Below are 56,778 nucleotides of genomic sequence, written 5' to 3' on the forward strand. Positions count from 1 at the left end.
ATGTTCCGGAACCACAAGGGGAAGCCATTGGTTTTTCTCCAGAAGGAAAAAGCTTCTTTACTCTTTCTGAAGTTCGGTTTGGCATTCAACCCGTGCTCTACAGGTATCCCAAAAATTAATTTCTATGCAAACATCACCAAATATCTTGATGGTTCGTCCGGCCAATTTTGGATTTAATGAGGAGACTGCCAATACCAATTTTTATCAGCAGAAGGACCAGCGTGGAAAAGGTGAAATCAGGGAGTTGGCTAAACAAGAATTTGATGGATTTGTAGCGTTGCTACGAGATCAAGGGGTGAATGTCGAGGTGGTGGAAGATACTGAGAAACCTATTAAAACAGATGCAGTATTTCCAAACAATTGGTTTAGTACGCATCCTGATGGCAAATTGATTCTATACCCTATGTATTCCCCAAATAGGCGTTTGGAAAGAAGAAAGGACTTGGTGGAAATGCTCATTCAAAAGGGGTATCAAATTTCAGAGATTTTGGATTTAAGTTTTTTTGAAGAGGATAATCAATTTTTGGAAGGGACGGGAAGCATGGTTCTGGACCATGATAGCAAAACTATTTTTGCCTGCTACTCTGAACGGACCCATCCGGTTCCACTTAATTATGTTGCGGATATTTTGGGGTATGAATTAGTAGGGTTTAACTCAGTCCAAGAAATTGATGGGGTCAAAAGTTCTATCTATCATACGAATGTGATGATGCATGTGGGAAGGGATTTAGCGGTGGTATGTTTGGATAGTATTCCGAAAGCATCTGAAAAGCAGGCAGTACAAAAAGCCTTGACCAAAGCAGGGAAAAAAGTGATCCCCATCACTGCTAAGCAGAAGTTTAATTTTGCCGGAAATATGCTAGAAGTGACCAATGACGGAGGAGAGAAATTTACTGTGATGTCACAGACTGCTTTTGATTCCTTGAATGTGGGGCAAATCCAATTGATTGAAAAGTACACTACCATCATCAGTCCTTCTATTCCTACCATTGAAAAATTAGGAGGAGGAAGTGCTCGCTGTATGATGGCAGAGATTTTTTGCCCAAGGCTTAAAAGCGCTATGGCTACCCAAACCTGGGCTGGAGAAGCAAATTAAAATTGTTTCAGGGACTCAAATTTCGGTAGTTCCTAAATCATAGATTTCCCGGATACCTTTCACTATTGTGGGGACATCAATATTTAGATCAATCAATTTGCCCGTTTGGATGTCGAAAACCCATCCATGAACATGTGGCAGCCCTTCTGTGATGAATCTTTTTTGCCAGGAAGCCATTTTTACCACATTGATACATTGTTCCTGTACGTTAAGTTCTACCAGTCTTTTGTATCGAGCATCCTCATCGGTAATATCATTTAACTCCTCTCTGTGAGTTCTATATACATCTCGAATATTTCTAAGCCAGGGGTTCAAGATCCCCAAATCTTGGGCCTGCATGGCTGCTTTCACCCCTCCGCAAAAATAATGTCCACAAACAGCGATATGCCTAACCTTTAAATGGGAAATAGCATACTCTATCACTGAAGCAGAGTTTCCATCATTATTAGGAACCAAATTCGCCACGTTTCTATGTACAAACATTTGCCCTGGTTCAATGCCAGTCATTTCTTCTGCTGTGACCCTACTATCACTACAACCTATATATAATATTTCTGGACTTTGTCCTTTAGATAAGTTTTGAAAATAATTTTCATCTACTGCAAGTTTAGATTCAACCCATTTCTGGTTATTCTCAAAAATTTGTTTGTAAAGATTCATGAGTAATGGTTTTTAATAAAAGTATCACTACGTTTTAAGATAGTTCTATAAATTTAATTTTCTTGATCTGAAATGCGTATTTATTCAGCAAGTTTGTTGATGTCCTTGTTTTCTAAGAGGGATTTGGAAAATTCTTTGGTTAGGGCATGGACCATGGCCTTTCCAATTTTTCTGGTAGTGGTTACGTTTTTGGAATTCTTTATCCAAGAATAAAAGGGAGTCAATAACACATAGATCGTATTGTACAGTTTGGTTTTTGACTTGATACCATCTTCTGGTAAAACAAAGCCAGGTCTAAACATATAGGCTTTTTTAAACCCGAGAGATAAAATATAATTCTCAGTTTTCCCTTTGACCCTTGCCCACATAATGCGCCCATTTTCAGAAGAGTCTGTTCCTGTGCCAGAAACATAACAAAAAACAAGATCAGGATTTAACTCAAAAAGGGTGTCAGCTAAGGATTTGGAAACCCCAAAAGTCAATTGGTGGTATTTATCTTCTGACATGCCTAGCGCGGATACACCCATGCAGTGGAAGCAGGCATCATAGCCTTTTAATTGCTCTGAATATTCGTGGACTTGAGTAAAGTCCTGCAGTAGTAATTCTTTGATTTTTGGAGACTCCATCCCAACTGAACTCCTGTTAATCAATAGCACCTCCTGAATCTCCTCACTGTTCAAACAGGCCAGAAGGGCTCCTTTTCCGATCATTCCCGTGGATCCTGTGATGATGACGTTGTACATGGCTTTGCTTTTACTAAAAAAAAATCGCTTGAATTTCTACTTATCTAAATTAGGCAAAAAGAAATGAAGTCTATTTGGTTTTTATTTTTCCAGACTTATATAAAGCTAGGGCATCTGTCAATAACAGACGAATTGTTTCCAAGGGTAAATCTTCTTTGGGATCTACCGTGAAGGTCTTCATTCTTGATCGAGTGCCTTTCTCTAATTTTGGATGGTGGAGAAAATTTCCTTCCACAAAGAGCAAATAGGGAAGACTCTTCTTTTTATCTGTCCATAAATAGCAAAACATCTTTTTTGATAGCAGAAACAAGGCATTCCATATTTTAAGGTTTCTGTCACATCCTTATCCAAATTTAGAATGATGCTGCGCAAGGCCATAAAACAACTTTTGTTGGGTTCTGATTGATTCAAATAAAATTGTTCTAGTACTTCATGCATGGCATTCCTATTGATTAAAATGGGGGCTTTAATTCCAATTCTCCTTATAGCATTTTTTGAAAACAAACACTGTTTTCAACCCCTTGATATTGACCATAATTCGGAATGAGTTGGTATCCGGAAGATTGATAAAGAGCAATTGCATCCGGTTGACGCTTTCCTGTTTCCAATACGCAGGATTTATATCCCATTTCCTTTGCCCATTTTTCTAATTCTGAAAGGATTCTTTTTGCATATCCTTTTCCTCTTGCTGAAACATCAGTGTACATTCGCTTTACCTCCATGGATTCAGCGTCCAATTCTTTGATGGCCCCACATGCTACGGGAATTTCACCTTCCAAAATCACGACCGCATGTTTAAGCAAGTCTATTTTATTGTACTGCGCATAAAATGCATTTTCCTCTCCATCGATTCGGGCTAAGTAGGTGTCTAATTTTCGGACTAATTCTTGGAAGTTAGAGTTGGAGGAGTCAGTCCGGTGAATATGGATCATATGAGGCAGGAGTTGAAAGATTTAATTTAAGGAATTGAAATTTAAACCATAAAAAAACCGAGACATTTCTGGCTCGGCTTTTAGGATTAGCTATATCAAGTTTTGTTTAAATTCCAGTATAATTAAATGGAGTGATCTGATTCAATTCAGCCTTTAATTCATCTGAAATTGGAAGATTCGAAATGAACTCCCGAATGGAGCTTTCGGTGATTTTGGTATTCGTTCTTGTCAAGTCTTTCAAAGCCTCATAAGGTTTTGGGAAAGCCTCTCTTCTTAATACAGTTTGGATGGCTTCAGCCACTACAGCCCAGTTATCTTCCAAGTCTGCATGAATTGCTGCTTCATTCAATTCCAGTTTATCCAGTCCCTTGGCAAGAGATTCCAAAGCAATGACCATATGTGCCAATGGCACACCGATGACTCTCAGAACAGTACTGTCCGTCAAATCCCGTTGAAGTCTAGAGATAGGAAGTTTGGCAGCCAGGTGTTCCAGAAGTGCATTTGCAATTCCTAAGTTCCCTTCTGCATTTTCAAAATCAATCGGGTTTACTTTATGTGGCATCGCAGATGAGCCGATTTCCCCTGCTTTGATTTTTTGCTTAAAGTAGTTCATCGCTACGTACTGCCAGATATCTTTTGCCAAGTCAAGCAAAATAGTGTTGATTCGCTTTAAGCCATCAAAATGGGCTGCCAAGTTATCGTAATGCTCGATTTGTGTAGTAGGGAAACTACGGACTAATCCAAGGTGGTTTTTGACAAAATGAACGGCAAAATCATTCCAAGCCACTTCCGGGTAGGCTACCTGGTGTGCATTCATATTACCGGTGGCACCACCAAACTTAGCCGTGTAAGGAATTTGGTTCAGCAACTCTAATTGCTTTTCTATTCTCACCACAAATACATTGATTTCTTTTCCCAATCGAGTAGGAGAGGCTGGTTGTCCATGGGTTTTTGCCAGCATAGGAATGGACTTCCATTTCTCTGCTTTTTCTTCCAATTTGAGCAATACCGCTTCCAATTGAGGGTAGATGACTTCTGTCATCCCAGTTTTAAGCATCAATGGGGTAGAGGTATTATTGATATCCTGGGAAGTCAATCCAAAGTGGATGAATTCCTTTTGAGCCTCCAGACCCAATTCATCAAATTTCTCTTTAAGGAAATATTCCACTGCTTTTACATCATGGTTGGTGATTCGTTCAGTGGCTTTGATTTTTTCAGCATCTTCTATGGAGAAATGATCTACAATCAGTCTCAAGTCTGAAAACAACGCATGGTCAAAGTCTTTGAGTTGTGGTAAAGGCAATTCGCAAAGCGCTATGAAATACTCAACCTCTACATGAACTCGGTTTTTGATAAGTGCAAATTCTGAAAAATAAGCTCTTAAAGGGGCGGTTTTGCCGGCATAACGGCCATCTACAGATGTTACCGCTGTCAACGCATTTAATTCCATTGGACTATTCCGTTTGTTTTTGGAGGCTGCAATTTAGCTTTTTGCCTCCAAATCATTGACCTTCACCTCTTGATTTCAGAAGTTTTGTTGGATTTTTCCGAACCTCAGGTCAAGAAATCAGGTTAACCATTGGAATTTATCCTTATCCAAAGCAATTATTTGGGAGGAGAAGTTAATTTTGCAGTCAATTAAAAAATACCTATAAAGTTTAATTCAAGGATGTTCAATTTATTTAAGAAAAAGAAAGAGGTAGCAAAGAAACAAACTTTCCTGCCTTTGAAAGTGAGGGAGGTAGTAAAAGAAACAGCTGATACTGTTAGTATTTATTTTGAACAACCTGAACCCTATTTGGAGTACAAACCAGGTCAGTTTCTGACTTTGGTGATGGAGTTTGAGGGTAAGGAACAACGAAGATCTTATAGTCTGTGTACTTCCCCTTATTTGGATCCTTTTCCTGGGATTTCTGTAAAAGGGTCCCTGGTGGTTTGTTCTCTAACTTTTTGAATGAGAAAATCCATCCAGGAAAAACGATCAATGTCCTCAAGCCACTAGGTAATTTTACCACGGACTTTCATTCCAAAAATCAAAAGCATTTCTTTTTGGTAGCGGGGGCAGTGGTATTACCCCCATCATGGGAATTATGAAATCTGTTTTGGTCAATGAGCCCAATTCCAAGGTGACCTTATTGTATTGCAGTCGACATGAAGATCATATTATTTTTAAAAAGGAATTGGATGAATTGGAGCATAAATATGCAGATCACCTGAAAGTCATCCATAATCTAAGCCAACCTACTGAAGCTTGGGCTGGGCTGAAAGGTAGATTGTCCAGTGAAACCTTAAAAGGACTGGTAAATACAGCTGAGTCTGAATCTGAATTTCAAACAGAATACTTTATTTGTGGACCAGAAGGGATTTTGGAGACTACCTTGGAGGTTCTTTCTTCTCAACAGGTCCCTAGTGAAAAAATCCACAAAGAAAGCTTTTTCTCAGCGGCCGCTGAAGCAGCACATGAGGCGGCAGCCACTGCTGGTGGCCTGACTAGGGATGTGACGGTGTTATTGGAAGGAGAGGAGCATTTGGTAACAGTTACTCCGGATAAAACCATTTTGGAAGCAGGGTTGGATCAAAATTTAAATATGCCTTTCAGTTGCCAAAGTGGTCTTTGCACCGCTTGTCGGGGCAAGTTGATCAGTGGCGAAGTGAAGATGGATGAGGATTCGGGACTAAGCCCAAATGAGATTGAAGCTGGTTACGTTCTTTGCTGCGTAGGAAGACCTATGACAGACGACGTAAAAGTTCGTATAGAGTAATTCCAATCTACTTATGGAAATCGAAGAAATCCGGAAAATCTACAAAAGTCTGGAGCAGTTGGTGTTGATCCTCATGTTGATTGCTTTGCCGATTTTTGGTATGATTTACCTGTACTATAATTCCGGAAACCTGGATTGGGGACTCCCTGAACTTCCAGACTTTCTAAACGGGATTTTGTCTGGAGCTGGTACAGCCTTGTTGCTGGTCCAGTACTTATTGTTTCATAGGAAACTGAAAGAATCCTTTAAGAAGGAAGAGCTGCTTGATAAGGTGAAGGTTTATGCCAAGGCAACAAAAGAGCGATTTTATATTTTATTCATCAGCTCATTGGTGGCAACCTTAGGCTTATTATTTTACGGGAATCCTTACTTTATAATTCTTTTTGCAGGAACCTTGGTGTTCTTTTCCTTAGCAAAGCCTACTCCCGATCGATTAGGGAGATTGATGAAACTGAAAAAAGCGGACCGGGATATAATTCATCAAGCCTCGAGACCTGAGTAATAAAAAAACGCCAATCTAAACAAGATTGGCGTTTTAGTTGATAGCAGTTGGTTTAGTTTTCTATAATGATATTTCCGGAAGAAATAGATCCTTTGACCCAATCAGAAGAACCATTGTCTATTTCTAGATTTCTACCGGTATTGATTCCTCCAACTTTTAGATTTCCAGAGGAAGCTCTTAATGAGAAGTTGAGAGATTTTAAATCAGATGGAGTCTGAATTCTAAATGAACCTGATGTTCCATTAAAACGGGTGTTCCCATTCAGACCAGCGTTAGTAGCTCTGATATTTCCAGATGTAAACTTCAACTCTCCTAAATATCCAATGTTACTTAGCTTGGCATTTCCCGAAGTCAAGGAAGCACTTAATTCTCCCCCAATCGTATCCGCCTCCAAAGAACCGCTAGTAGACCCATAATCTACATTGCCTGTAACATGGGTAATATCTGCATTTCCTGAGGTCACACTTGCTTCCACATCTCCATCAATTTCGTCGATATACAAAGAGCCTGAACTGGCCTTCACTCTCAGATCACCATTGATGTTAGAGGCAGAAACTTTTCCAGAACTAACTCTAAGGATGGTTTCATCATTAGTCACCCCATCCACCGAGATGGTGCCTGAACTGTTTTTAATATCCAGTGCCATGGCCATAGGACCATTGATTTTGATAAATCCTTTGTTTCTATTATTCCCCCATGAGCTGTTATTACTACGCTCATAAGAGATCTTCAATACATCACCTACGGTCACAAAGATGATGTCTTGGTCTTCATCATTTGACTCCAGATAGGCTTCCACTTTTACATCAGCGCCAGAGCCTCCATCATAGGAGACATCAAGCCAACCCCCACTTACTTCAATTTTGCTGATATTGGAGTAGGACTTATTGGCATCAACAAGGACTTTTTGGGCAAATCCTACTGTAGCAAACAGAAGAAAGGCTATCAGTAAGGGACTTATTTTGAAGAAATTTTTCATAGTTTAATTGATTATCTTATTGTTATTCCAAAGCTCATTGCATTTACTTCAGGGCCTAGATTTTCCTGAAATAGATTGTTTAAATCATAGTTGAAAAAGAGGGTAATATCTCCAACCCCTACTTCCCCTCTGGCTCCATAGCGGAAGTTTTCTATGTACATATTGGATTTTTCAAACTGCTTTTGTTTGTTGCCATTTTCATCGTCGTATACAAACTTACCTCTTCCACCTATTCGAAAACCTGCATATCCACCTAATCCCAATCTTAACTTATGGTTATTGGTTAAGAGAGTTGGGACCAACGTGAAGTTTGCATAGGATGCAGAGATTTTTGATTTGGTTCCGATGCCTCCTTCGAATTCCTCCCAAGCAATGCCATCTGGGTTTTTCACAGCGATCAGACTTCTGTCCTCCAGCTTGAAATTGTACCAGCTGACTCCAATGCTTGAAAGAAGGTGAAAGTTTCTGGAAGGCTTATAAGTTCCTTCAAAATTGATGGCATAATACCAGGAGCCCCAAGGTTTCACATCGGGCATCTCTCCGGTGGGATTCACCAAATTGATCCCTAATTCAGTATTAAAATCAGCTCTAAAGTTTCGGTTTCTGGATTTATATCGTTCTTTGATTTTAACCTCATCATCCTCTTCTACTTCCAATATCCATTTGTTGTCATCATTTTTATAATATCTCCAGGAGTTCCCAAAGACGTTAATGACTTTGTCTTTGGTATAAATCACTGTGTCAGGTTTGTTTTGTGCAAAAGAAGTACTGATCGAAAAGACGAAGAGTAGTAATAATAGTAGTTGGTTTTTCATTTTCAAAAGTGGTTAGAAAATAGGGCCGAAGCCCTATTGATTAGAATACTATACCAAAAGTGATAGGGTTCAGCTCAGGTCCTTTTTCATCTTGGAAAAGCGTGTTTAAGTCATAATTGGTGAAGAATTTAACTCGACCAATACCTAGTTCTCCCCTGATTCCATACCGGAAATTATTCAAGTAAAGTCCTGTGTTTTGTTTGTCCTTTTTACGGCCAGAACCTCCCAATTCTCTGTATACATATTTGGATTGTCCTCCTAAACGATAGCCCGCATAAGGCCCAGCAGCGATTCTCAATCCTTTCCTTCCATTATTGTTCATTTTTCCAAAGTCCAGCTCAAGCATGGTCATTGCCATGATGTAGGAAGCAGAGATTTTGCTTTTAAAGCCATCCACATCGGTACGTTGTACAAAGTCAATCATATCATCGCCTCTGACAGCTTGGAAATCCCGATTTTCAAATTTGAAATTGTAGAAGTTGAAACCAAGTCCGAAATCCCAGTAAAAACCTTTAGAAATTCTCTGGGCAGCCATCCAGTTGATTCCAACATTCCAGCTCCCCCAACCTTTTACTGCATATGGATTGTCAGAAGTTGGGAATTTGCCTTCACCATTCAGGTAGTTGTTGACCCCCAGGTCTACATTAAAGTAGGTACGGAATGGTGGGTCATTATTTTTCTTCATTCCTGATTCAACCCGTACTTTGGTATTGGCCCCGGACTCATCTACTAGGATCCGCATTCCACCAATATAGACTTCGGTTTCTTCCCAGTCTTCTCTCACTTTTACTACTTCTTTGGTAGAACCGTCTTTCTTTTTGATTTCAACGATGGTCAATTCTCCTGAATCTTCATTTTCCTCCAGATCCAATTCTCGAATGATCTGGTTGATATTCATCAGCTTTAGCTTTTCAAAGTCCTCTTTGCTGTCTACGATGATGACTACTTTACCGGACTTTCCGAACTCTACAACTACACTGTCGCTCATCACAGTCTTGTAGGTGTCGTTTGATGGCATGGTACCGGCTATGCCAATTTGAACCAGGGCCATCAGGCAGAATAATAAAAGATATTTTTTCATGATTTGATTTCGATTTCTTGTGGCGATTTTTTATTTGTCAGCTCGTTCTTTTTTGAAGTAAGATTGGTAAAGAGGTTGTTTTTGGCATCTTGCAAGTCTGCCAATCCCTGGTCTACTTTACCCAACAATCCGCCGACTTCATTCACTGTTTTGCCAATTTCGGCAATCAAGTTTTTGTCTTTGGGTTCTTCCTTCAGTCCTGAGGAGAAAATTTTAACACTGTATGCAGGGGCTTCTTCGGTCTCTGTCTTTTCCTCTGCTACTGCTTTCGTGATATCCAAAGTAGGAAGCTCCATTTCTGGGTCAACCATTGGTTTCAACACTGGCTTCTCTTCAGGTATAATTACTTCAGGTACTGCTGTTTCCTCTTCTCGCGTTTCAGTCATCGCAATCAGATTTTGAGTAGGTGCTTCAGTAATTACCGGCTTTTTATTAGATGGTTTGTTACTTGTGATTTCTGCTTTAAGTTCTTCCTTGATTTCTACAGGAGCAGGTGACTGCTTTTCTTCAATTTCTGTAGGTAATTCATCAGGAATCGTAGTTTCTGAATTGCGGTTGTCTGAATTATCAGGAGAGATGATTTCTTGGTTAGTAGCCAGGAAGTCATTGGAATTGTCTTTAGTTTCAGAAGGATAAAAGAAATATCCGGCAGATAGTAAGATCACCACGGAAGCCGCCGCCGCCCACCAGAATCCTTGATTGGATTTAGGTTCTTTAGGAAGCTCTTTTTCTAATCTCTCCCAGGCTAATGCGCTGGGTTTGACTTCGTGTTGGTCCAGTTTTTCCTTGAAAATCTTGTCCAACTTTTGTGATGAATTAGCCATTGTTTCTCCTTTCGTTTGGTATTAGACAGGCAATTTTTTCTTTTAAGACATTTCGTGCTCTGTTGAGCTGCGATTTGGAGGTGCTTTCGCTGATTCCAAGTAATTCAGCTATTTCCTTGTGGGAATAACCTTCTATAGCATACAGGTTAAATACAGTTCTATATCCTACTGGTAAACTTTGGACCATTTCCATGAGCTCTTCAGTCTCCAAATGATTGAGTTCATAATTTTGATCCTGAAATTCTGCTTCATTTTCCATATTCACTTCCATCATAAGGTGTCTGTTACTCCTCAATGTCATGAGAGCCTGAGTGACGATGATTCGTTTCATCCAACCTTCGAAACTTCCCTTGTTCTGAAACTGGGGTAGCTTATCAAAAATTTTCATGAATCCCTCGATCATCACATCTTCTGCATGTTCCCGGTCTTTTAAATACCGGATGCAGATGGCCAGAAATTTCCCCGAATACGAATCATACAGGTGCCGCTGGGCGGACCGATCACCTTTTAGGCATCCTTGTATTACTCTTGTCTCGGTAGAAAAATCGGTTCTGCTGAACATTACTAGTGGCTTTCAATTAGGTAGATGCAAAGCTGAAAAGAATGGTTGCTTCAGTGTGTGAAAAAAAATAATATTTTTTTGATTTCTCTATAAAAATACTCGTAAAATATTGATTGATAATTAATTATGGTTTTAAATCTTTCTTAGTTAATTAGGAATTAAAAACCATATTTTAATAATATGCCTTATAATTGATGAGGATGTCCAATAAGGTCCATTCATTTTCCTTCACTGTAACTGGTTGGATATTTCCCTCCCCATCGAAGATACTTGCAAATAATCCATCTTCTTCTACAGTCAGTACCGTGTTCCTACCTGGACTTAGGGCTACTGCATATTTTCCTGAACCATCGGTTTTTACTTCTTTGATCTTGGTGGTAGCTATGGAAGTGATTAAGCCTTCTTCTACTTTTACATCCGAAATATTAGTCAATGGAAAAATATAGAGGGTTCGCTCTACCTTTTTTGCTCCTTTTTCGGGGTCCTCTCCATCTTGGATCATAGGCATCTGATTCCCTTCTATCCAGGTGATGGTTCCTATGATGCCCTGACCTTCAGGTTGGTAAGGTTTACACTGGAAAAATAGCAGTAATAGTAGAAAAAAGGAGAGTGTTTTTACTAGCTTTTTCATTTTAATAAGGGGAATCCCTATTTAGGTTTTAAATATTTTCAAATAGCATAAACGATTCCAAATACTGAGGAAGGATGGTTCTCCATCCCATTTCCTCTTGGAGTTTCTGTCCTAATATACTGGCACTTTTTTCCTCCCCATGAATAATGAATACGATTTTGGGTTTTTCGATAAATCCTTCTGCCCAGTCCATCAATTCATTTTGGTCTGCATGTGCTGAGAGCCCATCGATTTGATAGATTTTGGCCTTAACAGGAACTTCTCGACCATAAATCCGAATTTCAGGTTCTCCATCCAATAATCTCCTTCCTCGGGTGCCTTCCGCTTGGTACCCCACAAATATCACCCCGTTCTTTTCATCAGGTAAATGGTGAAATAAGTGGTGAAGAACCCTGCCTCCAGTTGCCATCCCACTCGCAGAAATAATAATGGCATTCCCTCGATATTCATTGAGTGAACGGGACTGCTCTTGTTTTTGGAAATAATGAAGTTGGGGGTGATCAAATGGGTGATTACCATCCTCTTCTAAAACGGCAGATAGTTGGTGATCACTTTTGAAGTCCAGATATAGTTTAGTCGCATTGATGGCCATGGGAGAATCCAAGAAAATCGGGGCTTTAGGGATTTTCCCTTTTTCCATCAACTGGAATAAATAATACATGACCAATTGGGTTCTTCCCACCGCAAAAGCCGGAATAATCACCAATCCACCTCGATCAAAGGTGTCTCTGATGGCCCTTCCCAATTCTTCCTCAGGTTTGACTGGAGGACTTACCCGATCACCATACGTGGATTCAATCCACAAAATGTCAGCTTTTGGTATTCGGGAAGGAGGGTATAAAATAGGGTCATGGTATCTGCCTAAGTCCCCTGAGAACACTAATTTCTTTTCCTGTTCTTTCCCTTTTACTACTATTTTCACAATAGATGCTCCTAAAATATGCCCAGCATGGTAATAGGTGACCGTTACATCTGGGTGGATCGAAAAAGGCCTTTCAAATTCCTGAGGTACCAATTTGGGGAACACGGCTTCTGCATCCTCTTGTGTATAGAGGGGTTGTGGATTGTCATGTTTTGAATACCCCTTTTTCTTGCGTATTCCGCTTCTTCTTCTTGTAGCTTACCTGAATCCAATAATAAGATTTTGGCTAATTCAGCGGTTGCTTCTGTGCAATAGATAGGTCCTGAAAAACCCTGCTTGACTAATTTGGGTAAATAGCCAATATGGTCCAGATGTGCATGAGTAAGTACAATGGCTTCCATCTCCATGGGAGGCATAGGGAATTTATCCCAGTTTCGGTCTCGAAGTGCTCGATTTCCTTGGTATAGTCCACAATCCACCAAAAATTCAAATTCTCCTAAGTCAATTAGGTATTTGGATCCGGTGACTGCCCCAGCTCCTCCCAAAAATTTTACTGTAACATCCATTGTTATTGGGTTTTGAAAATAGAAGTTACAAAAAAAAGAGGCATCCATTTGGATACCTCTCCTAATTTTAAAACTGAGTTTTTGGAACCCGTTGCACTTATTGAGAAACGCTATCTGCTTTTTGTAAGTACTTCGCTTTACTGATACTGTCCAATTGAGCTCTGGAAAGCGAATCCAGATACATTTCTTCCGCGTCATCCTCATCCTCGTCCTCGTTTTCTTCACTACAAGTAACGCAGACCAGTCCAGCCTCATTAAATACCCAGACATTTCTTTGATTTACCTGAGAGGATCTATAACCATTTCTATAGATGGTGTTTCTGATGATCTCCAACAATGATCTTTCCATAATGAAAGGCTTTTCATAAGGGATATTAAGTACCAAGTTTACTTTTTGATCTCTAAACGTCCCAAGAGAATTGACATCAAATCCTTCATCAAAGGTTACCACAGAATCCCTTACAGCATAGTTGTAAACGATTTGCTCGGCATTTTCCATGGCCTCTGCTTTAGACCTTCCTCTGGAGAAAGCATCTTTTGTCAAAGTTACCAGAGAGTCTGAAGTTCCTTCCAATCTCAAGCTTACTCGATTGAATGTAGCTTCTTCACTGATAGGGTTTAGGTTTAAAATCATCGTACCTGCAGTAACTGGCAATACTTCTTCACTCTTAAACCAGTTCTCAGATTTGAACAGTGCTACAATCCTAGGAATCTGGAATCCGCAAATTCCAATACACAATAACCAAAGACCTAAGGCTACCAACCCGAATCTTCCGCCAATGATGCTTTTCTTAGCAAGGACACTTAAACCTAATAGTAGTAAGATAATACCAGGAATAACCAATAAGAAAGAAGCTGCTACTACCAACCAAACAGGAACTAGATTAGAGAACAATTCTATTGGGAAATTATCCATTACCATTACATAGTCGTCATTGGTGAAGATTCCAAAATAAACACCCAAGGCGATCAATGGAGCGATTGTTATGACAATACCCAAGAAGAAAACGAAGAGTCCAAATATTACCCGAATTACCGTTAAAACTGCTCTACCTACTGGTCCAAGCGCTTTTCCGATTGCTTCGATTACTTGTCCGATAATTCTAAATGGAGTTAGTAAAATCTTTCTGGTATTTGATTCAGGAATAGGAGGGATGGGGTTTTGGCTCTCCTTCACAGTCGTATCTATATTGTCCAGAGTGATTTCACCACCTTTCATTTGGATTCGTTCGGTAATCGAACTGGCCACAGGGGTGATAATCCATAGTACCAAGTAGATTAAGAATCCGGATCCACCGGCCAAAATCAGCAATACAAAGGCAAGTCTGGTCCAAATTACTTCTATTCCAAAGTATGCAGCTAGCCCTGAAGCGACTCCTCCTAAAACTTTGTCATCAGGGTTTCGGTAAAGTTTTTTGATGTTTTTATCCTCTTTTACATCATATGACACAGGTAAGATGACCCAAAGTACGATATAAGCCACCACTGCAATGAAGCCAAAACTGAAGTTGAACCTAAAGTTGTCAAATGGCATGATATCGAATAGACCTGGGTTTAATCGGATGTTGCCACTGAACAATACCAAGATCGCAATCAACCTAGTCCATAAGGGATCTATTGCAAAGTACTGTGCGATACCAGCACAGACACCTCCAATAATCTTTTTGTTTTCAAGTCGTACTAATTTTTTATATCCTCCTTTTTCACCTTGTTGGGGAGTGACATATTTATAGTAGTCTTCATCTTTTGGGTTGGCTTGCTGCTCATATTCCTCTTCCAATTTTTCTTCCTCCACGGTAGCGAAGTCAGCTATGGTCCCCATTTTTTCAATGAGTTTGTCCACATTTTCTGCGGTGATGACCTGTTTGTTGTTTTTGAGGTTAGACAAGAAAATCTCAGCGATCCGATTTTCGATATCGGAGATGATCTCATGATTGTCTTTATAGGAAGAAAAATGCTTATTGATCGCATCGAGGTATTTCCGAAGCGTATCGTATCCGTCTTCTTCAATGTGGAAGAGAATTCCACTGATGTTAATGCTTATTGTCTTTTTCATGTGTTGTTCAATTTAGAGGGTTGCCACATGTCCGCCTGTAAGGAACTTCAACAGATTCTGGAATGTGCTTCTCAATTTCATAGGTTCAATTCTTAGAGGTGATTTCTTGCGTGGAATTGACTAACGAAGTCCAGGTTTCTGAAAGCGTACCTAGAAATTCTTTACCTTCCTCGGTAATGGAATAATATTTTCGAGGAGGTCCCGATTCAGATTCAACCCAGCGGTATTGAACTAGTGAAGCAGACTTGAGTCTGTTGAGTAGGGGATATAGTGTGCCTTCTACTACGATCATCTGAACTTGGGTAAGTTCATCGATCAAGTCTGAAGTATATACCTCACCCCGAGAGATAATGTGCAAAACGCAAAACTCTAAGAGCCCTTTGCGCATTTGAATCTGTGTGTTGGCGACATTCATAGTAAGGTGATTTTTTTCCTTGCTTTTGGAAAATTTGATTTCCGTTTCCTCAATTGATAGAAAAATGATACCAATCTTTTCTAAGCTACCTTGTATAACCTAATTCCTTGCTATAGAAAGCTGGTTTGGTATACCAAATCCGGAATAATCCTACCATAGAGCGTTTATTTGCACTTTTTGAATTTTTAAAATCTTTGAAAAAAATATGAGAAAAAGTGTAACATTTTATTTCTGCCGAAAAAACTGCAACATAGTGAACAGAAATATGTACGATGGCGTACAGTGTATCGATTCTTTAAAAGAAAAAAGCCAAGTACTATTAACGGCTTAGATATTTACTTTATTTTGGTTTTGTGAAAATCACTAGACTTTTAATAGGTGTTCTAATTTTCTTGCCTTCACTGATGCTTGTAAGTATCAGGGCTGGTTTTTCGCAATCTATTGCACCTAAATATTCCAATGAATTTCTAAGTATTGGTGTTGGAGCTAGGGCCTTGGGAATGGGAGGCGCCCAGGTGGCAGCCTCGCGAGATGTTACTTCTGCCTATTGGAATCCCGCAGCCCTGATGGGGATTCAACATAAATATGAATTTACTTTAATGCACTCCGAATATTTTGCCGGTGTGGCCCAATACGATTACCTGGGTTTCTCTACCCCGATCAAAAATGAAAGCCAAGTAGCTATTTCATTAATTAGGTTTGGAGTGGACGATATTCCAGATACAAGATTTTTATACGATGCAAATGGCGCCTTAAATTATAACAACATCCAATTTTTTAATGTTGCAGATTATGCCTTGTTGTTAAGTTATGCTCGGGATCTCTCTGATAAATTTAAAGTGGGAGCAAATGCCAAAGTCATTCACCGAAATGTAGGGAAGTTTGCCCAGGCATGGGGCTTTGGTTTAGATATAGGAGGTATTTACATTCATAAAAAATTGACCTTAGGGTTAATGGTGAGAGATATTACCACCACCTTTAATGCTTGGTCTCATGATGCAGAGTTGGTACGTGATATCTATTCCCAGACAGATAATGAAATCCCTATAAACTCCGTGGAGCTTACCCTTCCAAGGGCCATTGGAAGTATTGCCTATGATTGGAACTTGGGTTCAAACTTCAGCTTATTGACCGTGGCGGATTTGGATATGACGTTTGATGGCAACAGGAATACCCTAATCCATAATTCGGTATTTAGTATTGATCCTAGGCTAGGGATTGAGGCTGGTTTTCAGCGAATTGCTTATTTAAGGGCAGGTATCGGGAACTTTCAATACATCAAAGATTTTGAAGGAAATGAATCCTTGAATATGCAACCAAGTATGGGGGTAGGAGTTGTTTTAAATGAGAAGTTCCAAATTGACTATGCCCTATCGGATATTGGGAATGTGTCTGAAACTCCTTATTCTCATGTTTTTAGCGTGAAAGTAAGTTTGGAAAAGTTGGACTCGGAATTCAGGAAATTTAAAGGATGGGATCGATGAATAAATTGAAAACATGCTTCTTATTCCTTGGCTTATTATTCTTAAGCAACCTTATTCAAGCCCAGCAATCTAATTGGTATACCTATAACCAGACCTATTATAAAATCCTGACAGCAAAAGATGGTATTTATAGAATCACTCCTGAAGTCCTAGCTGCGAATGGCGTAAATGTGAATGCAATTGATCCAAGAACGATACGGCTTTACCATCGTGGGAAAGAAGTGGCTGTTTCTTTGGTTGGACAAGAGGATGGAAGTTTTGATTCAGAAGATTACTTGGACTTTTATGGTTTAAGAAATGATGGAACATTAGATTCTTTGCTGTATACCAAGTTTGATCGTCTCCCAAACCCTTATTTCAATACTCACTCGGATAGTACTGCCTTTTTCCTGACCATCACTCCAGGAGAGTTTGGTCTTCGAATGTCAGAACGCCCGGCACCTGAAAATAACCTGGCTCAATTGACCAGTTTCGGGACGGAAAAAGTAATGGCCTATGGAGAGCAATATTCCTTAGGAGTAGGATATGCTTTTGATTTTAGGCTGTCCATTTATGATCAGGGGCAAGGATGGATGAGTTCCATTATTACCAAAGGGAATACCCGAAGTTTCACATTGACCGATTTAGGGAATCCCAGCAATTCTGGACCTGCTAGGCTCGAAATTGGATTAGTGGGACGTTCGTTGCATAATCATAGCACAAGGATTTCAGTGGGGCCGACCGCTGCTTCCCAACGCTTGGTACAAACCGAAAATTTCTACGGATATGAATACCCTCAATTGACTTTACCTCTGACGATGGGGGATTTTAACGGCGATGGAAGTATTGTGATCAGTGTGCAATCCTCTGGAACGGAGGCAGCAGACAATGTTTCTGTTGCATATACCAAAGTAGTATTTCAGGAAAGAGTGGTGCAAGGAGATTTTCCTTCCAAACTATTCTTGTTACCTCCTGGAAATCAACAGATCTCCATTTCTCAATTGAATAGCAATTACGAGGCTTTTGAAATTTCCGATTATCGGAGGCCTCAGAAAGTAATGCTTTCTAATTCAGAATCAACTCAGGTTCCGAGCTTCAGTATCATCCGACAGCAGCAAAATTTGGCTTCAAAATGAGGAGACGATTCTTCCGGTTTCGAAACTAGCAGCTGTACAGTTTAAGAATTACCTTACTCAGGAAGCAGATTATATTCTGGTGGGACATCATATTTTGGAAGAGGCCGCCAATCAGTATGAAAATCCACTACAAGCTTATGCAGCACATAGGGCTTCCCCTTTGGGTGGAGGTTTTAAAACCATGACGGTCTTTATAGAGGATTTGTACAATCAATTTGCATATGGAGAAGAATCTCCAACTGCTCTTTTTGAATTTTTAAAAACCTATTACCCTGTACACAAACCAAGTCACCTATTGTTGGCAGGAAGATCTTTGACCATGTATTCTACAGCAAGACAGGGAGGCGTCAACTATTTTTATAGAAATAACCCTAGTGCTTTTACATTTCAAAATTTGATTCCTCCAGGAGGATATCCCATCTCTGACAATAATTATGTGGTGGGTTTGGACCCTTCCAATTTGGATGCACCCGCCATGGCTGTGGGAAGAATCCCTGCCAAAAACTCCCAGCATTTAGCGGATTATTTGGATAAAGCCATTGAAAAAGATGCTTTGGGTGTAACAGCACCTTGGCAAAAAGAATTGATTCACCTGAGTGGAGGGGTTTCCGAGTTTGAGTTGAACAGGTATTTCAATTACCTCAATGGATATAAAACCATTGCCGAAGGCTTGTATTTAGGAGGGAATGTGACCACTTATAGAAAGCGTTCTAATTCTACTATTGAATTGATTGACATTACAGGCGATCTCAATGAAGGTCGATCTTTGGTGACATTTTTTGGACATGGGGCTCCGACGGTCATTGATATTGAAATTGGATTTGCCTCAGATCCTACTTTGAATTATCAGAATAAAGGGAAGTATCCTGTGATGCTTTTCAATGGTTGTGATTATGGAAGTGCTTTTGGTACCACTTATACACAAGGGGAAGATTGGATCATTACTCCTGAAAAAGGAGCTTCTAATATTATGGCCAATACCTCTGTGGGAGTGGATGTCATCCTCAATCGATATTCAAATGCCTTTTATTCCAGGGCTTTTGCGGATAGTTCCAGTATTTACAAGACAGTAGGAGAGGTCAAGCAACTGGCAGAAGTGGATTTTGTGGAGAATTTTGGACTGGTTCCTCTAAGCTATTCCCATATGGAGCAAATGGTTTTGCTTGGAGACCCTGGCACCCGTATGTTTCCTGCTGATAAAGCGGATTATTCTTTAGATGCAACAGAAGTATTCTTTGAAAGCTTTGATGAATCCCCCTAAATGCTTTATCCGATAGTATCAAATTGACTTTTGTGATTCGGAATATTGGCCTAGTGAATACTGATTCTGTTGCTTTTAGAATAAAGCGTAAGCTTCCGGACGGAACGGAAATAGCCTATGACCCGAAAGAAATACCCTATATCTCCAGAAAAGATACCTTGGAATTTTCGATTCCGAATATTGGTCTGAATGCTGCAGGAGATAACACCTTTACTTTGGAGGTAAATCCGGCGAAATCTATCCCTGAAATGACTTTTGCTAATAATTCCATTTCTATAACGGAGTTTATTCCTTTGAGCGGCACGTTGAATCTGTTCCCATTGGACTATGGAATTGTTTCTGAAACCAATGTGAATTTAATAGCTCAAATTCCTGGAAATCCTAAAAAGGATCGAACCATTATTCTTCAATTGGATTCGACTGCGAATTTCAATTCATCTTATAGAAAAGAAATCAGGATTACTACTTCTGGACTAGCAGATTGGCCATTAACTTTGTTGTCGAATCAAGATTCTGTTACCTATTATTGGCGAACGAAATTCCAGGAACCTCAATTGGGTGAAACTGATTCCTGGACCACTTCCAGCTTTTCTTTGATTCCAAATGGAGCAAAAGGTTGGACCCAACGCACCAATGACCAATTGGAAGAAAATCAGTTGACAAACCTCGAGTTGAATAGCCAAAGAACAGAATGGAAGTATTTGGATAAAAAGCTCGGTTTTGAAGTGTTTACGGTGGGATCAGGTGTGGATACTTTAAGCTATAAAAACACCCAGTTCTACCTAAATCAGGTTCCTCAAATCATAGACAATGTCAATAATGCCAATAGTCGACTCTGTCCCAATGGATCTTTGGGAATGGTTGCCTTCGATCAAAAATCATTGACTCCTTATTTATCTATTCCAGTTCCGGGTTTTGATATTTTGGATCCTAGGGCCTGCGGTCGAGTACCTCAGGTGATCCAGAGTGTTCAAAATTCTTGGATCACGACTCCAGGGCAGACCTTTTTGGAGCAATATGTGAATGGGGTAAAAGATGGAGATTATGTAGTTATTTTCTCGGTAGGAAATGTGACGTTCGATGCCTGGCCAGATGAAGCCTATGCTTTATTAAAAGAATTTGGAGCTAACGAAGCGACTCTCAGAAACCTGAATACAGGAGATCCTTATATCCTTTATGGACAAAAAGGGATGGCCCCAGGTGAGGCAATAGAAATTATTGGAGATACCAATCAGGAGTTCCCCCCAACCAACAAACTCTTTCTTTTGATACGGAACTGGAAGGGTATATTACTTCAGGGGTAATTCTGACCCCTAGAGTGGGGCCAGCCAGCAATTGGGAGCGGTTTTTCCAACATGTCAATGCCAGAAATTGGATCAATGAAGAGGATAATACCTATTTCGACATCATTGGGGTCAAGGCAGATGGACAGGAAGAAGTGATCTTAGCCCAAGTGTTGGATCAGGAAATGGATCTTAACTTTATCAACTCCACTACCTATCCCTATTTGAGATTACGGTATGCGATGGATGATCCTGAATCTACTGCTCCAGCTCAATTGGACAGATGGCAAGTGAATTATTCGGGAGTTCCTGAAGGGGCTTTGATTGTGAAAAACTCCAGAGATCAACTGTCTTTGAAAGAAGGTGAACAAGCGACGGTGGATTTGATTTTCAAAAATGTATCAAAATACAACTTCCTGGATTCGATTCAGGTGGATTGGAAATGGACTAACCTGAATTCTAAAAAGGTGGAGAGTTTCACTAAAGTGTCCCACATTAAAAGCTGGAGAATCCATGGAGTTTAGTATTGAGTTTAATTCCATTGGAAAGGCAGGTGAAAATGAATTAGTGGTTTTTGCAAACCCCAGAATTCAACAGGAACAGACATTTAGAAACAACCAAATAGATTTTGAAAGCTATATTTTGGTGGAGGCAGATGAAACCAGCTCCTTATTGGATGTGAACTTCGATGGGATTTATATCATGGATGGAGACATTGTTTCTCCTACTGTGATGGTGACAGCACAGCTGGTGAATGACCAGACCTTATTGTATAAGAAAGATACAGTGGGGATGGATATTTTCTTGAAGCAGAACTGTGAAGGTTGTGAATTTTCGAGGGTCAACTTTTCAAACCCCAACCTCACTTGGACTCCAGCGTCTGAGGATTCCCGATTTAAAGTTTCCTTCCTACCAGGTCCTTTGGAAGATGGGCTATATACCTTGAAAATTCAAAATGAGGATTCTCCTCAGCCCTATGAAATTACGTTTGAAGTGATCAATGAGTCTCAGATTACGAATTTTTATCCATACCCAAATCCCTTCAGTACCAGTGTCAGGTTTGTATTTACAGTGACTGGATCTGAGGTGCCTGATGAGATCAAAATTCAGATTATGACTGTGACAGGAAAAGTGGTAAGGGAAATATTACAAAATGAATTGGGGCCAATTCGTATCGGGAATAACCTGACTGAATATGCCTGGGATGGAAAAGATGAATTTGGAGACCAATTGGCCAATGGGGTGTACATCTATCGAGTATTGGTTCGTAAAAATGGCCAGTTCATGGAGCATCGACCCACTGCAGGGGACAAAGCCTTTAAGAAGGGGTATGGGAAGATGTATTTGTTGCGTTGATTTTCCTGCTCCCGTATGTCAGATTTTTGATTATTCCGAAAGCGATTAGCCATATATAAACAAATCGTCCTCGGCCTCCTGCTTTACTTGATTATTCAAAAATCCCCCTAACCCCCTTTAATCTCCAATTTCAGTACCATTCGCTATCATTCTCCAAGGGGAGTCGATCCTGATTCGGTCAACGTTTCTGTTTTGAGATTTCTGACTTTAGCCTTCAGATTTACTTGACAGGTATAAAGTGATCACTGAAAACTGCAACTGCTCATTGGATAATATTCCCTTTTTTGGACTTCTAAACTAATTTTAACTGCTTACTGGGACTGTAATCTGAATACTGAACACTGCCCACTGATTACTTCTTCCTCTTTCTCACATATCCATAAATACCGATTCCTCCAATAATCAACAATGCTAAGCCAATTCCCCATTGTAGAGGAGAATTCATGGATTGTTTAGCAGCCAGATAGGAGCTAGCCAATACTCCGGCAGTAAAAGCGATCACCGTTCGGGTAAGCATACCAGGAATTCCGAAAATCAGCACTTTTGCCAGACTCACATTCATTGAAGCGAAGAGGAAATTGGAAATAGAAAAGGGGACCACAGGGCTGATACGAACAAAAAACACTAGGGAACCTTCTTTGGCTTTTCGGGCTTCTACTTCCGCATGAAACTTAGGGTTTTTCTTAAAGACTTGCTCGGTGAGTTCCATATTGATGAATTTCCCAATACCATAACCTATTACAGAAGCGAGGGAGTATCCTAAAATTAAAAAAGGCAATGAAACCCAGCCAAAATAAAATCCTGAAGCCAGTGCGATCAATGTGGTGGGTAGTAAAGCTAGGCCCATGATCATTGCTCCGATCAAGGTGTAAATCATGTAATCAACTCCAGAACTGAGACTATATTGCTCAAGGAAATCATAATTCACAGCAAAAACAGTACTGCCAATAAAGGGCATTGTAGTCACCCAAAGCCAGGAAAGGATTCCTGTGGGATGGTCTCCCAAGTAGGAGGAAATAGTTTTGAAAATACTGCCCTTTTTTGTCATCTTTGATTGGCCTTCAGGAAAATGTTTCCTCCAAGAGCCTACAAGTTTAATGAGCAAAAGCCAAAAACACCCTACCAATTAAAAAGATTTCCCTAAAAGCTAATTGATAAGAATTAAACCCATAAGCATATGAAATTTGGAACCAAAGCAATCCACGCAGGAGTAGCGCCAGATCCAAGTACAGGAGCGATCATGACTCCAATTTATCAGACATCCACCTATGTGCAGCGATCTCCAGGAGATCATCAGGGCTATGAATATTCACGGACCCATAATCCTACCCGAACTGCCCTACAGGACAATCTAGCTGCTTTAGAGAATGGAAAACATGGGATCTGTTTCTCCTCTGGATTGGGAGCGATCGATGCGGTCGTGAAATTATTCAATCCCGGAGATGAGATCATTTCTACCAATGATCTGTATGGAGGGACCTATCGCTTATTTACTAAAGTATTTGAGCGGTATGGGATCAAATTCCATTTTGTGCCAATGGGCGATCCAAAATCCATCGCTACTTATATCAATGAAAACACGAAGATGATCTGGGTAGAAACTCCGACCAATCCCATGATGAATATTATTGATGTGGCAGGGGTAGCCAAAGTTGCCAAGGAACATGGAGTTTTACTAGCAGTTGACAATACCTTTGCTTCTCCCTACTTACAAAATCCCTTGGATCAGGGAGCAGATATTGTGATGCATTCCGTGACCAAATACCTGGGAGGACATTCTGACGTAGTTATGGGCGCTTTGGTGTTGAATGACGATGAACTTGCATCCAAGTTGGTGTTTATCCAAAATGCCTGTGGGGCGACTCCAGGTCCTCAGGATTGTTTCTTAGTGCTTAGAGGAATTAAAACCTTACATCTAAGGATGGAGAGACATAGTCAAAACGGAAAGACCATTGCTGCCTATTTAAAAAACCATCCTAAAGTGGAAAAAGTCTACTGGCCTGGATTCGAAGATCATCCAAATCATGAAATTGCCAAAAAGCAAATGCGTGACTTTGGTGGCATGATTTCCTTTACTTTGAAGGGAAATAAGCAAGAAGATGCGATAACCGTCATGGAGAACTTCCATCTGTTCGCTTTGGCAGAATCTTTAGGTGGAGTGGAGTCTCTATGTGGCCATCCGGCTTCCATGACCCATGCAAGTATCCCTAAGGAAGAGCGCGAAAAAGTTGGATTGGTGGACTCCTTAATCCGATTGAGTGTGGGCGTGGAGGATGCAGAGGATCTCAAGCAGGATTTAGCTAATGCTTTGTCGAAGATTTGATCAAGTGCTATGATATAAATTGAAACCAGCCGTGAAGGCTGGTTTTTTTGAAATGTATTAAGAAATATTATTTATTTTAATTGATAAACATTTCTTGGTAGTTAGGTTAATACGGATGTTAAAAACGCAATTTCCTCCATCTAAATAATAGATTATCTGTGTCTTCCAGTTTGGTTCAGCATGATTGCAAAATCCGTTAATCCAAACTTCTTTTTGCCCTTCATCATTTAAATAAGGAACATATTGAACCATGTAATTTTTTAATTCTCTAATCTGATACAATTCTATGAATTGCTCAGATCTGCCATAATTTTTCGAACTTTCACTAAGTTTGTCATTATAGTTATCAATTGATTGTTTCAGCAATTTTTCCAATAAATTGATTTCTTTTTTTGTCAGATTCACCGTCTTTGCGGACTTTTCTACTATTTTTTTTGAGGAGATTAATTCATCTATTCTTTTTTGATCTGATAAAATCACATAATCTGACTGCCCAAAACAGAAGGCAAAATTAAAAAATCCTATAATTAGGAATATGCTTTTTCTCATTATTAACTATTTGATCTTTCTTCTGATTCCATATTATTGATTCATATAATTGTCTATTACTGTTCAGATTAATTAAGTATTTTGAATTAAAAAGCAGGCAACCTTACTTTCTGGTTCAAAAAAAACAAAAAGATCACCATCTGCTGCAAAATTCAATTTTTCTAAATAATGTTGAAGGCCATCATTTGAAGGGACTACATTACTACGCTCAGTTTGAATACCAGTAGTGCTTCTCAGTTGCATAACAAACTTCATGGTTTTTTTGGTTTTGGGACAAGATGGGATGTCAGGAAATTGAATCCAGCTTGGAACTCCAGTATGCCCCATTACGGATTCCTCCATATCATCTCCAATGTAATTGGATTTTCGGCCTCTGAAATATTTTTTCTGAAATACAATTTCAGAATCGGATTTTAAATTCCCGAATGGACTTTCTGTCTTCTCAAGTTCCTCTAAATCCAGGACCCTTGGGTTCATTGGATCTGTGTAATCCAGAAAAATTTTATCCAGCTCCAAAAATAATGGAGCTGTTAAATGGAGATCAAAAGGAAGCCATTGGAAAGGTTCATCTGACTTGGAAACTTTTCCTATATATTGAAAAGGAGCTATAAAATCGAATTTTGGGATATTAAATTCTTTTGGTGTTTCCCCTCCTAAATAACTTTTGCCATCGCTTGATTCTTCGAGATTAAATATGGAATGTACCGGTGCATCAAAAAAAGGCTGGCCAAGTTCTTTCTCTGTGAGTTCTCTTGATTGTTTATCACCTTCATCCATATCAAATGCCCGAACTAATTTTCCATCCTCAAATTCCAATTCAATGGCTGAAAAAATGGAATAAGCAGTTTTTTTATCAATTCCTTGTGTTTCTATGAACTTTTGACTCCGTTCATCATTGTTAAACTCTACTTCCCATCCAGCGAAATAAACATGTTTAATATTTTTTTTAACGAAAGTATTAAATATCCCCATTTGAATTAAAAGTGTGAAATTGTTAATGATCCTTTATTAGGATTGAGAAATATAGAAAATTGTATTAACAAAATAGTTGACGAAGTGTGATAATTCTTATTGATACCGGATCGGTAGCATGTTTAACTTGAGTAGGATTAGAAGGGTGATCATTAAAAATGTTCCTATACTAGCAATCCAATTAACGATTTGCTGAGTTTTTCCAGTATCCTTTAAAATCTGAAGAATTATTTGATATAAAAGGTATCCAATCCATCCTCCCATGGTATTGGTGATTAGATCGGTAACGTCAAAAGTTCCGATTTTTAAAATGATCTGCAGGCTTTCAAAAATTAAGCTAAGAAGGAAAAAGGAAAACAGCTGCTTTGAAAAACTCCATGATTTCATCAATGTAGCTGTATAAGTGCCAAGGGGAATAAATATTATCACATTTAACAGGACTTCCATTTTGCTCAAATAGAGTGTTATAAAAGGAATGAGGTTCACACTCCTCTTTTCCATATAAGAAAACTGCACTCCAAGTTTCAATAATATAATCCAGACCAAAACTAGCAGATAGATTGCCAATAATACTTTGGTCCATTGGTTTGCTTTCCGAATTTTTTGATCAGTTAAAATAGTGTGGAAGTTCATAACTGGCGTATCCTAGTGAAAAAATGATTTCAGATCCATTTCGAACATATACCCTTTTTGTTCAAAAAAAGGCTTTGATGAAAACGATAGGCTCAATAGTAAATTTTATCCCTTGTTTAATCAAGGTAATAATGAAGGAATTAAGTTATTCCGGTAAGTTATTTTTCGTGTTTTCGTTAGAATCCAATTGTATTGCTTCTGTATTCAATAAATCTTGGATAAAACCATATATGTCAATAAGGTCCCAATGGCTTAATAAAAGTTTTTGAATCGTATCAAAAGTCAACCATTGTCCTGAATTTAGTTTTTCAACCAAGACGGATAGTCCAGGGTTTTTTTGATAGGGATGCAATGACCCCGGGCAAACAATAAAATTCGTTCAGATTCGGATTCTTCTAATAGGATTGGGAAAACCCATTTCCCTTGGATGCTGAAGTTTCCTGACATGGGTAATTTCTTTTGGTAAAGATTCGATTTTCTTCGAATCCCCCCGTTACTTTTTAGAGCAGTGATTTTATGTTCAAAGGCTATCTCCAGCTTTTTCTGATGGATTCAACGTCAATTCTATCCCACAAAGAAGATTTGGAATCTTCTAGCTGGACTGGTGTGCCGTAAGTTTCATGCAGCTTTAAGTTTTCTTTTGCTGCGAGTTGTAAGAGTTCGTTTTCAAATTGATCTACAGGTGGATTGATATAGTCCAAAACGAAACTCATTGAAAAATCGGGTGTGTCAGCCACATGGTATACATAGTGGGGGATAAACATGGCATCACCGGGCTTCAATTGATATTCTTCAGCTGAATCCATCATCTCCTGAATAGTGTGGAATACTTCCGAGTTATGAGCAATTCCATTGTATTTTGGATTGTCCCAAGTGTAGAAGTTTTTAAGGCCTGGACCCAGATGAAAGAGTATTCCATCTTCTCCTGTTGATTCTTTATGAATCCCAAAGGGAGTGAAACCATAATTCCCCATAAAAAATAGAAAGGAAAGTCCATTTAAAGGCATTCCAGCTTGTTGCAAAAGCGGCCTTACAATTTCCGCTGCTTTTTCAGCAAAAGCATTGCTGTATTCTTCCAAACCGATCAAGATCATTCCAAATTTTTGATCGCCAAAAATCTCTTTTGACCATTGTTCTATAGTTTGATTTTTACTAGGAGGATGAGTAATCATTTTCTCGAGGTATTCATGTCTTAGTTCCTTATTGATGTAAACTTTAAGGCCTATGTGAATATCTTGTTTCGCTAAGAATCCTCTTATCACTTCCTTCATCAACTCCTGTATAGAACCAATTTCTGCTTCTGAAATCAGTTGTTTGGCTTGAGCTGGTTTGTCTAAATTGGAAGTGTCTTGTAAAAAACGTTCCCAGTGTATTGAATTCATATTTAAAAAAGAAGACAGAAGCCATAAGGGATAATCAGTGGCCTAGTGTTTCGATATAAAATGGGTTGAACAAGAGAAAAGATTCAGGTTACTTGCTTCCTGAAAATGATGGTATACTTACAACTTTCAAGCAAAATAAGCATTAGACCAATTTATCAAAAAGTAGGTGTGCTTGTTTTTCCGCTTGAGAGGAAAGCAATTTCTTTTGAACCTTTAATTCATTGGTCCAATCCAGGTATTTTTTGGAGACATTTTCTTTTTCAGCTAAAAAATGTGTGAGCGACTGCAAGCTCAATTGGTTAGAGTACCAAGGTTTTAGACTATTCTTGAGCAAATTGATTTCTTCATGAATACTAGGAACAAAAATAGGGTTGAAGCCTAAATGGATCAGTAAATTTTCCAGCATGATGATGGTCTTCAATGCATCAAATATTTCTTTGAGGGCTTTACTGTCCAAACTGGCTTTTAGATCCAACTTGATGAAATCGAGTTCCTCTTGGATGATTTGGTTAATCGCAGAGCTGATGGCTAAGGGTTTCAGACCTTTGCTCGCCTGTTGCGCGTTTTGGTAAAGTTCATCCCAACTCTTTAAGGTACTCCCTACCACTAAATCGAAAGATTCATTGTAGAGTTTCTTTTTTTGCTTGTCTAAATAAAGATGATAGCTGTTAAAGGTTTGCTTGGTCTTTTTTCTCGATCCAGAATATTCCTTTCTACCAATTTGAAATGATGAATCTTCCGGAGATTTTTTGAAACTTCTTGAAAGGAGAAAAAATATCAAATTTCAAGCTTTCTTTTTCAAAGTGGATTTTCCCTAGCAGGTTACAATAAAGCTCCATGAATTCCATTTTAGCAAGTAATTCAATGGCTTTCTTGGATTTAATCTGCTTCCCCAATGCCAAAAAGAGACCTTTTGCATCGGAATGCTGGCGTTCAAAAACTTGAAAAATCGGGGAGACCTTCGTCTGCATGATTTAGGAAATTTTCACCAAGGTGGCACCGTAACCCCATTGGTCTTTCTGCGTGTCTTGAAAGTACTTAATATTTCCTAATTGACTCAAATGACGATGAATTTCTTTTCTCAAAACTCCATTTCCTAACCCATGGATAAAAGTGATTTCATCCATTCCACTGGCTATTGCCTGATCCAAATTCTTTTCAAACACCTCTAATTGAAGCTTCAGCATGGCAGAATTGCTCATTCCTTGAGGATTTGGGGTCAGTTCCTCAATATGTAAATCCACTGATTTTGGCGGCTTTTTGGTAGGAATTGCCTGCGCTTTAGGTTGCAGGCTTTCCAGTTCCTGATTCAAGGCCCGGATATCCAGCTCCTTGGTGGTTTGCTCCAAGGAAAATACATAGGCACTTTTTCCAAGTAATGGTGCCTTGCTTAAATGCTTAAAGAATTGAGTTGGCTTCATTTTCAATTGCCTTTCAAAAGCTGGCAACGCGGTTTCCAACTTGTTTTGGATAGGAATAAAGCGTAGTAAAAAGAAGGCCATTCATCCATTTCTTTTAAGAGGCGATCATCAAACTTTTTGGATTCACCTACTCCTAAGGTTCCAGCCATCAAGGTCCGGTGGTTATCACCAAATACTTCTGAAACATGTGCTAAATAGGGCTTCTTGCTATCATTTATTAGGTAAAGACTTAAACTTTGGTCATTGATAGGAATGAAGGCTAGGTACAAACCTTGATCTTTTGGCCCTGAAAGCGGGAGGGGGCTTCTGGTTCTTTTGCGTTATTTTCCTGTTCCCCGAAATAACTTTTTTCTGTGGCATGAATGACAACCACTTCATTTTTTAAGGCAGGAATAATAAAGCCATCTTCAATTTCTATTTCTACCCTTCCACTGGATGAAATTTTTCGAATGATTCCTTCTTCCGTCCCTTTGATTAATCTTACTTTATCTCCAATATTCATCGATCCAAGGCTTGTTTATACGTGTCCAACGCTCTTTGTCTTGCGAATTTATGATCTACAATTGGATTTGGGTACTTTTCAGTTCCTAATTCTGGAACCCATTTTTTCACATACTTCAACTCTTTATCAAATTTCTCAGTTTGGGAGGCAGGATTGAATATCCTGAAATAGGGTTGAGCATCAGTTCCCGTACCTGCTGCCCATTGCCATCCACCATTATTTGCAGACAAATCGTAGTCAAGTAATTTCTTGGCAAAATAGGCTTCCCCATCTCCAATCAATCAAAAGATGTTTGGTCAAGAAAGAAGCAACGATCATTCTGACACGGTTGTGCATATATCCAGTTTGGTTGAGTTGGCGCATTCCAGCATCGACAATTGGGTAACCAGTTTTGCCCTGGCACCAGGCTTCAAATTCTTCTTTATTGTTTCTCCAAGGTATCTGATCGTAGGCTGGTTTGAAAGCCTTGTCCACCACCTGCGGACTATAAAACAAAATCATCATGTAAAATTCCTCCAAATCAATTCATTGAGATAGGTCTCATTGAGTTCCTTTGCTTTTATGGCCAACTTACGAACGGAAATGGTTCCAAACCTCAGATGTATGCCCAAACGTGAAGTGCCATCTAAGGCAGGGAAATTTCTAGTTTGGTCATAATGCTTGATGATTTCCTCATCTGGATTGGAGCTAGGAATATTTTGATCTGAACTTTTAAAACCCATTTCTTCCAAGGAGACTCCTTTGAAGGGGTTAGTTTCCAATAAGTTCTTCCAATGGAAATAGTTGAGTGGCTCTACCTTGGTTTCTGAAAATTTCTGAAGCCAGACTTTGCTAAAAGGGGTAAAGACTTTGTAAAATTCCCCTGAGCCATTGAGTATTTCTCCAGGTTCAAAAATCACTTGATCTTTAAACGTCATAAAAGTAGTTCCATGCTCTTTGGCCATTTTTTCGATGGTCTTATCCCTTTTGATGGCATAGGGTTCATAATCCCGATTGGTATAAATTGCCTCTACCTGATAGTTCTCAAAAATCTCAGCATAAGCCTGTTCGGGAGTCCCGTATTTTATCAAAAGAGTGCTCCCTTTTTCCTCCAGTTCCTTTTTTAATTGAAGGACTTGTTCATAAATAAAAGAAACCCGAGGGTCCTCTTGATCCTCCAGATCATCTAAAATATTTCGGTCAAAAATAAATAGGGGAAGTACTTCCGTTTCTTGTTGCAAGGCATAATAAAGCCCCGTGTTATCTTCTAATCTTAAATCTCTACGGAACCAAAAAAGGGTAATTTTCTTCATGATTAAACTTTATTTGAAAAGCTTGTTTTGAATGAAAATGTTTAGAGAATCTTTCTTGGCGGGTATCGAGTCAGGGACGGGAATGGATTGGCGGATTCGCTCTAAAGAGTCCAATCTATTTTCCAGATTCTCCAAATTGATCGGAGTCCAATTTTCTCCATTTTCATAATTATAACGAAGGAAATCATCCGTGTCATTGATTCGGAGTTTTTCATCTTTCTTTCGGGTCAATTTCTGCAAAAGCTCAGAAAAAGAGTTGAAAGAGACATTTTGGGAGACAGAAACTCCATAGGTCGCCACGTTTTTCGAAAGAGATAAGGAGGTAAATACGTTGAAATTATTTCTGTTGAAAATCCGAATCCTATAGACTCCGTCTTCTGTCAGTAAATACTCCGCTTGCCAGTCCCCGATAATGGAAGCGGCATTTGCAATTCCTTGATTATTTGTAAAACCCCCATCTCGAGAAACCCTCAAACGTCCATCCAAAAAGGTGTAGGCTACAGATAACTGGAAGGTCTCCAGTGTGTTGGCATCCAATGATGCTAAGTCCACATCTATTTCAAGATTTTTGTCCACTTGTCCTAAAAATGCATTGAGTTGGGAAGAAAGTAACTGGCCTAAACTTGAGGAGATGTTTGCCACCCCTGAAAATTGGCCTTCCGGAGAGAAGGATCGGCTCATAATCACGGAAAACACTTGCCGGTTTTTTTCCTGTTCATCATTTGCAATTCTATTCTGGAAGGCTGAAATGGTCGTTTGGATGTCTCCACTGGATGGAAATTGGGAAAAGTCAAACCCGAAATTGATATCAGGGGATAATAAAGCTCCTTCCAAATCCATGATCACTTTGACAGGGTATCTTCTATTCGATTGGGTGTTGTCTGGATCTGTAGTGGTTGTAGCATTTAGCAAAGGCTGAATGGATACATTGTCTTTATATTCGGCCACTAAATTCATGACCCCCTCATAAGGATCTCCATACCATGTGATTCTTCCTCCGGGTCGTATATTGAACTGTTTTTTTACAATGTTATAAAGTGAGAAGTTGTATTTCCCTTCGGTGATTTCATAGTTACCAGTCAGGGAGAAATTCCCTTGAGTATCCACATTTAAGGTCAATACTCCTCTTCCCCTTCCAGAAATCCCTTCCTCTGTTCTTGGGTCAATGATGATTTCTGCCAAAGCATCCGGAGTAACATCCAGGATGAAATTCATCCGAATGTTTTCAATGTCCAATCGATTGATTTCTTCATTTACTTCGCGGATCCGAACGGTGTCCTGAATATTGATAATATGTATAAAATCCTCCTGAGCTATTCGATTATCATCTGTCAAAGGAATGAAAATGCGGGTATTGGGTTGGCTGGTCGCTCTTGCATTGATGTCTAAATTGGTGGTACTCCCCAAAAATTCAATGGTTCCTGTTACATAGGCATTTCCATAAAATGTTTCATTGTCACGGGAAGTGGTATTGAGCACCTGGAAGTTGGTGAGGTTGGAATTGATGTTTAAATAAAAATCCTTGAATCCGCTGTGGTTGATTCCTCCTTTCAGATTAGCCACGTTTCCATTCACATCCTGAAGGATCAAGTCTTTAAAATTTATTTGATTGGGAATAAATGCAATACTTCCATTCAATTGGTAATTGGTATTCAGATAGTTGATACGTAATCTTCCACTGTCTACTATTCCTGTTCCTAGAATTTCAGGATCTTTGGTAGTTCCTCTGATTTGAAAATTACCTGTCACACTTCCACCCATTTGTGAAACATATTTGGAAAGAAAAGGCTCTAAAATGAGTAAGTTGGTTTCACTTAAAACGGCATCGATATGGATGTCTTGATTTTCCAATTCAATGCTTCCATTCATATCGATGGTCTTTTTCCATTTCTGGTATTGGAGAGATTTAAAGCCAGATTTTCTCCGTTCAAATTGGCTGTACCTCTTAAGTTTCCAATTAGAAATGAATTAATTCGTAAGCTATCAATACTGATGTCACCCTGTAACAGAGGGGCTTCATACACATCTTCTACTTTAAGAATCCCATTTGCCGTTCCTTCAAATTCTTGAGGCACTAAAGTATTTAATATGTCTACATTGACTTGGTTGATAGAGAGTTGAAGTTCTTTGGCAGGATCCTCAGAGATGACTCCTTCTAATGCGATGAACTGATCTTCATTGAAGATCTTCACATTAGAAAAATCTATTTCTCCTGGAGTCAAGGTGATTAGGTTATCGTTAACAAACTTCCATTCCCTATCCAATACTTTTAGGGAAGAAGGAGCAAAATTGATTTGGGTGTTCTGAGCTGAAAACTGGGCATTGGCATTTACTCTGGCAGAACTTTGGGTTGAATCTTGATCCAAGGTAAAGTCCAGCGCTACCTTATTTTGATCCCAGATTGCTTCAAGACCCAGGTTGGAAAACTCTACGCTTTTGCCTACCTGTTGAGCTTTGGAATAAATATAAAAAGAGGCCAAAATCTCTTCGCTATTGATGATTTTAGAGGTGTTAAAATCAATATTTGTCGCAAAAGCAGTCTTGTCTTGGTATTTAAGAGTATCAATACTTGTGAAAAAGTTGAATACAGTATTTTCTGGAGTTTGGTAGAAAGCACCTTCTAGAATTGTGTTTCGGGAAACTGAGAGATCTGGTTCAAAAAGCTGGACAATCGGATTGACATTGAACATGCGGATGTTCAGGTCCAAATTGTAAGTTTCTGAAAAGACTGTCTCTAGATCCGCTACTGGCTGGGGTTCATTGATGATAATTGCAAAGTATTGGTCTAATAAAACATTCAGATCTTGATAGATCTGTTCCAAGTTGAACTGTCCAGAAGCAGCTGCCACCAGATAATCAGAATTGATGGACATGGTCCGTGTCCCACCGGCAAAAAGAGATTGAAAATTGAAATCTCCTAATTCCAAAAAACGGTCTTCAAACCCTAAAGCCATATCAGTAAACCGGGCAATTCCCTGGATGTCATCAATATTGATTCCTTTGGTGTCAATATTGAGGTGGCCGCTAAGGAAGTTGAGTTTGTTGGTTAAGTTGATATTCGCCAAAAAGGCAGTATCCAGATCAATTTGCATCCGAACAGAATCGATCGATTCATTTAGATTAAGTAGACCCGTTGCTTGCATTTTAAGGTTAGGATCTTCTATGTCCAGATTTCCCTTGAACAGATTTAATCCATAGGTGGCATCGGTGGTGATATTACTGTATTCGTAATTTCTAAACCCTACTTTATCAATTTGGGCATCCAAGCCGATCAGAATGTTTTCTCTGGAATTTCCCTTCAATGTCACGTTCCCATCTAGTGAGACTTTCTGGAATTGTTCACGGTCTTCCGCAAGTATCCCTAAATCTAAGTTGGTGATGGTAACCCTAGAAACCACGGAAGGCATGTTGTCTACCATGTCAAAATTGATCCTTCCTTCAATATCTCCAATGGTAGTTTGAAAGTCACCGGAGGTACTGAACCTTCTTAAATACCCCGCAAAATCCGCATTGAAACGGATGGTATTGAATTTGAAAATTTGTTTTTGAACTTCCTCGCTTACGTAAGGAGCTAAATCCTTAGCTAAAGCCGTGGAATTCTGAAGAGAAAGATTGATATAGGTGTCCTCAATATCCGGGAGTCCTTCTAGTTCAAATGCTCCAAACAAAGCTGTTTTTTCACCTAAGCGAATTAGGAACTCTTCAGATTTAAAATCTGCAATGGTTCCAGTTACTTCTCCAATCAGATAAATTTCATCCTCTATTTGAGGGAGAGTCGGAGCAAATTTTCTTAAATCCGTAAGATTCAATTTCGACTCTTCCATGTTGGCCGTGATCTTTACATCAGTCACAAAATTGGAGAGGGCGGAATCAGACAGCATATCGAACCGGAGGTAATCCTTGATATGCGATTTATCAGATTTTAAGCTGAGGTTGGCAAACTCCATGAATTTCGGAGAAAACTTGAAATCAGTTTTTAATTCTTTGATTTCCAGTTCTGAAGAAGATTCAACTCCAGTGATCATTTTTACATTGACTCCTATTTCTCCTCCCTCCACATAGAAATTTTCGGCATTACAGAATACTCCATCAAATTTTAAATGATTGTAGTCAAAGCCTACTTCAAAGGGATCATAGCTAAGATTTTCAATGTATACTGTTCCATTTCGAATTTGAACATTTCCGATTTCGAATTTAGCTCCTCCTCCTGAGCTACTTCCGAACCAAAAACCTCTGACATTTGTATGACCCAGAGATTAAGATTCATCAAGCTGTCTTCGGGATGGGTAATTAAATGTAAGTCTGGTCTGGAAAGTCTGACTTCTTGAAGCGAAGGATTTCCGGGAGATAATAATGAGTTTAAATCAAAATCTACTTCAATTGTCTCCGAACCAATCATCAAGCTGTCTTTATGATCCAGGATTTTCACATCCTGTAATTTGACAGCATCCCACCAGTTTAAAGTGATTTTACCAATATCCGTTTTAAAGTCACTTCTTTCGTTGATATAATTGGTTACTTTGTCCAGGGCCCAATTTTGAATGAAGGTAACTTGAAGGCTTATCGCCAGAAATATGAGTAGAAGTAAGACAGAAAAAACTAGCCAAAGGATTATACGAAACGCTTTGTGCAAAAAATCCGTAACTTTCGCGTTCTTTTCCAATGAGTACAAACGATAACTTTATTCTAGCAATTGAATCCTCGTGCGACGAGACTTCTGCCTCTGTAATAGTAGACGGCAAAGTACTTAATAATATTGTCGCTACACAATCCGTCCACGAAAAATATGGAGGTGTGGTTCCCGAACTTGCCTCTCGTGCACATCAGGAAAACCTGATCCCTGTGGTACAGGAGGCTGTTTTATCTGCTGGGATCAGCTTGGATCAACTTTCGGCTGTAGCTTTTACCAGAGGTCCAGGATTGATGGGCTCACTGTTGGTAGGTGTGAGCTTTGCCAAAGCGTTGGCTTTTGCCAGAAATATCCCGTTGATTGAGGTCAATCACATGCAAGCCCATATTTTGGCACACTTCATTGATGATCCAAAACCTAACTTTCCTTTCATTTGTCTGACCGTGAGTGGGGGGCATACCCAGTTGGTTTTGGTAAAGGATTATTTGGATATGGAGGTGATAGGAGAGACGCAGGATGATGCAGTAGGGGAGGCATTTGACAAGACAGCCAAACTTTTGGGGCTTCCTTACCCTGGAGGACCTTTGATCGATAAATATGCTAAGGAAGGAAATCCCAAAGCCTTTAAATTTCCGGTGACTCGGATGCCGGGCCTGAATTACTCTTTTTCTGGTATAAAAACTGCGGTATTGTACTTCCTAAGGGATCAGCTTCAATCTAATCCGAAATTTATAGAGGAGAACTTAGCGGATCTTTGTGCCAGTATTCAATGGACATTGATTGAAATGCTGCAGATTAAGCTGAAGGAAGCGGTCAAGCAATATGGGGTGACTGAAATTGCTATTGCTGGTGGAGTTTCTGCAAATTCTGGCTTAAGAACAACACTACAAGAATTGGCTACCAAAAAAGGTTGGAATCTGTACATCCCTAAATTTGAATACTGTACAGACAATGCAGGTATGATTGCCATAGCTGCGTATTACAAATACCTAGCAGGAGAGTTTTCATCGTATGATGTAACCCCGCTGGCAAAAATGAAAATCTAAAAATGGCGAAGGCTAGTAAATTTGATAAGATCGTAAACATCAAAAACAAAAAAGCGAGTTTTCAATTTGAATTCATCGAGAAATTTGTTTGTGGAATGGTGTTGAAAGGAACGGAGATAAAATCAATCCGGGAAGGAAAGGTGTCTTTGACAGAGGCTTTTTGCGTATTCCTGAGAGGAGAATTGTATGTACGCCAAATGCATATCGCTCCTTATTCAATGGCAGCTAGCTATAATCATGAAGCCGTGAGAGATAGGAAGTTGCTATTAAGTAAGAAAGAACTTGAAAAATTAGAAACTAAGTCTCAAGAAAAAGGCCTGACTATCATTCCTGTTCGTATATTTATAAACGACCGAGGTTTAGCAAAAATGGAAATTGCCTTGGGTCGAGGCAAAAAGCTTCATGATAAACGACATGACCTGAAAGAAAAAGATGCGAAAAGAGAAATCCAGCGAATGGCCTTTGACTGATGTCTTTGGTATATGCCGCCAGACCATTTTACCGCTCTATAGAAAACCTACCTTTGAATCTGCGCTTATCTCCCAATTACTTTTTGGGGAGTGTTATCAAGTCAAAGCGATCAATCCTGATCAAAGTTGGTATAAAATTTTTCATGAGGATACAGGATTGGAAGGATGGATTACTTCCAAATCAATCAAAACCATTCAACCTTCCGATTACCAGAATTTTCTAAGTCAGGATTTTCAAGTGGTTACCAGTCCTATCGCAGTAATCGAATATTTGGGATCCAACTTATACTTGCTACCAGGCAGCCGTCTTCATTTTTCAGAAATAGAATTGTTTAACTGGCAAGATCATATCGGATTTACCGGAACTGTTCGTAGTCATGCTGTCAAAGCAGGCCGAGAGGAATTACTGGAAATTGCGTTAAAATACTTAAATGCACCCTACCAGTCTGGTGGAAGAAGTATTTTTGGATTGGATGAAATAAAAGGGTTTGAACTAATCTACGCTGCTGCTGGATACCGATGGACCTTAGATAAAATGCAGGGAAAAATGATTGATCCTGAGCAGGTAATCCCGGGAGATTTGTTTATTTTCAAAGATTTAGAAACCAAAGTTTCTCAAGTGTCCATGTATTTAGGAGCAGAAGAAGTACTCTGGATGGATGGGAAAATGAGGATTTCTGATATCGATGAATGGGAAAGCATTCAGATAAACAATTCGAGTAAACAATATGTTTTGAAAGGCCACTCAATAGTAAGTTAACATGGAAAAAAGAGTATTGGTATTAAACTTGGATCATTCTCCAGTTGCGGTAGTTCCTGTACAAAAAGCCATAGTTCTGGTATTGATGGAAAAAGCCAACTGTCTTTCTACTTACGAGCTTCTCAAAATCCGGACAGTTAGTCGAAGTTTCGAATATCCTGCGGTGATTCGTTTGGTTTCTTATAAAAACATACCCTATCGAGGGGTACTACTAAATAGGTCCAATTTGTTTAGGAGAGATAACGGAGAGTGCCAATATTGTGGAAGTAAGAGGCACCTGACCATTGATCATGTAATTCCTAGGTCCAAAGGTGGAAAAACCAACTGGATGAATTTGGTGACCGCCTGTCATCGATGCAATGTAAATAAGGGAGATAAATCTCCTGAGCAGGCTGGATTAACGCTTAAAAACCAACCTTTTAGACCTACGTTATCCTTCTTTCTATCCGAATATGCTGAAAGACAAGCAGAAGAGTGGTTGCCATTTTTAGCCAGTAAAGCAGTGCATTGATCCCAAATGCCTTTCTGATTCCATCCTGTATTTTTTGGCAAAATAATTGCCTTGAAGAAAGCATGAACCTTTCTTTTATTTACACCCTGTTATTGTCAGTTATTTTGGGCTGGTCGCAGATTCAATACCAAGAACTTATTGGAGAATGGCAGCTTGTTGATTTTGATGGAATCAAAAAGATCAAAACTTCTCCTCAGTACCTGAGCTCGAGTGCTGCCTTTCGTGCAAACTTGGAAACAAAAATCAATTACAGATTAGAAAATACGGTGTATAAATTCCTGGAAGGAGATAGTTTGGCATATACAGATTTTGTAAACCAGGAGATTGTATTGAAAAAGCCAAAATCGAAATCAGTGAAGATCATGTAATAACGATCCTAGAAGGAGAAGATAGCAAACAGGCAAAAATCATGGAGTTTGACGGAAATCGACTTGTGTTAGAGCCTGTTTCTTCCAATGGAAATGGAGCAGGGAAATTGGTATTTGAAAGGATCATCAAGAAAAAGAAAATTAGACCCTCAATTCCTTTTTTATAAACTTAGGCAAGCCAATTTCTTGGCTTGCTTTTTTTTAAAATTAATTTTTACAATTCCATTTTCATCTGGTTACTTAAGAGCCTAAAGCTTTTTCTATGCCAGATACAATCCCCATGTTCTTCTATTCCAGTTCGGTGGGCTTTGGTAGGATACCCTGCATTTCGTTCCCATCCATAGTGAGGGAATTCTTCTGCCAACTTTTCCATGAATTGATCACGGTGCACTTTGGCTAAAATGGATGCAGCGGCGATACTGGTAAACTTACCATCCCCTTTAATCACACAGGTATAAGGCAAGGTTAGTTTCGATTTAAATCTGTTTCCATCAATTAGAAGATGTTGGGGAAGGATGGATAGCCCCTGCACCGCCCTGGTCATGGCCAGGAATGAGGCATTCAGAATGTTGATTCGATCAATTTCCTCTACAGATGCTTCGGCAATTTTCCAGGCCAAGGACTTCCCTTTTATTTCTTCAATCAGATCTTCTCTCTGACGTTTCCCTAGTTTTTTGGAATCATTGATCCAGCGATTGGAATAGTCCTGAGGGAGGATTACCGCAGCCGCTACGACAGGGCCTGCCAAACAACCTCTACCTACTTCATCACATCCAGCTTCTATTCGATTAGCTTCTAAATAAGGTTTTAGAGTCATGCTCTTTATCTTCTCTTATTTTGTAGTATTTATGAATCATCTCTGCTACCAATCCAGTCCATCCTGTTTGATGGGAGGCGCCTAGGCCTAGACCAGAGTCTCCATGGAAATATTCATAAAATAGAATATAATCTTTGAAGTGAGGATCCTTTTGAAATTTCTCTATGTTTCCATAAACCGGCCGGTTTCCCTTTTCATCACGCATGAATATTTTCATACATCGGTAAGAAAGCTCTTTGGCGATGATGTCCATGGTCATATATCTTCCAGAACCTGTTGGATATTCAATCGAAAAATCTCCTCCGTAGTAGAAGTCAAATTTCTTTAAGGACTCTATGATTAGGAAGTTGATTGGAAACCAAATGGGGCCTCTCCAATTTGAGTTGCCTCCAAACATGACCGTATCAGACTCTCCAGGAGTATATTTGACGGAAAGCAAGTCTCCTGAAATTTTCATGGCATACGGGTGTTCCAAGTGATATTTTGAAAGCGATCGAATCCCGTATTCACTCAAGAATTCATCTGAATCGAGCATTTTATGAAGAATACTTTTCATTCTATGACCCCTCAATAATGAAAATAATCTTCGTCTATTAAAACCCGGTTGAATCCAACTAGATACTAAGGCGGCCAATTTTGGTTTTTCCCGAAGGAAGAATTCCAAACGTTGTTTGAATTCAGGTAATTTATTGAATAGATCTTCCCGGATGGGTTCCACTGCAAATAGAGGAATCAATCCTACGATGGACCTTACTTTCATACGCTTAGATTCTTTGCCCGGCACATGAAAGACATCATAAAAGAAACTATCCTCATCATCCCATAGAGAAATACTTTCAGAGGAAATGTTGTTCATCGCTCCTGCAATGTATAGAAAGTGCTCTAGGAATTTTGTAGCGGTAAACTGGTAAACCTTATTGTGCTCACAGAGGTCTAGGCTGATTCTCAGCAGGTTCAACGAAAACATAGCCATCCATGAGGTAGCATCCGCCTGTTCTAATTTACCTTGATAACGCTGGGCGTGACTTCTATCGAATACAGAAATATTATCTAAGCCCAGGAATCCACCCTCGAATATGTTTTGCCCATCACTGTCTTTTTGGTTTACCCACCAGGTGAAATTGAGCATTAATTTATGTAAAGCCCTTTCAAGAAATTCGTAGTCCGCTTTCCCGTCGTTTGCTTTTTTATCGATTTGAAAGACCCGCTGCACAGCGTAAGCATGTACAGGAGGGTTAACGTCCGAGAAATTCCACTCATAGGCAGGTATTTGCCCATTCGGATGCATATACCATTCATTCAGCAATAGGAGCAATTGATCTTTGGCAAAATCCGGATCAATCCTGGCGATAGGAATGCAGTGAAATGCTAAATCCCAAGCCGCATACCATGGGTATTCCCACTTATCCGGCATGGATATGATATCGTAATTTTGCAGATGTTTCCAGTTGCTGTTTCTTCCTTTTTTCGTGAAATAGGAGGGACATATCTTCCGGGATCTCCTTCTAGCCAACGTTCTACATCATAATAATAAAACTGTTTGGACCACATCATTCCTGCATAAGCCTGACGCTGAATCCGCTTTAGGTCCGGGTCTGTTACCCTTTCTTGCAATTCCTCATAAAATTCATCTGCTTCCGCTTTGGCTTTTTCCATGATGTCATCACAGAAAGACAAGGCATCTTCAGAAAACTGGTGCATTAAACGAAGTTTGATGGTTTTGCTTTCACCTGGGGAAATTTCCAAATGGTAAATTGCAGAGGCTTTGGTACCGAAGTTTTCAGGATTGATGTGTTTGGAGTCACCATCGACTACATAGTCGTTGATCGCATCTTTGAGAAATTTTTTTTCATTTCCGATATGGTATATTTTTTCCCGATTGGTCTCATTATCACAAAACTTAAACTCAGGCTCCCCTTCAAATGAAATGGTATAATTTCCGGATTTCGGGCTGAATGCACGAATTGTGTTTTCATTAAACTTGCTCAGTTTAGGCAAAAAGGGCTCATGCCCCGTAAACCATGTTTTTCTAAGCCAAATCGTAGGCATGACACAGATATATGCTTTTTCTGCACCTCTGTTATGGATGGTAGCTGTGGCTACAATGTCTTCAGCGTCATTTTTAGCATATTCGATGAAAATATCGAAGTATTCATCTTGGTCAAAAACCCCTGTATCCAATAATTCATACTCGGGATCAGTTTTGCCTCTTTTTAGGTTTTCTTCGAGAAGGTCTTTGTAAGGGAATTCGGCTTGAGGATACTTATAAAGCATCTTCATATAACTATGGGTTGGGGTAGAGTCGAGGTAATAATATAATTCCTTTACATCCTCTCCATGATTCCCTTGATTTCCGGTAACCCCATAAAGTCTTTCTTTAATAAATGGATCTTTGCCATTCCAGAAGCCCCAAGCTAAACATAGCTTTTGCTTATAATCAGATATTCCTCCAATACCTTCTTCTCCCCAGCGATAGGCTTTACTTCTGGCTTCATCATGGGTGACATTTTCCCATGCTGAACCATCAGGACTGTAATCTTCCCTAACAGTACCCCACTGTCTTTCTGTGAGATATGGGCCCCATTTCTTCCAATGCTTGATCCGCTCTCTATCTTCCTGTAAACGTAATTTTTCAGCTACCATATCAATCTCCAATGAGCATTATTCGAAATTATGATTTTATATGAATAATGGGCTATTATTCGACTATCTGTTTAAAGAAACAGTTGTTTATTTTTTAAATGGCAATTAAATGCATGAATTATTCAATTTCCCTACTTCAAATTATCCTATTCAGAATACTGTTTATAGCTGCCATTCCTTTTATTGAGGGCGTAAAAATGAAGCCTTTTACTTGATTTTCAGGCAATCCTTTAAAAATAAATTATGTTCTACATTTGTAGAATTAAAATTATGTTCTACATTTGTAGAAGATCAAAGATAAACCTATGAAACTCTCTCCCACCGAAGAAGAATTAATGAATCATTTATGGAAGCTTAAAAAAGCATTTATGAAGGATTTGTTGGAAGAGTACTCAGACCCAAAACCGGCAGCTACTACCATCTCTACTTTATTAAAGAGGATGCAGGACAAAGACTTTGTGGCCTACAATACCAAGGGTAAATCCAGGGAATATTATCCTTTGGTCTCCAAGGAGAATTATTTTTCCAAACATATGAAAGGATTGATCAAAAACTTTTTTAATGATTCTCCTGCACAGTTTGCTTCATTCTTTACCAAGAAGGCAGAGTTCACAGAAGCCGAACTGGAGGAATTAAAAGAAATTATTGATGGAAAACTAAACAAAAAGAAATGATGGAATACCTGTTAAAATCCATGCTTTGCTTAGTACTGTTGCTTTTGTTTCACAAACTATTCCTGCAGCAGGAAGTGCTTCATCGCTTTAACAGATTTTATTTGTTGGGAGCGGTAGTGTTTTCCTTTTTGATTCCTCTATATGTAGTGGAGGTTGCGTCAGAAGAGCCGATTGTACTACCTGAACCTACCGCATTTGAACCTCAGGTATTCCAATCGGAATACGAATTTCCTGTACAGACATTTGACAGCCCATCAGTGAAGGTTCAAACGTCTAAAACTTTTCCTTGGTCGGAGATTTTATTAGGAGCCTATTTGCTGGTAAGCTTGATTTTCCTGATTCGGTTTTTTCAGAATATCCGGATTCTCTTCAATCAAATCCATCGAAATGTAACGGTTTGTTTCAAAGGTTATCCAGTGGTATTGCTGGAAGAAAATACGCTTCCTTATTCCTTTCTGAAATACATATTTGTGTCAAAGAATACCTATGAATCAGGTGAGTTTTCTGAGGAGATTTTCCAGCATGAATTGACTCACGTCAAGGAAGGTCACAGCTGGGATGTTTTGTTTATCGAATTGTTGTTGATTCCGCTCTGGTTTCATCCTGGGCTTTATTTTGCCAAGCAGTCAATCCGTCTTAATCATGAATTTATAGCAGATCAGGTAGCTTTAAAATCCACTTCAATCCAAGCCTATCAGCGTCTTTTACTTTCCATGACGCTTACCAATACTCACAATTCTCTGGTGAGCAGTTTAAATTTTTCTTTAACCAAAAAGAGATTAGAAATGATGAAGAAGAAATCCAATCCAATTTTTAAAGGGGTCAAACTTCTTGTGTTGATTCCGGTATTAGGGGCGATAGTATATGTGTTTAGTGAGAAGGTGACAGCACATCAAGAACTGGAAAAAGTGAAGCAAGATAAAGTGCTTTCTTCCGATGAAATCGATCAATCCTTTACGTTAAAAAGTGATGGAAGCTTCGTTTATCAAGATAAAAATTATCAACTTTCTCAGTTACCAGGAATTTTGGAAGAGCTAGACAAGGAAAAATCCATTATTAACATCATTGCCAACTCAGCAGTGAAAATGGGAGTGATTCAGGATTTTCAAAGGATTTTAAGGGAAAGTGATTTTCGAAAGATTAATTACCAAAAGCCTGAACTTCAGGTAAGCAAGTCATCTAAAGATGAGTTTTACAAGAATGTCACTTTCATTTTGCGCTCTAAAGATGGAGAAGAGATCGAAAAAACCTATGATGAATTGTCAGAAGATTTGAAAGCAGGTTTAATGGATCCTCCGAGCAAGCCAGTCTATCAAGTGCCTAGCAACCAGCAATTTGAGTCCTGGAAAAATAAAAATGAATTTGCGATTTGGATTGATGGTAAAGTTTCAGAAAACGAAGTTTTGGATAAAAGAAATCCATCGGATTTTGTCTACTATACAGATAGTTTTGTGCATAACAATGCCCGATCTGAAAGATTTCCGCAAGCACATCAAGTTTCTCTATACACCGAAGAAGGTTTTGAAAACGCTTTTGGTGAAAAGTCAGGATTTGGTAAAGCAACTAAAGGAATAACTATATTTTATCTGGGAGAACATGAAGATTATCCTCCTAAAGAAGAGAAAGAGGAAGAATTAAGTGCAATACAAAACTATAAAAAGCTTCATGACCAATACGAAAAAAATAGAACCGAAGGAACTCATTTTGTAAGCCGATCTGAAGACGAGCAGCAAAAGTTACAAGCGCAATTCTCCGAATTGGGAAGTTTGTATTTCAGGATTCCACTGGAACTGAAAGGCACTGTAAAAAGGCCTACGCATCCTTTTGCTCCTTATCTTAAACTGGAAGCCAATGGTAAGGTGTATTACAAACTTGCTGAGAATTTGACCGCTGAAGAAAAAAGTCAACTACCTCCGCCTCCGCCTGCTACTAAAGATAAGGTGGAGGCCTATCATCAGCTCTACCTCAAATATGAGTGGATAAGAATGGAAGGGAGGAAATATTCCAACAAAACCCAAGAGGAGAGAGCTTACATGTATGAGCTTTACAATGGCATGCAAGAACAGTATATGGCTATGAATCCAGTCCAAAGACGACAGGTTAAACGTGTCAACTATCCCTTCATTCCCTTGAATGAAAATGGCCAATTAACTTTCAAGGTTGTAGATGAACTGACGCCGGAGCAACGGGCCTTTGCCGGTTGCTAACAGAAAAAATACGTTATGAAAATGACTGGGTAAGTTCAATTACTGGCTCAGTCATTTTTGTTTTTGGCAAAATCTGACTGAGGATGACATTCCATTTGGCTGCCCACTCCTGAAATTCATCCTCTTTTTTTTGATTGGAAGCAATCATCGCTTCAAGTTTTCCAAAGTCAAAATTTTTAGAGGAGATGCCTACTCCTGATTCCACCGTATCTAGTGCATTGCAAGCTTGTTCGTATTGGCCTTTAACCGGGATTACCATCACCGGTTTTTTCAGAAACAATGCTTCACAGACAGATTCAAAACCTGCGGTACAAACCAATCCGCTACATGCTGCCATATCTTCCAAAAAATGCCTGTCATGGATTTTATGAAAGGATAGATTAGGAAGTGGATTTTCAGTTTCCTTCGCTTTCTTTTTATCCCAATAGGCCTTGATTCGCAGATGTGGGTATTTTTTGGCAAAAGAAATGACTTCTGATGCATATCCGGGGTTTACCATGTATGCCAAGATAAAATTGCCTGATCGTGGTTGTAGGTGCTTGACTTCTTCCCGAAGAAGCGGGGGCAACGCAATTACCAGTTTGTGTCCATGAATTTTGGATAACGGTTTGAATGCCAACGCGATTTTTTTATCTGCTCCAAGAGCTGTCAGCCAGGTGTTGAGCTGAAATAGTTCTTTCTGAAAAGCAACAGACCTGGCAAATTTAAAGGAAGGATGATACATCAGGTACTGGTGTCCGATTACCCAGAAATGGGCTTTGGGACGGAAAAAGCATTGTATAATCCTCCAAGCAAATCGTAAAAATTAAGGATGATGTCTGGTTCAGTGGTTTTAACTAGTTCATCTATCTGCTGGAGACTTTTGAAATACACGGGTGATTTCCTCAGGTTTTTGGTAATGGTCTTTCCGATCAGAATTCTTTTTTCCCCTTTGTCAGTTTCAAAATTCGGACTTTCTATGGGATGGATTTTTGCAGAAATCTGCTGAATAAAAAATCCGGGATAATCCTCCTTTTGCTTTTCCCAACAATGACTCCCGTGAGTTGATGTCCTTGGACCTCCAACATTTTTGAAAAGGAAATTGCTTGGGTCAAATGTCCTCTGCCTTCCCCTTGGATGATGAATAAGAATTTCATTTTACAACCTAAATGAAGGATTTTCCAAATCTGGATCATCCGATTTGTTAAAGGATACCTCCTTGAATGGAATGATTTGGTGTGTTGGATTTTGAACAGGGAGTATTACATGGTCTTCGGAGGACTTGAAGTTGATTTCATTGTAATAAATCAATTGCCAATTCCCCTCATGGTCCTCTGCCAATGCACTCATGGTTTCTACCCAATCTCCCGAATTCAGGTATTCTATCCCATCAATCATTCGGTTTTCGGCTTTATGAATATGTCCACAAATGATTCCATCACAACCTTTAGCCTTCGCCATTTTGGCTAATTCTTCCTCGTATTGATCAATGTAGGAAACGGCGGATTTCACTTTTCCTTTGACATATTTTGATAAGGAAAAATAAGGAAGGCCTCTTTTGTACCTGTAATAGTTGACCACCCGGTTAAGCCAAAGCAAAAGGTATAGCCCACATCTCCTATGTAGGCAATCCACCTCAAATTTGTAGTAATGCTATCAAAAACATCTCCATGTGTGATGAAGTATTTTTTACCATTACTCTCATAAATCATGTCTAGTTGGATGGAGAGATTCCCAATTTGAAGAGGTAAAATTTGATCTAAAAAATCATCGTGATTTCCCCGGAGATAGAAAACTTTTGTACCCGAGTTTTCTATCATTTTTATAATTCTATAAAAAAATCGTGTGTGTTTCCTTTTCCAAGAGCCTGATTTTTTGAGTTGCCAACCATCGATTATATCACCATTCAGGATTAGATTTTCACATTCATACATCTTTAAGAATCTGGAAATTTCTTTGGCTTTGGAGCCTTTCGTTCCCAAATGCACATCAGAAACGACGATTGTTTTGAATTTGGTTTTCACACTTCTTGTTTTGATCTCAATGTATACACCGAAAATCAACTAAGAATGAAATTGGTTTTATCAAAAAGCTATGATTATGAAGGCTTTCCAGTTTAGTGTGATGATAAAATTAAGCCAAGATTAAAAATCGGTATGAACTGGATAATTTGTTCAAAACTACGAGGGACCCTCCCAATTATTATACTAATGGTGGTATAAAAAATTCACTTTCACCCTAGATTTATTGGTTCAAATGTAAACCCTATGAAGAAACTATTACTCTTTTCAACGTTATTCCTGATTCTCTCAGGCGCTATTGCCCAGGAACAAGTTTATCAAGGCAATTATGAATTGGCCGCTCGGTTTTCGCCTGAAAAAATGAGGAAGATGGTATTCTCAACTGCTGTGTCTCCACATTGGTTGAAAAAGTCCGACCGGTTTTGGTATGAATACAAAACCAGTGAAGGAAATAACTGGTACATCGTAGACCCAGCACGGAAAACTAAATCCAGCCTTTTTGACAAGGATAAACTGGCCATGGAAATCACCAAAATCATGAAAGATCCGGTAGATGGGCAGCACCTGGATTTAGATGATTTAAAGTTTTTAGAGGATGAAAACACCATCCGGTTCAAGATAAAAGGCACTGAAGAAGTCCTGAAAAAAGACTGGGCTGAAATCAAGGAGAAAAATAAAAACGCAAAAGATTCTCTAGAGAAAAAACCTTTGTTTTTGAATACCATATCGGTAATCAGCAATTGGTAGAAATCACCGATGCAGAAGAAGATCCAAAAAGGTTGTCTTGGGCTTCTATATCTCCTGATTCATCCAAAGTGGTATTTGCAAAGCATCATAACCTATTTTGGATGGATAAAGAGAATTTCTTGAAGGCTGTTAAAGATGAAAAAGACAGTACTATTGTGGAGCATCAAATCTCTACTGATGGAGAGGAAGACTTTGGTTATGGCTTCAGTGGCAGAGGAGAAGACAATGTGGAAGTCGAGAAAAATAAAGATAAAAGAAAGCGAGTAGGAGTGCTTTGGAATGAAGCCTCTACCCAATTTGTATTTACCCGGTCTGATGATAGAAAAGTAAAGGACCTGTGGGTACTTCATAATACAAGAGATCCTCGCCCTACTTTGGAGACTTATAAATATGCCATGCCCGGGGAAAAGGAGCAATCTATTGTCTACTTATACCATTATTCTTTTGATACGGAAGAGTTGAAGAATTTGCCTGTAGGAACTTTTAAAGATCAAACGATTTCTCTTTGGTCCACTCCAGCTCCTGCAAATGCAAGAGATGATGATTTTAGAGCTGCAACATGGTTAGGTGATGAAGATGAATTTTATTTTGGGATCACTTCCAGGGACCTAAAGAGAGTAGACATCGCGAGATGGAACCTTGCAACTGGAGAAAAAGAGGTGGTGATTGAAGAGCGTAGCAATACCTATATAGACTTAAGCCGTCCTGAATTGGTGAACGGAGGAGAGGAGTTGATTTTCTGGTCAGAGCGTGACGGCTGGGGGCATTTTTACCTTTATGGAAAAGATGGGACCTTGAAAAGACAGTTGACTTCAGGTGTATTTCATACCGACCGGGTGGAGCGAGTAGATGATAAAGGAAGAAGATTGTTCTTCATTGCGAATGGAAGAGAAAAAGGAGAGGATCCTTACTATGAACATTTGTATTCCGTGAGTTTAGATGGAGGTGCGATCACCCTATTAAATAAAGGAGATTTCAACCATTCTTCAGATATGAATGATGGCGGAACCTATTTTGTCAACACCTATTCGAGGGTGAATACTACCCCAGTTTCTGAATTGAAAGATAGAAATGGGTCGAAAGTGATGGATTTGGAAACGGCGGATTTATCTCAATTGTTTGCTGCAGGATATCAATTCCCAGAACCATTTACCTTTAAAGCAGATGATGGGATCACCGATTTGTATGGGGTAATGTACAAGCCTTTTGATTTTGATTCAACCCGCAAATACCCTTTGATCGAATATGTGTACCCTGGTCCTCAGACAGAGGCTGTTAACAAATCTTTTTCTGCAAGATTGGACAGAACAGATCGATTGGCTCAATTTGGTTTTGTCGTGATCACTCTTGGTAACAGAGGAGGGCATCCTGGAAGATCCAAATGGTATCATAACTATGGTTATGGAGATTTGAGAGATTATGGTTTAGCAGATAAAAAGGCTGCAATAGAACAATTGTCAGATCGACATGATTTCATTGATAAATCCAAAGTGGGAATCCATGGTCACTCAGGAGGTGGATTCATGTCCACTGCTGCCATGTTGGTCTATCCTGACATTTTCAAAGTAGCTGTTTCTTCAGCGGGAAATCATGAAAACAATATTTATAATCGTTGGTGGTCAGAAAAGCACCATGGCGTGAAAGAGCAAATTTCTCCTAAAGGGGATACTACTTTTGTCTACCAGATCGAGAAGAACCCAGATCTTGCCAAAAATCTAAAAGGGCACTTGATGCTTTCTCACGGAGATGTGGATAACAACGTGCATCCAGCGAATACCATTCGGATGGCGAATGCTTTAATCAAGGCAGGAAAGCGCTTTGACTTTGTAATGCTTCCTGGCCAAAGACATGGTTACGGTGATATGACCGAGTATTTCTTCTGGAGGATGGGAGATTATTTTGTGCAGCATTTATTGGGAGATAATACACCGCCTCCTGTGGATATGTTGGAATTCCAACGGGAAAAAGCCCAAACAAAATAGCTCTAAAATTTCCAGAGATCCCAAAAAGCCTGATTCATGAAGAATCAGGCTTTTTTAGGTCAATATGATTCTAAATTGGCCTTCTTCAAATTTTATGGCCACTTTCATCAGTACATCCACGTTTCGATTTTTTTGTTTTCCAGCATCCCATGCTATTTCTTTCTGAAAAATTTCCAGCACTTGTTTACACACGAAGGCAGTTTCGGAATTACAGGATAATAATTGATAATCACTTGCCATTCCTTCACAGTTTATTAGGGTTTGAAAGACGATTGGTCCTGTAGGAATGTCTTGATGTGTCACCTTCTTTTGGAGAAGTTTCTCAATGGAGCTTAGTGTTTTTTTGGCCTTGGCATTTCTTCCACAATAAAGAAATATCCTGTTTTGTACCCCTCGGGCTTATTGGGGTTTGCATACGAACAGGCATTTGTTGGGTCTAACAAAGGCTTGAAATCTTGTGCAAAGGCAACATGCTGAATAAAAAAAGAAAAATTAAAAAAGCCGTTAAATTCATTTATTGATAATGGTTTGATCCTCATTAATATAAACAATTCTGAAAATGAATAGTTGAGGAAAAGAATAAAATTTTAATTATTTAACTATTTTTATTTTATGACCGCGGTACAAGTGGTTTGAAGTTCAATCATTTTTTGAGCATACCGACGTCCCAATTCATGATAGGAATCAGAGTCAAAATGGGTTTGATCCCCTTTATGATTTAGGCCTTGGGCACTGACCAGATTTATGCATGCATTTTCTGAAGCAAGCTTAGTCAACTCCCCATTTAACTGCTCCGCCAATGGGGACCTTTCATAAAAAAAATATCCTATTTTACCTGTTACATTAGGAATTGATTTTATCCCCAAGTCCTTTTTAAGAGAATCTACCATGGCTAAGAATTTATGGGAATACCCAGCCACAGACTCTTCATTCCCCGTGTTACCCCCTCCCTACCTTATGAAAGAAATCCTCCCAAAGTTTTCTTCCAAAGGCTTGAAGTATAGTTCGGCTTGATGTTCACCAAACATTTCCAATCCATATAGGAACATTTAAATTAGATCTTCCTCAGCAAGATTAGGAAGAAGAAGGAGAGGTGTAATCCCCAAAAGTGGGGATTTGTGATCAGTCATAGAAAGTATTTTAAAAATTTCATGTGGCAATAAGGGTTTAGTCTCAATTGAATTATAGTCTTTTTTAGTTTCATTGATATTACAGAATAAAGACCGAATTATTTGTAGGAGAAAATAGTAGCCTAATCCAAAAAAGAATTTGAAAAATGTAGGGAAGGGCTTACTTTGAATAATTAAATCTTTCGCTCTTGTTTCGTTATAGCCTATTTTCTTTCCTTTTACTTCTTTTTTATGGTGCTTTACCAACTTTGGGAAGACAGCAAGTCCAACTTGATAGTTTGGAACAAGTTTACCATAATCAAAATCTTTCCGATTCGATTCGCTACCGCGCGATTCAGCAGCTTACTTTTTCGATGATTTTTAGTGATGGGGATCAAGCCAAGGATAGGATTCAAGAAGTTTTGAAATCAGCCGAAAAGGAAGTTGGAAAATCTAGGATTTACTTTGAAATCCTTCAAAATCTTGGCATCTACTATGATGTTAATCAAATGACCGACAGCTCCCTGAAAATCTTTTCTGAGATCTTAGAAGAAAGCAAAAACCAAGGTTGGAAAGCCCTCGAGCAGCGCTCCAACAACAATCTGGGTATGAATCGCCTGAATTCCTCGGATTACAAAGCGGCGATTGAGTATTTTTCCAAATCCTTGGAGCTAAGCAGAATTGATCCCTCTGCTCAAGAGGCTAATTATGTTCACAGCATCTCCAATTTGGGTTTGGCTAATCAAGAACTCGAACTCTACGATCAAGCGATCAAGTATCATTTGGAGGCTTTGGAGATTCGGGAGCGACTTGACGACCCAAATGGTATAGCGATCTCTTGTGCTAACTTGGGGATTTGTTTCAAACTAATGGGAGAAGAAGACCAGGCTGAAAAATACTTTCAAAAGTCAATCGAGAATGCCAAAATCGCCGGTAATAAAGTACTCTATCACCGAGTGCATGATAATCTCGGCAGTCTTTACATTGGGCAGAAAAATTATGTTAAAGGTTTAATGATGCTTGATATTGCTCTGGATAATGCAGATGGATTTACTCCCGATCCCAAAATGGAACTCAGCATAGTCAGCAATGCCGCTGCGGCTCATATTGAATTGGGGCAAACCGAACGAGCTCTGGGATTTGCCAATCGAGGTATTGCAATATTGACTGAAAGTCCTGAGTTGGTTAACTATTCACTGACGTTGAAAAATACCCTGGCAAAAATCTATTTTAGAAAAGGGGACTTTGAAAAAGGCAATGCTTATCTCGAGGAATATCAAGAACTAAATCGGAAAGTTTTTCAGGAAGAAAATGCCAAACTTCTTACCGATCTTCAAGTGAAGTATGATTTAGAGAAAAAGGAAAGCCAAATTGCACTTCAGAACGCTGAGATTCTGGAAAAAAATGCGACTCTTCAGCGAAATTATTTCGCTCTTGCAGCCCTAGGACTACTGATACTTTTGATAGGTGTTGCCTTTTTCTATTACCAAAACCGGACTAAGCGAAAGCAGGAACTTCTCGTCAAAGATCGGGAGTTGAAAGTTAAGGAAGCTTATATTCAAGCTTCGCTGGAATCTCAGGAACAGGAGCGGCGCCGTATGGCGCAAGATCTTCATGATGGATTTGGACAATATATTTCGGCCCTTCGTATGTATGTCTCTCAACTTAAAAGCAATCAGACAAAGGAGGAATTCAAAATCGAACTGGTCAGCCGCACCGATTCGGTTTTGGATGAAATGTCAAAGGAAATAAGCAATGTGGTTTATGATTTGATGCCTGCCACTTTGATCCGCTTTGGGTTAATTGCAGCATTGGAGGACTTGGCTCACCGAATCAATGGGGGACAAAAAGTAAAGCTTCATATCGAAGCAGGAATTCTTTCCGATAGCATGGATAAATTGGAAGAAATCAATCTTTTCCGTATCTGTCAAGAATGGATTAATAATGTGCTCAAGTATGCTAAAGCGGAAAATATTACCTTGAAATTATCCCAAAATCATGGGATGACAAGACTTCAAATCTTAGACGATGGACAAGGTTTTGAAACCAGTATTTTTCGGCACAGCAAGCGAAACGGCTGGAAAAACATCAGTACCCGAGCAGAGTTGCTAAATGGTAAATTGGAACTATATACCCAGTCTGGACGGCAGGGGACCGAGTTATTGGTCACTTTTCCGTATGTTCATCGTGCCAATTAAATACTTTAAAAAAAATGAAAATTCTTCTTGCAGATGATCACCGCATTCTTTTGGATGGGTTGAAATTTTTGATTCAAAATCAAGACGAAGCTACTGAAGTTAAAACGGCAACTACCGTGGAGGAGGCTTGGGAAAAAATCGTAAAGAAAGCTCCCGATTTGATCATTTCGGATATTTCTATTCCCAAAGAAGGTGGAATTGCTTTTGCCCAAAAAGTCAAGTCGCATTTTCCTCAAACCAAACTGATTTTTCTAAGCATGCATGAGGAGACCTATCGAGTAAAAGAGGCTTTGGCCACAGGAGCGGAAGGTTATGTGCTAAAGAAAGCTGCCCACGAAGAATTGTTAAAAGCAGTGAGAGAAGTAGCTTTGGGTGGTATGTATTTTAGTAGGGAGATTCAAAAAATCCTGATTCAGCGAATGAGATTCCCCACAGAGGAACGTATCCTTTCCGAAAGAGAAAAGGAAGTTTTAAAGTTGATTTTTGAAGAATTTTCCAACAAACAGATTGGAGAAATGCTTCATATATCTGAGCGAACAGTAGAGACTCATCGCAAAAATATCTACCAAAAAACAAAGACCAACACGCTGGTTGGTCTTTTGAAATTTGCCTTGGAAAACAATCTTGTGGGAGGGATGGGTTAATCTTGAGTCATGGAAACGAAGTTTGAAATCCCGGTATCCATCATATCCCGAATAGCTCCTGATGCAGCACTTACATATTTCTTCTGATCACATTCTGCAAAATGTGAGGCTACAGTTTTTTGCTCCCCCGATACCATAACCAAGGTAGAGTAGCCTGTTTTTGAAAACATATCAGATTGAGCTTGGGTAACTTCTTTGATTTTCTTGTCCTTGAAGACATCCTCAAAGTAGACTGCCTTCTTCAGTTCCACTTTGGCATCAAAAAACGGATTGTTTCCAATATCATTTCCCGAAATAAAGCGTACTTGAGAACTGATAGTTTCAGAGGCCCCCATACTTCCAAAACCTTTGACAAGTCCAGTAAGTGAATTTTGCCTATTCTCATCCGAAGTATTTATTATCGGCTCGATTCTATAACCTATTTTAGCTTTGACCGAAGAGCTATTAGTCCACATCGAAGCATCTGCATCCAATTCTACGAATGGAAAAATGAAATTGACATCGGCTACATAGACATCTCCGAGTTCTTTAGATATCTTGGGCGCCATGTCTAGAAAAGTACCTTTTTCTCGGCCGCTTTTGGCCACTCCCTTCACTAAGTAGTCAAAGCCTTTTGGAGTTATCATCACAAAACCAGCTGCTTGATCGTCGGAGGAAGCTCCTCCGGATACTTTAGTCCATCCCTGGAAAAAATCAATTTTTTCCGCTTCATCAATGCTTAGGATTTCGAAGCCCTCACTTGTCAGTTGATTGAGGAAGGATTGATAGGCCTCATCGATGATCTTTTGGAAATCCTCTACATCTACGCCTGAGATTTGTACTCCCATCTTGGTATAGGTGCCGGAGGTAAATGTAGTTCGGTTGGCACGGTCGTTTTTTGATCCGGAGGTCTTTGCCGAAGCCTCTTCAAAGACTTCGAAAAGGCCCTTGAAGCTTCGAATAAAAACCTTTTTTGGGGCTTTTTGATGTTGCTTTTTCTTATTGTAGCTAGTGACTTTTAGGTCCTTGTCATTGATCGTAGTGCTTGGGAAGGCATGTATAAAAAGTAGGAGGAAAATGATTGTTAGACTTTTCATATGTTCTGTTTTTGGTTAGGGAGGATAAAGGTGGCCAAAGCAGAAATAGGGAAGAATCCCCTAAAACACAGATTTTTTATCAGTACTACTACGGATACCGAGCCATATTCATTGCAGACACCCATTGTTGATTTTTATCAAACATCATTACCAGAGGATGCTTGATTGTATGAATTGACTCTACGAAAGCTCTCCCGGCCATATTGGACTGCCCCATTAATTAATAGAGATGAAAATCCTTTTTCGATGCATTTGAGCTTTCAGTCCTGTATAGTTCGGTTTCATCAAGTTGGATCATCTCCAACGCGCAGAAAACGGAAATCATCAAACAAAGTGTTTTCATTTTTTTCTAAAAACTGTTTAATTCAAAAGTAGAGAGAATCGAATTCCCTGATTTGGGGAAGAAGTTCTCAATTCATTAGGTTAGCCCTTAATTGTTGATAATCCTTTTCCTTTTTTTATGGGGAATATCATTTTCAAACTGGAAGTTATTCTTTTAAAAAAGCCCGTAAAATTGGAATATGGAGGGCTTCTTGACTAATTTCACGTTAAAATGAATGTTAATTCAGCACTTATTGTTTAAAGCCTTGAAAATGAGATCTAATCTTAAACCCAGGATTTATTCAATGAATTGCTGGAATAGCATTTGTGACTTTTATCTAAAACAACTACCAAAAATGAAAATTATGAACATTAGAATAGTAGGAGCAGCTGCAGCATTATTAATTGCCGCAAGTTGCCAGCCTCAAAAATCAGAAAATGAAGAAGTGATGATGGAGGAGACAGAAATGAGTACTCCCGCGAGCATTTCTATCGAAAAATTTACGGACTCTCCTGCTTATGCTAATTCATCTTTGAAATTGACAAAACCTAGCAATTTGACCATTGCAGCCCCTGGAGAAGTGGATTTTGCATTTGAAGTGGGAGATTATGAGTTAGGAGCACAAACGGACAAAAATGGAGTTGCTGCCCAATTGGCAAACTCTGGTAATGGTCAACATATTCACTTCATTATGGACAACGACCCTTATTCAGCACATTACGAGCCTGAATTTAAAAGGAAGTATCCGAAGGAACTCATTACCTAGTAGCATTCTTGAGCAGATCTTATCACGAATCAGTGAAAAACGCCAATTCGTTTGTGGCTAAAAAGATCGTTGTTGGAGACGCTGGAGATGATCAAGGAGTAGATTTGGAGAAACCTACCCTAATTTACAGCCGCCCAAAAGGAGAATATAGCGGAGCGGATACTGAGAATTTAATGTTGGACTTCTTTTTATTGAACACAACCTTGTCTGAAGATGGAAACAAAGTACGAGCAACCATCAATGGTCAAGAGTTCATGATTACAGAATGGGCTCCATATATCATTAAAGGACTTCCTAAAGGTGAGGCAACAATCAAGTTGGAATTATTGGATGCAGAAGGAAATATGATTCCAGGTGGATTCAATGAAGTAACCAGAACTGTCACCTTGAAGGATTAACAAAGATCCTTTTATTATGAAATCTATTGATCCGTGCGATTCAAATCGCACGGATTTTTTTGACCTACTCTCTCAGTTCAGCTCTTTTCTCCTCAATTTCACCAGCCAGAATTTCATTGACATCGGTTTTAGCACCAATTAGCAGATGGACAAGCGTTCCAAATTCTCGTGAATTAGGATTAGAAATACTGCCAAAGGGCTCTGATTTTTCAAAAAGGGATTTTTCTCTTTCACTGATCCCGTCATCCGATTCCCTGACCAAGATTACATGTTTGATCGGTTTACTGAGGTCAATCCAGTTTACATAATCCGCATTCATCGTCACCGCTTGCAAGCCTTTGGTTTTGCTGT

60 protein-coding genes and 5 pseudogenes (2 of these 65 cut by a window edge) are annotated in these 56,778 nt (G+C 39.2%); 25 read left to right on the top strand and 40 right to left on the bottom strand.

Annotation, left to right across the window (positions count from 1 at the left end; all coding sequences use genetic code 11):
• Together V8V91_RS22095 and ctlX are read left to right on the top strand one after the other, a co-directional pair.
• Positions 1–119 carry the 3' end of a hypothetical protein gene (locus V8V91_RS22095; RefSeq protein ID WP_373397244.1) on the top strand. 748 nt of this gene lie to the left of the window's left edge, so 119 of the gene's 867 nt are visible here — the last part of the coding sequence; its start codon lies beyond the left edge, outside the window; its stop codon occupies positions 117–119.
• 5 nt (positions 120–124) lie between these two features.
• Entirely contained in the window at positions 125–1,096 is a 972-nt protein-coding gene (ctlX, locus tag V8V91_RS22100) for a citrulline utilization hydrolase CtlX (RefSeq protein ID WP_373397245.1), read from the top strand.
• A 15-nt stretch (positions 1,097–1,111) separates the two neighbouring features.
• On the opposite strand, the gene V8V91_RS22105 is transcribed toward ctlX, so the two are convergent.
• The 6 genes from V8V91_RS22105 to purB all read right to left on the bottom strand — a co-directional run bounded on the left by V8V91_RS22105 (position 1,112) and on the right by purB (position 4,881).
• Positions 1,112–1,756: a carbonic anhydrase gene (locus tag V8V91_RS22105; RefSeq protein ID WP_373397246.1), complete on the bottom strand. Its 645-nt coding sequence runs from the start codon at positions 1,754–1,756 to the stop codon at positions 1,112–1,114.
• Positions 1,757–1,836: 80 nt separating this feature from the next.
• A complete protein-coding gene (locus V8V91_RS22110; RefSeq protein ID WP_373397248.1) occupies positions 1,837–2,499 on the bottom strand; it encodes an NAD-dependent epimerase/dehydratase family protein in 663 nt (220 codons plus the stop codon).
• 70 nt (positions 2,500–2,569) lie between these two features.
• Positions 2,570–2,788 (bottom strand): hypothetical protein, encoded by a 219-nt coding sequence (locus V8V91_RS22115; RefSeq protein WP_373400862.1) that lies wholly within the window; start codon positions 2,786–2,788, stop codon positions 2,570–2,572.
• On the bottom strand, positions 2,701–2,937 hold the full coding sequence (locus V8V91_RS22120; protein ID WP_373397249.1) for a DUF1801 domain-containing protein: 237 nt from the start codon (positions 2,935–2,937) through the stop codon (positions 2,701–2,703). The genes V8V91_RS22115 and V8V91_RS22120 overlap by 88 nt, the downstream gene beginning before the upstream one ends.
• A gap of 44 nt (positions 2,938–2,981) precedes the next feature.
• Positions 2,982–3,431 carry a GNAT family N-acetyltransferase gene (locus V8V91_RS22125; RefSeq protein WP_373397250.1) on the bottom strand — a complete coding sequence of 150 codons (450 nt, stop codon included), beginning with the start codon at positions 3,429–3,431 and terminating at the stop codon, positions 2,982–2,984.
• A 106-nt stretch (positions 3,432–3,537) separates the two neighbouring features.
• On the bottom strand, positions 3,538–4,881 hold the full coding sequence (gene purB, locus V8V91_RS22130) for an adenylosuccinate lyase (RefSeq protein WP_074223095.1): 1,344 nt from the start codon (positions 4,879–4,881) through the stop codon (positions 3,538–3,540).
• Positions 4,882–5,100: 219 nt separating this feature from the next.
• On the opposite strand from purB, the gene V8V91_RS22135 reads away from it, so the two are divergent.
• The 3 genes from V8V91_RS22135 (at position 5,101) to V8V91_RS22145 (ending at position 6,695) form a co-directional block, all read left to right on the top strand.
• Positions 5,101–5,385 (top strand): hypothetical protein, encoded by a 285-nt coding sequence (locus V8V91_RS22135; protein WP_373397251.1) that lies wholly within the window; start codon positions 5,101–5,103, stop codon positions 5,383–5,385.
• Positions 5,386–5,521: 136 nt separating this feature from the next.
• Positions 5,522–6,193: a flavin reductase family protein gene (locus V8V91_RS22140; RefSeq protein ID WP_373397252.1), complete on the top strand. Its 672-nt coding sequence runs from the start codon at positions 5,522–5,524 to the stop codon at positions 6,191–6,193.
• A 13-nt stretch (positions 6,194–6,206) separates the two neighbouring features.
• Positions 6,207–6,695: a hypothetical protein gene (locus V8V91_RS22145; protein ID WP_373397253.1), complete on the top strand. Its 489-nt coding sequence runs from the start codon at positions 6,207–6,209 to the stop codon at positions 6,693–6,695.
• A gap of 52 nt (positions 6,696–6,747) precedes the next feature.
• On the opposite strand, the gene V8V91_RS22150 is transcribed toward V8V91_RS22145, so the two are convergent.
• The 10 genes from V8V91_RS22150 to V8V91_RS22195 form a co-directional block, all read right to left on the bottom strand.
• Positions 6,748–7,674, bottom strand: coding sequence for a DUF4097 family beta strand repeat-containing protein (locus V8V91_RS22150; RefSeq protein ID WP_373397254.1), 927 nt, complete (start codon positions 7,672–7,674; stop codon positions 6,748–6,750).
• A gap of 11 nt (positions 7,675–7,685) precedes the next feature.
• A complete protein-coding gene (locus tag V8V91_RS22155; protein WP_373397255.1) occupies positions 7,686–8,489 on the bottom strand; it encodes a hypothetical protein in 804 nt (267 codons plus the stop codon).
• 40 nt (positions 8,490–8,529) lie between these two features.
• A complete protein-coding gene (locus V8V91_RS22160) occupies positions 8,530–9,570 on the bottom strand; it encodes a hypothetical protein (protein WP_373397256.1) in 1,041 nt (346 codons plus the stop codon).
• Positions 9,567–10,394 (bottom strand): hypothetical protein, encoded by an 828-nt coding sequence (locus V8V91_RS22165; RefSeq protein WP_373397257.1) that lies wholly within the window; start codon positions 10,392–10,394, stop codon positions 9,567–9,569. Before V8V91_RS22165 ends, V8V91_RS22160 begins: the two co-directional genes overlap by 4 nt.
• The gene (locus V8V91_RS22170; RefSeq protein WP_074223102.1) at positions 10,387–10,956 is read right to left on the bottom strand and encodes an RNA polymerase sigma factor; all 570 of its coding nucleotides are present in this window, start codon (positions 10,954–10,956) and stop codon (positions 10,387–10,389) included. Before V8V91_RS22170 ends, V8V91_RS22165 begins: the two co-directional genes overlap by 8 nt.
• Before the next feature lie 172 nt (positions 10,957–11,128).
• Positions 11,129–11,587: a carboxypeptidase regulatory-like domain-containing protein gene (locus tag V8V91_RS22175; RefSeq protein WP_373397258.1), complete on the bottom strand. Its 459-nt coding sequence runs from the start codon at positions 11,585–11,587 to the stop codon at positions 11,129–11,131.
• 28 nt (positions 11,588–11,615) lie between these two features.
• Positions 11,616–12,614 (bottom strand): MBL fold metallo-hydrolase RNA specificity domain-containing protein, encoded by a 999-nt coding sequence (locus V8V91_RS22180; RefSeq protein WP_373397259.1) that lies wholly within the window; start codon positions 12,612–12,614, stop codon positions 11,616–11,618.
• Positions 12,554–13,015, bottom strand: coding sequence for an MBL fold metallo-hydrolase (locus V8V91_RS22185; protein ID WP_373397260.1), 462 nt, complete (start codon positions 13,013–13,015; stop codon positions 12,554–12,556). Before V8V91_RS22185 ends, V8V91_RS22180 begins: the two co-directional genes overlap by 61 nt.
• A 97-nt stretch (positions 13,016–13,112) precedes the next feature.
• Positions 13,113–15,071 carry a PspC domain-containing protein gene (locus V8V91_RS22190; protein ID WP_373397261.1) on the bottom strand — a complete coding sequence of 653 codons (1,959 nt, stop codon included), beginning with the start codon at positions 15,069–15,071 and terminating at the stop codon, positions 13,113–13,115.
• 85 nt (positions 15,072–15,156) lie between these two features.
• Entirely contained in the window at positions 15,157–15,486 is a 330-nt protein-coding gene (locus V8V91_RS22195) for a PadR family transcriptional regulator (RefSeq protein ID WP_074225056.1), read from the bottom strand.
• A 404-nt stretch (positions 15,487–15,890) separates the two neighbouring features.
• Between V8V91_RS22195 and V8V91_RS22200 the strand changes: the two genes are divergently transcribed.
• The 6 genes from V8V91_RS22200 to V8V91_RS22225 all read left to right on the top strand — a co-directional run bounded on the left by V8V91_RS22200 (position 15,891) and on the right by V8V91_RS22225 (position 21,985).
• Positions 15,891–16,970 (top strand): PorV/PorQ family protein, encoded by a 1,080-nt coding sequence (locus V8V91_RS22200; protein WP_373400787.1) that lies wholly within the window; start codon positions 15,891–15,893, stop codon positions 16,968–16,970.
• Positions 16,967–18,085 carry a hypothetical protein gene (locus tag V8V91_RS22205; RefSeq protein WP_373397262.1) on the top strand — a complete coding sequence of 373 codons (1,119 nt, stop codon included), beginning with the start codon at positions 16,967–16,969 and terminating at the stop codon, positions 18,083–18,085. The genes V8V91_RS22200 and V8V91_RS22205 overlap by 4 nt, the downstream gene beginning before the upstream one ends.
• Positions 18,086–18,164: 79 nt before the next feature.
• On the top strand, positions 18,165–19,346 hold the full coding sequence (locus tag V8V91_RS22210) for a C25 family cysteine peptidase (protein WP_373397263.1): 1,182 nt from the start codon (positions 18,165–18,167) through the stop codon (positions 19,344–19,346).
• Positions 19,347–19,399: 53 nt separating this feature from the next.
• Positions 19,400–20,650: a hypothetical protein gene (locus V8V91_RS22215; RefSeq protein WP_373397264.1), complete on the top strand. Its 1,251-nt coding sequence runs from the start codon at positions 19,400–19,402 to the stop codon at positions 20,648–20,650.
• Positions 20,651–20,664: 14 nt separating this feature from the next.
• The gene (locus V8V91_RS22220) at positions 20,665–21,153 is read left to right on the top strand and encodes a hypothetical protein (protein ID WP_373397265.1); all 489 of its coding nucleotides are present in this window, start codon (positions 20,665–20,667) and stop codon (positions 21,151–21,153) included.
• Positions 21,143–21,985 (top strand): hypothetical protein, encoded by an 843-nt coding sequence (locus tag V8V91_RS22225; protein WP_373397266.1) that lies wholly within the window; start codon positions 21,143–21,145, stop codon positions 21,983–21,985. The genes V8V91_RS22220 and V8V91_RS22225 overlap by 11 nt, the downstream gene beginning before the upstream one ends.
• A gap of 352 nt (positions 21,986–22,337) precedes the next feature.
• Here V8V91_RS22225 and V8V91_RS22230 read toward each other — a convergent pair whose 3' ends face one another.
• A complete protein-coding gene (locus tag V8V91_RS22230) occupies positions 22,338–23,033 on the bottom strand; it encodes a VTT domain-containing protein (protein ID WP_373397268.1) in 696 nt (231 codons plus the stop codon).
• Positions 23,034–23,162: 129 nt separating this feature from the next.
• Here V8V91_RS22230 and V8V91_RS22235 point away from each other — a divergent pair, with 129 nt between their 5' ends.
• Positions 23,163–24,308 carry a cystathionine gamma-synthase gene (locus tag V8V91_RS22235; RefSeq protein ID WP_074223108.1) on the top strand — a complete coding sequence of 382 codons (1,146 nt, stop codon included), beginning with the start codon at positions 23,163–23,165 and terminating at the stop codon, positions 24,306–24,308.
• A gap of 57 nt (positions 24,309–24,365) precedes the next feature.
• On the opposite strand, the gene V8V91_RS22240 is transcribed toward V8V91_RS22235, so the two are convergent.
• From V8V91_RS22240 to V8V91_RS22300, 13 genes and pseudogenes are all read right to left on the bottom strand, one after another.
• Positions 24,366–24,857, bottom strand: coding sequence for a hypothetical protein (locus V8V91_RS22240; protein WP_373397269.1), 492 nt, complete (start codon positions 24,855–24,857; stop codon positions 24,366–24,368).
• Between the two features lie 72 nt (positions 24,858–24,929).
• Complete coding sequence (locus tag V8V91_RS22245; RefSeq protein ID WP_373397270.1) at positions 24,930–25,829, bottom strand: hypothetical protein; 900 nt, start codon at positions 25,827–25,829, stop codon at positions 24,930–24,932.
• A 96-nt stretch (positions 25,830–25,925) separates the two neighbouring features.
• The gene (locus tag V8V91_RS22250; protein WP_373397272.1) at positions 25,926–26,462 is read right to left on the bottom strand and encodes a VanZ family protein; all 537 of its coding nucleotides are present in this window, start codon (positions 26,460–26,462) and stop codon (positions 25,926–25,928) included.
• A 527-nt stretch (positions 26,463–26,989) separates the two neighbouring features.
• The gene (locus tag V8V91_RS22255) at positions 26,990–27,844 is read right to left on the bottom strand and encodes a hypothetical protein (protein WP_373397273.1); all 855 of its coding nucleotides are present in this window, start codon (positions 27,842–27,844) and stop codon (positions 26,990–26,992) included.
• A gap of 142 nt (positions 27,845–27,986) precedes the next feature.
• Entirely contained in the window at positions 27,987–28,451 is a 465-nt protein-coding gene (locus V8V91_RS22260; protein ID WP_373397274.1) for a hypothetical protein, read from the bottom strand.
• 106 nt (positions 28,452–28,557) lie between these two features.
• Positions 28,558–28,815, bottom strand: coding sequence for a hypothetical protein (locus V8V91_RS22265; RefSeq protein ID WP_373397275.1), 258 nt, complete (start codon positions 28,813–28,815; stop codon positions 28,558–28,560).
• A 3-nt stretch (positions 28,816–28,818) separates the two neighbouring features.
• Positions 28,819–29,265 carry a Smr/MutS family protein gene (locus tag V8V91_RS22270; RefSeq protein ID WP_373397277.1) on the bottom strand — a complete coding sequence of 149 codons (447 nt, stop codon included), beginning with the start codon at positions 29,263–29,265 and terminating at the stop codon, positions 28,819–28,821.
• Positions 29,266–29,267: 2 nt separating this feature from the next.
• Positions 29,268–29,534 carry a hypothetical protein gene (locus V8V91_RS22275; protein WP_373397278.1) on the bottom strand — a complete coding sequence of 89 codons (267 nt, stop codon included), beginning with the start codon at positions 29,532–29,534 and terminating at the stop codon, positions 29,268–29,270.
• Entirely contained in the window at positions 29,525–29,767 is a 243-nt protein-coding gene (locus tag V8V91_RS22280; protein WP_373397279.1) for a hypothetical protein, read from the bottom strand. The genes V8V91_RS22275 and V8V91_RS22280 overlap by 10 nt, the downstream gene beginning before the upstream one ends.
• Positions 29,764–31,059: pseudogene (locus V8V91_RS22285) on the bottom strand (deoxyribodipyrimidine photo-lyase). Before V8V91_RS22285 ends, V8V91_RS22280 begins: the two are co-directional and overlap by 4 nt.
• Before the next feature lie 9 nt (positions 31,060–31,068).
• Entirely contained in the window at positions 31,069–32,928 is a 1,860-nt protein-coding gene (locus V8V91_RS22290; protein WP_373397280.1) for a translocation/assembly module TamB domain-containing protein, read from the bottom strand.
• The gene (locus tag V8V91_RS22295; protein ID WP_373397281.1) at positions 32,925–35,117 is read right to left on the bottom strand and encodes a hypothetical protein; all 2,193 of its coding nucleotides are present in this window, start codon (positions 35,115–35,117) and stop codon (positions 32,925–32,927) included. Before V8V91_RS22295 ends, V8V91_RS22290 begins: the two co-directional genes overlap by 4 nt.
• A 59-nt stretch (positions 35,118–35,176) precedes the next feature.
• A complete protein-coding gene (locus tag V8V91_RS22300) occupies positions 35,177–35,692 on the bottom strand; it encodes a hypothetical protein (protein WP_373397282.1) in 516 nt (171 codons plus the stop codon).
• A 29-nt stretch (positions 35,693–35,721) separates the two neighbouring features.
• Between V8V91_RS22300 and tsaD the strand changes: the two genes are divergently transcribed.
• From tsaD to V8V91_RS22330, 6 genes are all read left to right on the top strand, one after another.
• Positions 35,722–36,735, top strand: coding sequence for a tRNA (adenosine(37)-N6)-threonylcarbamoyltransferase complex transferase subunit TsaD (tsaD, locus tag V8V91_RS22305; protein WP_373397284.1), 1,014 nt, complete (start codon positions 35,722–35,724; stop codon positions 36,733–36,735).
• A 2-nt stretch (positions 36,736–36,737) separates the two neighbouring features.
• Positions 36,738–37,205: an SsrA-binding protein SmpB gene (smpB, locus tag V8V91_RS22310; protein WP_074223118.1), complete on the top strand. Its 468-nt coding sequence runs from the start codon at positions 36,738–36,740 to the stop codon at positions 37,203–37,205.
• Positions 37,168–37,965 (top strand): hypothetical protein, encoded by a 798-nt coding sequence (locus tag V8V91_RS22315; RefSeq protein WP_373397285.1) that lies wholly within the window; start codon positions 37,168–37,170, stop codon positions 37,963–37,965. Before smpB ends, V8V91_RS22315 begins: the two co-directional genes overlap by 38 nt.
• Position 37,966: 1 nt before the next feature.
• A complete protein-coding gene (locus V8V91_RS22320) occupies positions 37,967–38,476 on the top strand; it encodes an HNH endonuclease (protein ID WP_074223120.1) in 510 nt (169 codons plus the stop codon).
• A 62-nt stretch (positions 38,477–38,538) separates the two neighbouring features.
• Positions 38,539–38,844 carry a hypothetical protein gene (locus V8V91_RS22325; protein ID WP_373397286.1) on the top strand — a complete coding sequence of 102 codons (306 nt, stop codon included), beginning with the start codon at positions 38,539–38,541 and terminating at the stop codon, positions 38,842–38,844.
• Positions 38,845–38,885: 41 nt separating this feature from the next.
• Positions 38,886–39,011: a hypothetical protein gene (locus V8V91_RS22330; protein ID WP_373397287.1), complete on the top strand. Its 126-nt coding sequence runs from the start codon at positions 38,886–38,888 to the stop codon at positions 39,009–39,011.
• Positions 39,012–39,058: 47 nt separating this feature from the next.
• Here the strand turns inward: V8V91_RS22330 and V8V91_RS22335 are convergent, their stop codons facing one another.
• Positions 39,059–39,661 carry a ribonuclease HII gene (locus V8V91_RS22335; RefSeq protein ID WP_373397288.1) on the bottom strand — a complete coding sequence of 201 codons (603 nt, stop codon included), beginning with the start codon at positions 39,659–39,661 and terminating at the stop codon, positions 39,059–39,061.
• Positions 39,633–42,304 (bottom strand): annotated as a pseudogene (locus V8V91_RS22340) (glucosidase). Before V8V91_RS22340 ends, V8V91_RS22335 begins: the two are co-directional and overlap by 29 nt.
• A gap of 305 nt (positions 42,305–42,609) precedes the next feature.
• Here V8V91_RS22340 and V8V91_RS22345 point away from each other — a divergent pair.
• Both V8V91_RS22345 and V8V91_RS22350 read left to right on the top strand, forming a co-directional pair.
• Entirely contained in the window at positions 42,610–42,978 is a 369-nt protein-coding gene (locus tag V8V91_RS22345; protein ID WP_373397289.1) for a BlaI/MecI/CopY family transcriptional regulator, read from the top strand.
• Positions 42,975–45,185, top strand: coding sequence for a M56 family metallopeptidase (locus tag V8V91_RS22350; protein ID WP_373397290.1), 2,211 nt, complete (start codon positions 42,975–42,977; stop codon positions 45,183–45,185). Before V8V91_RS22345 ends, V8V91_RS22350 begins: the two co-directional genes overlap by 4 nt.
• Before the next feature lie 13 nt (positions 45,186–45,198).
• Here the strand turns inward: V8V91_RS22350 and V8V91_RS22355 are convergent, their stop codons facing one another.
• The 3 genes and pseudogenes from V8V91_RS22355 to V8V91_RS22365 all read right to left on the bottom strand — a co-directional run bounded on the left by V8V91_RS22355 (position 45,199) and on the right by V8V91_RS22365 (position 47,188).
• Entirely contained in the window at positions 45,199–45,909 is a 711-nt protein-coding gene (locus V8V91_RS22355; RefSeq protein WP_373397291.1) for a glycosyltransferase family protein, read from the bottom strand.
• A gap of 232 nt (positions 45,910–46,141) precedes the next feature.
• Positions 46,142–46,321, bottom strand: coding sequence for a hypothetical protein (locus V8V91_RS22360; RefSeq protein WP_373397292.1), 180 nt, complete (start codon positions 46,319–46,321; stop codon positions 46,142–46,144).
• A 1-nt stretch (position 46,322) separates the two neighbouring features.
• A pseudogene (locus V8V91_RS22365) lies at positions 46,323–47,188 on the bottom strand (UDP-2,3-diacylglucosamine diphosphatase).
• Between the two features lie 243 nt (positions 47,189–47,431).
• Between V8V91_RS22365 and V8V91_RS22370 the strand changes: the two are divergent.
• A pseudogene (locus V8V91_RS22370) lies at positions 47,432–49,914 on the top strand (DPP IV N-terminal domain-containing protein).
• Positions 49,915–49,968: 54 nt separating this feature from the next.
• Here V8V91_RS22370 and V8V91_RS22375 read toward each other — a convergent pair.
• Positions 49,969–50,217, bottom strand: a complete 249-nt coding sequence (locus V8V91_RS22375) for a hypothetical protein (protein ID WP_373397293.1) — start codon at positions 50,215–50,217, stop codon at positions 49,969–49,971.
• Between the two features lie 302 nt (positions 50,218–50,519).
• Positions 50,520–50,846, bottom strand: a pseudogene (locus tag V8V91_RS22380) (sialate O-acetylesterase); the annotation flags it as partial.
• Between the two features lie 446 nt (positions 50,847–51,292).
• On the opposite strand from V8V91_RS22380, the gene V8V91_RS22385 reads away from it, so the two are divergent.
• Both V8V91_RS22385 and V8V91_RS22390 read left to right on the top strand, forming a co-directional pair.
• Entirely contained in the window at positions 51,293–53,221 is a 1,929-nt protein-coding gene (locus V8V91_RS22385; protein WP_373397294.1) for a tetratricopeptide repeat protein, read from the top strand.
• A 14-nt stretch (positions 53,222–53,235) separates the two neighbouring features.
• Complete coding sequence (locus V8V91_RS22390) at positions 53,236–53,865, top strand: response regulator (protein ID WP_373397295.1); 630 nt, start codon at positions 53,236–53,238, stop codon at positions 53,863–53,865.
• Here the strand turns inward: V8V91_RS22390 and V8V91_RS22395 are convergent.
• Positions 53,862–54,941 carry a hypothetical protein gene (locus V8V91_RS22395; protein WP_373397296.1) on the bottom strand — a complete coding sequence of 360 codons (1,080 nt, stop codon included), beginning with the start codon at positions 54,939–54,941 and terminating at the stop codon, positions 53,862–53,864. The two genes, V8V91_RS22390 and V8V91_RS22395, sit on opposite strands and share 4 nt — an antisense overlap.
• 88 nt (positions 54,942–55,029) lie before the next feature.
• On the bottom strand, positions 55,030–55,158 hold the full coding sequence (locus V8V91_RS22400; protein ID WP_373397297.1) for a sialate O-acetylesterase: 129 nt from the start codon (positions 55,156–55,158) through the stop codon (positions 55,030–55,032).
• A 469-nt stretch (positions 55,159–55,627) separates the two neighbouring features.
• Here V8V91_RS22400 and V8V91_RS22405 point away from each other — a divergent pair, with 469 nt between their 5' ends.
• Together V8V91_RS22405 and V8V91_RS22410 are read left to right on the top strand one after the other, a co-directional pair.
• Positions 55,628–56,029 (top strand): hypothetical protein, encoded by a 402-nt coding sequence (locus tag V8V91_RS22405; protein ID WP_373397298.1) that lies wholly within the window; start codon positions 55,628–55,630, stop codon positions 56,027–56,029.
• Positions 56,030–56,037: 8 nt separating this feature from the next.
• The gene (locus tag V8V91_RS22410) at positions 56,038–56,427 is read left to right on the top strand and encodes a hypothetical protein (RefSeq protein ID WP_373397299.1); all 390 of its coding nucleotides are present in this window, start codon (positions 56,038–56,040) and stop codon (positions 56,425–56,427) included.
• 64 nt (positions 56,428–56,491) lie between these two features.
• On the opposite strand, the gene V8V91_RS22415 is transcribed toward V8V91_RS22410, so the two are convergent.
• A protein-coding gene (locus V8V91_RS22415) for a hypothetical protein (protein ID WP_373397300.1) crosses the window boundary here: on the bottom strand, positions 56,492–56,778 show its 3' portion. The gene runs 178 nt beyond the window's last position; 287 of the gene's 465 nt are visible here — the last part of the coding sequence; the start codon falls outside the window, past its right edge; its stop codon occupies positions 56,492–56,494.

It is taken from the genome of Algoriphagus halophilus (genome assembly GCF_041729275.1).
In the GTDB taxonomy this organism is placed as follows: Bacteria; Bacteroidota; Bacteroidia; order Cytophagales; family Cyclobacteriaceae; genus Algoriphagus; species Algoriphagus halophilus_A.

What these genes read in the sequence shown, in the direction of transcription:
- V8V91_RS22390 (WP_373397295.1), top strand. Translation starts at nt 53,236, where the DNA reads ATGAAAATTCTTCTTGCAGATGATCACCGCATTCTTTTGGATGGGTTG.
- V8V91_RS22150 (WP_373397254.1), bottom strand. Translation starts at nt 7,674, where the DNA reads ATGAAAAATTTCTTCAAAATAAGTCCCTTACTGATAGCCTTTCTTCTG.
- V8V91_RS22315 (WP_373397285.1), top strand. Translation starts at nt 37,168, where the DNA reads ATGCGAAAAGAGAAATCCAGCGAATGGCCTTTGACTGATGTCTTTGGT.
- V8V91_RS22135 (WP_373397251.1), top strand. Translation starts at nt 5,101, where the DNA reads ATGTTCAATTTATTTAAGAAAAAGAAAGAGGTAGCAAAGAAACAAACT.
- V8V91_RS22290 (WP_373397280.1), bottom strand. Translation starts at nt 32,928, where the DNA reads ATGAATGGAAGCATTGAATTGGAAAATCAAGACATCCATATCGATGCC.
- V8V91_RS22170 (WP_074223102.1), bottom strand. Translation starts at nt 10,956, where the DNA reads ATGTTCAGCAGAACCGATTTTTCTACCGAGACAAGAGTAATACAAGGA.
- V8V91_RS22110 (WP_373397248.1), bottom strand. Translation starts at nt 2,499, where the DNA reads ATGTACAACGTCATCATCACAGGATCCACGGGAATGATCGGAAAAGGA.
- V8V91_RS22335 (WP_373397288.1), bottom strand. Translation starts at nt 39,661, where the DNA reads ATGACTCTAAAACCTTATTTAGAAGCTAATCGAATAGAAGCTGGATGT.
- purB (WP_074223095.1), bottom strand. Translation starts at nt 4,881, where the DNA reads ATGGAATTAAATGCGTTGACAGCGGTAACATCTGTAGATGGCCGTTAT.
- V8V91_RS22175 (WP_373397258.1), bottom strand. Translation starts at nt 11,587, where the DNA reads ATGAAAAAGCTAGTAAAAACACTCTCCTTTTTTCTACTATTACTGCTA.
- tsaD (WP_373397284.1), top strand. Translation starts at nt 35,722, where the DNA reads ATGAGTACAAACGATAACTTTATTCTAGCAATTGAATCCTCGTGCGAC.
- V8V91_RS22155 (WP_373397255.1), bottom strand. Translation starts at nt 8,489, where the DNA reads ATGAAAAACCAACTACTATTATTACTACTCTTCGTCTTTTCGATCAGT.
- V8V91_RS22125 (WP_373397250.1), bottom strand. Translation starts at nt 3,431, where the DNA reads ATGATCCATATTCACCGGACTGACTCCTCCAACTCTAACTTCCAAGAA.
- V8V91_RS22330 (WP_373397287.1), top strand. Translation starts at nt 38,886, where the DNA reads ATGGAGTTTGACGGAAATCGACTTGTGTTAGAGCCTGTTTCTTCCAAT.
- V8V91_RS22165 (WP_373397257.1), bottom strand. Translation starts at nt 10,394, where the DNA reads ATGGCTAATTCATCACAAAAGTTGGACAAGATTTTCAAGGAAAAACTG.
- V8V91_RS22360 (WP_373397292.1), bottom strand. Translation starts at nt 46,321, where the DNA reads ATGAAATTCTTATTCATCATCCAAGGGGAAGGCAGAGGACATTTGACC.
- V8V91_RS22230 (WP_373397268.1), bottom strand. Translation starts at nt 23,033, where the DNA reads ATGACAAAAAAGGGCAGTATTTTCAAAACTATTTCCTCCTACTTGGGA.
- V8V91_RS22120 (WP_373397249.1), bottom strand. Translation starts at nt 2,937, where the DNA reads ATGCATGAAGTACTAGAACAATTTTATTTGAATCAATCAGAACCCAAC.
- V8V91_RS22350 (WP_373397290.1), top strand. Translation starts at nt 42,975, where the DNA reads ATGATGGAATACCTGTTAAAATCCATGCTTTGCTTAGTACTGTTGCTT.
- V8V91_RS22255 (WP_373397273.1), bottom strand. Translation starts at nt 27,844, where the DNA reads ATGAATTCAATACACTGGGAACGTTTTTTACAAGACACTTCCAATTTA.
- V8V91_RS22140 (WP_373397252.1), top strand. Translation starts at nt 5,522, where the DNA reads ATGAAATCTGTTTTGGTCAATGAGCCCAATTCCAAGGTGACCTTATTG.
- V8V91_RS22115 (WP_373400862.1), bottom strand. Translation starts at nt 2,788, where the DNA reads ATGTTTTGCTATTTATGGACAGATAAAAAGAAGAGTCTTCCCTATTTG.
- V8V91_RS22190 (WP_373397261.1), bottom strand. Translation starts at nt 15,071, where the DNA reads ATGAAAAAGACAATAAGCATTAACATCAGTGGAATTCTCTTCCACATT.
- V8V91_RS22280 (WP_373397279.1), bottom strand. Translation starts at nt 29,767, where the DNA reads ATGAATATTGGAGATAAAGTAAGATTAATCAAAGGGACGGAAGAAGGA.
- V8V91_RS22265 (WP_373397275.1), bottom strand. Translation starts at nt 28,815, where the DNA reads ATGCAGACGAAGGTCTCCCCGATTTTTCAAGTTTTTGAACGCCAGCAT.
- V8V91_RS22250 (WP_373397272.1), bottom strand. Translation starts at nt 26,462, where the DNA reads ATGAACTTCCACACTATTTTAACTGATCAAAAAATTCGGAAAGCAAAC.
- V8V91_RS22270 (WP_373397277.1), bottom strand. Translation starts at nt 29,265, where the DNA reads ATGAAGCCAACTCAATTCTTTAAGCATTTAAGCAAGGCACCATTACTT.
- V8V91_RS22235 (WP_074223108.1), top strand. Translation starts at nt 23,163, where the DNA reads ATGAAATTTGGAACCAAAGCAATCCACGCAGGAGTAGCGCCAGATCCA.
- V8V91_RS22145 (WP_373397253.1), top strand. Translation starts at nt 6,207, where the DNA reads ATGGAAATCGAAGAAATCCGGAAAATCTACAAAAGTCTGGAGCAGTTG.
- V8V91_RS22345 (WP_373397289.1), top strand. Translation starts at nt 42,610, where the DNA reads ATGAAACTCTCTCCCACCGAAGAAGAATTAATGAATCATTTATGGAAG.
- V8V91_RS22205 (WP_373397262.1), top strand. Translation starts at nt 16,967, where the DNA reads ATGAATAAATTGAAAACATGCTTCTTATTCCTTGGCTTATTATTCTTA.
- V8V91_RS22200 (WP_373400787.1), top strand. Translation starts at nt 15,891, where the DNA reads ATGCTTGTAAGTATCAGGGCTGGTTTTTCGCAATCTATTGCACCTAAA.
- ctlX (WP_373397245.1), top strand. Translation starts at nt 125, where the DNA reads ATGCAAACATCACCAAATATCTTGATGGTTCGTCCGGCCAATTTTGGA.
- V8V91_RS22185 (WP_373397260.1), bottom strand. Translation starts at nt 13,015, where the DNA reads ATGGATGTTACAGTAAAATTTTTGGGAGGAGCTGGGGCAGTCACCGGA.
- V8V91_RS22400 (WP_373397297.1), bottom strand. Translation starts at nt 55,158, where the DNA reads ATGGGGCAGTCCAATATGGCCGGGAGAGCTTTCGTAGAGTCAATTCAT.
- V8V91_RS22355 (WP_373397291.1), bottom strand. Translation starts at nt 45,909, where the DNA reads ATGTATCATCCTTCCTTTAAATTTGCCAGGTCTGTTGCTTTTCAGAAA.
- V8V91_RS22105 (WP_373397246.1), bottom strand. Translation starts at nt 1,756, where the DNA reads ATGAATCTTTACAAACAAATTTTTGAGAATAACCAGAAATGGGTTGAA.
- smpB (WP_074223118.1), top strand. Translation starts at nt 36,738, where the DNA reads ATGGCGAAGGCTAGTAAATTTGATAAGATCGTAAACATCAAAAACAAA.
- V8V91_RS22160 (WP_373397256.1), bottom strand. Translation starts at nt 9,570, where the DNA reads ATGAAAAAATATCTTTTATTATTCTGCCTGATGGCCCTGGTTCAAATT.
- V8V91_RS22325 (WP_373397286.1), top strand. Translation starts at nt 38,539, where the DNA reads ATGAACCTTTCTTTTATTTACACCCTGTTATTGTCAGTTATTTTGGGC.
- V8V91_RS22245 (WP_373397270.1), bottom strand. Translation starts at nt 25,829, where the DNA reads ATGGGGATATTTAATACTTTCGTTAAAAAAAATATTAAACATGTTTAT.
- V8V91_RS22240 (WP_373397269.1), bottom strand. Translation starts at nt 24,857, where the DNA reads ATGAGAAAAAGCATATTCCTAATTATAGGATTTTTTAATTTTGCCTTC.
- V8V91_RS22395 (WP_373397296.1), bottom strand. Translation starts at nt 54,941, where the DNA reads ATGAAAAGTCTAACAATCATTTTCCTCCTACTTTTTATACATGCCTTC.
- V8V91_RS22195 (WP_074225056.1), bottom strand. Translation starts at nt 15,486, where the DNA reads ATGAATGTCGCCAACACACAGATTCAAATGCGCAAAGGGCTCTTAGAG.
- V8V91_RS22405 (WP_373397298.1), top strand. Translation starts at nt 55,628, where the DNA reads ATGAACATTAGAATAGTAGGAGCAGCTGCAGCATTATTAATTGCCGCA.
- V8V91_RS22225 (WP_373397266.1), top strand. Translation starts at nt 21,143, where the DNA reads ATGGAGTTTAGTATTGAGTTTAATTCCATTGGAAAGGCAGGTGAAAAT.
- V8V91_RS22320 (WP_074223120.1), top strand. Translation starts at nt 37,967, where the DNA reads ATGGAAAAAAGAGTATTGGTATTAAACTTGGATCATTCTCCAGTTGCG.